The sequence below is a fragment of the Nostoc sp. genome (assembly GCF_036918015.1).
GTDB lineage: Bacteria > Cyanobacteriota > Cyanobacteriia > Cyanobacteriales > Nostocaceae > Nostoc.
In genome coordinates this window covers 1-48,033 of the sequence record NZ_JBALEO010000048.1, presented here as the reverse complement: position 1 = coordinate 48,033, position 48,033 = coordinate 1, and the positions used below count along the sequence as shown (strand labels likewise).

General features: G+C 41.2%; 42 protein-coding genes and 4 tRNA genes. 27 read left to right on the top strand and 19 right to left on the bottom strand.

Annotated features, from left to right (window positions below; all coding sequences use genetic code 11):
- Window positions 1-84: 84 nt before the first annotated feature.
- On the bottom strand, window positions 85-432 hold the full coding sequence (locus tag V7K61_RS11735) for a hypothetical protein (RefSeq protein ID WP_335053485.1): 348 nt from the start codon (window positions 430-432) through the stop codon (window positions 85-87).
- A 331-nt stretch (window positions 433-763) separates the two neighbouring features.
- Window positions 764-2,752 (bottom strand): zinc metalloprotease HtpX, encoded by a 1,989-nt coding sequence (locus V7K61_RS11730; RefSeq protein ID WP_335053484.1) that lies wholly within the window; start codon window positions 2,750-2,752, stop codon window positions 764-766.
- A gap of 408 nt (window positions 2,753-3,160) precedes the next feature.
- Here V7K61_RS11730 and V7K61_RS11725 point away from each other — a divergent pair, with 408 nt between their 5' ends.
- Window positions 3,161-4,468 carry a glutamate-5-semialdehyde dehydrogenase gene (locus tag V7K61_RS11725; protein ID WP_335053483.1) on the top strand — a complete coding sequence of 436 codons (1,308 nt, stop codon included), beginning with the start codon at window positions 3,161-3,163 and terminating at the stop codon, window positions 4,466-4,468.
- Window positions 4,469-4,635: 167 nt separating this feature from the next.
- On the opposite strand, the gene V7K61_RS11720 is transcribed toward V7K61_RS11725, so the two are convergent.
- Window positions 4,636-5,145 carry a GNAT family N-acetyltransferase gene (locus V7K61_RS11720; protein ID WP_335053482.1) on the bottom strand — a complete coding sequence of 170 codons (510 nt, stop codon included), beginning with the start codon at window positions 5,143-5,145 and terminating at the stop codon, window positions 4,636-4,638.
- Window positions 5,146-5,529: 384 nt separating this feature from the next.
- Here V7K61_RS11720 and V7K61_RS11715 point away from each other — a divergent pair, with 384 nt between their 5' ends.
- Window positions 5,530-6,480 (top strand): L-lactate dehydrogenase, encoded by a 951-nt coding sequence (locus tag V7K61_RS11715; RefSeq protein ID WP_335053481.1) that lies wholly within the window; start codon window positions 5,530-5,532, stop codon window positions 6,478-6,480.
- A 43-nt stretch (window positions 6,481-6,523) separates the two neighbouring features.
- On the opposite strand, the gene V7K61_RS11710 is transcribed toward V7K61_RS11715, so the two are convergent.
- On the bottom strand, window positions 6,524-7,939 hold the full coding sequence (locus V7K61_RS11710; RefSeq protein ID WP_335053480.1) for an isochorismate synthase: 1,416 nt from the start codon (window positions 7,937-7,939) through the stop codon (window positions 6,524-6,526).
- Window positions 7,940-8,251: 312 nt separating this feature from the next.
- Here V7K61_RS11710 and menA point away from each other — a divergent pair, with 312 nt between their 5' ends.
- The 3 genes from menA to V7K61_RS11695 are packed head-to-tail and all read left to right on the top strand — an operon-like array spanning window position 8,252 to window position 11,509.
- A complete protein-coding gene (gene menA, locus V7K61_RS11705) occupies window positions 8,252-9,148 on the top strand; it encodes a 2-carboxy-1,4-naphthoquinone phytyltransferase (RefSeq protein WP_335053479.1) in 897 nt (298 codons plus the stop codon).
- A 13-nt stretch (window positions 9,149-9,161) separates the two neighbouring features.
- Window positions 9,162-10,139, top strand: coding sequence for an o-succinylbenzoate synthase (locus V7K61_RS11700; RefSeq protein ID WP_335053478.1), 978 nt, complete (start codon window positions 9,162-9,164; stop codon window positions 10,137-10,139).
- Complete coding sequence (locus V7K61_RS11695; protein WP_335053477.1) at window positions 10,124-11,509, top strand: 2-succinylbenzoate--CoA ligase; 1,386 nt, start codon at window positions 10,124-10,126, stop codon at window positions 11,507-11,509. The genes V7K61_RS11700 and V7K61_RS11695 overlap by 16 nt, the downstream gene beginning before the upstream one ends.
- On the opposite strand, the gene V7K61_RS11690 is transcribed toward V7K61_RS11695, so the two are convergent.
- From V7K61_RS11690 to V7K61_RS11680, 3 genes are all read right to left on the bottom strand, one after another.
- Window positions 11,502-11,948, bottom strand: a complete 447-nt coding sequence (locus V7K61_RS11690; RefSeq protein ID WP_335053476.1) for an acyl-CoA thioesterase — start codon at window positions 11,946-11,948, stop codon at window positions 11,502-11,504. The two genes, V7K61_RS11695 and V7K61_RS11690, sit on opposite strands and share 8 nt — an antisense overlap.
- Window positions 11,949-12,129: 181 nt before the next feature.
- Window positions 12,130-12,591 (bottom strand): type II toxin-antitoxin system VapC family toxin, encoded by a 462-nt coding sequence (locus tag V7K61_RS11685; RefSeq protein ID WP_335053475.1) that lies wholly within the window; start codon window positions 12,589-12,591, stop codon window positions 12,130-12,132.
- Window positions 12,588-12,854 (bottom strand): FitA-like ribbon-helix-helix domain-containing protein, encoded by a 267-nt coding sequence (locus tag V7K61_RS11680; RefSeq protein WP_335053474.1) that lies wholly within the window; start codon window positions 12,852-12,854, stop codon window positions 12,588-12,590. The genes V7K61_RS11685 and V7K61_RS11680 overlap by 4 nt, the downstream gene beginning before the upstream one ends.
- A gap of 241 nt (window positions 12,855-13,095) precedes the next feature.
- Between V7K61_RS11680 and V7K61_RS11675 the strand changes: the two genes are divergently transcribed.
- From V7K61_RS11675 to V7K61_RS11665, 3 genes are read left to right on the top strand one after another with little or no spacing between them, the layout of a single operon-like run.
- Entirely contained in the window at window positions 13,096-13,548 is a 453-nt protein-coding gene (locus V7K61_RS11675) for a hypothetical protein (RefSeq protein WP_292732485.1), read from the top strand.
- A 12-nt stretch (window positions 13,549-13,560) separates the two neighbouring features.
- Window positions 13,561-15,606, top strand: a complete 2,046-nt coding sequence (locus tag V7K61_RS11670) for a hypothetical protein (protein WP_335053473.1) — start codon at window positions 13,561-13,563, stop codon at window positions 15,604-15,606.
- Window positions 15,596-16,756: a P-loop NTPase fold protein gene (locus V7K61_RS11665; RefSeq protein ID WP_335053472.1), complete on the top strand. Its 1,161-nt coding sequence runs from the start codon at window positions 15,596-15,598 to the stop codon at window positions 16,754-16,756. Before V7K61_RS11670 ends, V7K61_RS11665 begins: the two co-directional genes overlap by 11 nt.
- Window positions 16,757-16,899: 143 nt before the next feature.
- Here the strand turns inward: V7K61_RS11665 and V7K61_RS11660 are convergent.
- A tRNA-Ser gene (locus V7K61_RS11660) sits at window positions 16,900-16,984 on the bottom strand.
- Window positions 16,985-17,115: 131 nt separating this feature from the next.
- The gene (locus V7K61_RS11655) at window positions 17,116-18,036 is read right to left on the bottom strand and encodes a TIGR04168 family protein (RefSeq protein ID WP_335053471.1); all 921 of its coding nucleotides are present in this window, start codon (window positions 18,034-18,036) and stop codon (window positions 17,116-17,118) included.
- A 149-nt stretch (window positions 18,037-18,185) separates the two neighbouring features.
- On the opposite strand from V7K61_RS11655, the gene nadA reads away from it, so the two are divergent.
- The 3 genes from nadA (at window position 18,186) to V7K61_RS11640 (ending at window position 19,529) form a co-directional block, all read left to right on the top strand.
- A complete protein-coding gene (gene nadA, locus V7K61_RS11650) occupies window positions 18,186-19,160 on the top strand; it encodes a quinolinate synthase NadA (protein WP_335053470.1) in 975 nt (324 codons plus the stop codon).
- A 124-nt stretch (window positions 19,161-19,284) separates the two neighbouring features.
- Window positions 19,285-19,370: transfer RNA gene (locus V7K61_RS11645), tRNA-Tyr, on the top strand.
- 87 nt (window positions 19,371-19,457) lie between these two features.
- Window positions 19,458-19,529: transfer RNA gene (locus V7K61_RS11640), tRNA-Thr, on the top strand.
- A 186-nt stretch (window positions 19,530-19,715) separates the two neighbouring features.
- Here the strand turns inward: V7K61_RS11640 and V7K61_RS11635 are convergent.
- Both V7K61_RS11635 and V7K61_RS11630 read right to left on the bottom strand, forming a co-directional pair.
- Window positions 19,716-20,381, bottom strand: coding sequence for a group I intron-associated PD-(D/E)XK endonuclease (locus V7K61_RS11635; RefSeq protein WP_335053469.1), 666 nt, complete (start codon window positions 20,379-20,381; stop codon window positions 19,716-19,718).
- Between the two features lie 69 nt (window positions 20,382-20,450).
- Window positions 20,451-20,523: transfer RNA gene (locus V7K61_RS11630), tRNA-Arg, on the bottom strand.
- A 358-nt stretch (window positions 20,524-20,881) separates the two neighbouring features.
- On the opposite strand from V7K61_RS11630, the gene V7K61_RS11625 reads away from it, so the two are divergent.
- From V7K61_RS11625 to V7K61_RS11615, 3 genes are all read left to right on the top strand, one after another.
- Complete coding sequence (locus V7K61_RS11625; protein ID WP_335053468.1) at window positions 20,882-21,541, top strand: Npun_F0813 family protein; 660 nt, start codon at window positions 20,882-20,884, stop codon at window positions 21,539-21,541.
- A 141-nt stretch (window positions 21,542-21,682) separates the two neighbouring features.
- Window positions 21,683-22,534, top strand: coding sequence for a hypothetical protein (locus V7K61_RS11620; RefSeq protein WP_335053467.1), 852 nt, complete (start codon window positions 21,683-21,685; stop codon window positions 22,532-22,534).
- Between the two features lie 21 nt (window positions 22,535-22,555).
- Window positions 22,556-23,557 (top strand): transposase, encoded by a 1,002-nt coding sequence (locus V7K61_RS11615; protein WP_179065213.1) that lies wholly within the window; start codon window positions 22,556-22,558, stop codon window positions 23,555-23,557.
- 84 nt (window positions 23,558-23,641) lie between these two features.
- Here the strand turns inward: V7K61_RS11615 and V7K61_RS11610 are convergent, their stop codons facing one another.
- On the bottom strand, window positions 23,642-24,583 hold the full coding sequence (locus V7K61_RS11610; protein WP_335053466.1) for an ADP-ribosylglycohydrolase family protein: 942 nt from the start codon (window positions 24,581-24,583) through the stop codon (window positions 23,642-23,644).
- 89 nt (window positions 24,584-24,672) lie between these two features.
- Window positions 24,673-25,614, bottom strand: coding sequence for an ADP-ribosylglycohydrolase family protein (locus tag V7K61_RS11605; protein WP_335053465.1), 942 nt, complete (start codon window positions 25,612-25,614; stop codon window positions 24,673-24,675).
- Between the two features lie 394 nt (window positions 25,615-26,008).
- Here V7K61_RS11605 and V7K61_RS11600 point away from each other — a divergent pair, with 394 nt between their 5' ends.
- The 6 genes from V7K61_RS11600 to V7K61_RS11575 all read left to right on the top strand — a co-directional run bounded on the left by V7K61_RS11600 (window position 26,009) and on the right by V7K61_RS11575 (window position 34,042).
- Window positions 26,009-26,548: a hypothetical protein gene (locus V7K61_RS11600; RefSeq protein ID WP_335053464.1), complete on the top strand. Its 540-nt coding sequence runs from the start codon at window positions 26,009-26,011 to the stop codon at window positions 26,546-26,548.
- Window positions 26,549-26,787: 239 nt separating this feature from the next.
- Window positions 26,788-28,704 (top strand): sulfite reductase, ferredoxin dependent, encoded by a 1,917-nt coding sequence (gene sir / locus V7K61_RS11595; protein WP_335053463.1) that lies wholly within the window; start codon window positions 26,788-26,790, stop codon window positions 28,702-28,704.
- Between the two features lie 268 nt (window positions 28,705-28,972).
- On the top strand, window positions 28,973-29,617 hold the full coding sequence (locus V7K61_RS11590; protein ID WP_335053462.1) for a Uma2 family endonuclease: 645 nt from the start codon (window positions 28,973-28,975) through the stop codon (window positions 29,615-29,617).
- A 174-nt stretch (window positions 29,618-29,791) separates the two neighbouring features.
- The gene (locus tag V7K61_RS11585) at window positions 29,792-30,499 is read left to right on the top strand and encodes a 16S rRNA (uracil(1498)-N(3))-methyltransferase (RefSeq protein WP_335053461.1); all 708 of its coding nucleotides are present in this window, start codon (window positions 29,792-29,794) and stop codon (window positions 30,497-30,499) included.
- Between the two features lie 64 nt (window positions 30,500-30,563).
- On the top strand, window positions 30,564-31,628 hold the full coding sequence (locus tag V7K61_RS11580; RefSeq protein WP_335053486.1) for a tetratricopeptide repeat protein: 1,065 nt from the start codon (window positions 30,564-30,566) through the stop codon (window positions 31,626-31,628).
- Between the two features lie 116 nt (window positions 31,629-31,744).
- Complete coding sequence (locus tag V7K61_RS11575; RefSeq protein ID WP_335053460.1) at window positions 31,745-34,042, top strand: VIT domain-containing protein; 2,298 nt, start codon at window positions 31,745-31,747, stop codon at window positions 34,040-34,042.
- A 108-nt stretch (window positions 34,043-34,150) separates the two neighbouring features.
- On the opposite strand, the gene V7K61_RS11570 is transcribed toward V7K61_RS11575, so the two are convergent.
- Window positions 34,151-34,693, bottom strand: a complete 543-nt coding sequence (locus tag V7K61_RS11570; RefSeq protein WP_335053459.1) for a hypothetical protein — start codon at window positions 34,691-34,693, stop codon at window positions 34,151-34,153.
- A 522-nt stretch (window positions 34,694-35,215) separates the two neighbouring features.
- Between V7K61_RS11570 and V7K61_RS11565 the strand changes: the two genes are divergently transcribed.
- Window positions 35,216-35,848, top strand: a complete 633-nt coding sequence (locus tag V7K61_RS11565; protein WP_335053458.1) for an esterase/lipase family protein — start codon at window positions 35,216-35,218, stop codon at window positions 35,846-35,848.
- Window positions 35,849-35,903: 55 nt separating this feature from the next.
- Here the strand turns inward: V7K61_RS11565 and V7K61_RS11560 are convergent, their stop codons facing one another.
- Window positions 35,904-36,335, bottom strand: a complete 432-nt coding sequence (locus V7K61_RS11560) for a VOC family protein (RefSeq protein WP_335053457.1) — start codon at window positions 36,333-36,335, stop codon at window positions 35,904-35,906.
- Between the two features lie 582 nt (window positions 36,336-36,917).
- Between V7K61_RS11560 and V7K61_RS11555 the strand changes: the two genes are divergently transcribed.
- The 3 genes from V7K61_RS11555 to V7K61_RS11545 all read left to right on the top strand — a co-directional run bounded on the left by V7K61_RS11555 (window position 36,918) and on the right by V7K61_RS11545 (window position 41,518).
- Window positions 36,918-37,739: a DUF92 domain-containing protein gene (locus V7K61_RS11555; RefSeq protein WP_335053456.1), complete on the top strand. Its 822-nt coding sequence runs from the start codon at window positions 36,918-36,920 to the stop codon at window positions 37,737-37,739.
- 345 nt (window positions 37,740-38,084) lie between these two features.
- Window positions 38,085-38,867, top strand: a complete 783-nt coding sequence (locus V7K61_RS11550; RefSeq protein WP_099102542.1) for a peptidylprolyl isomerase — start codon at window positions 38,085-38,087, stop codon at window positions 38,865-38,867.
- Window positions 38,816-41,518, top strand: coding sequence for a type I secretion system permease/ATPase (locus tag V7K61_RS11545; protein ID WP_335053455.1), 2,703 nt, complete (start codon window positions 38,816-38,818; stop codon window positions 41,516-41,518). Before V7K61_RS11550 ends, V7K61_RS11545 begins: the two co-directional genes overlap by 52 nt.
- A gap of 124 nt (window positions 41,519-41,642) precedes the next feature.
- On the opposite strand, the gene V7K61_RS11540 is transcribed toward V7K61_RS11545, so the two are convergent.
- Entirely contained in the window at window positions 41,643-41,837 is a 195-nt protein-coding gene (locus tag V7K61_RS11540) for a hypothetical protein (RefSeq protein ID WP_335053454.1), read from the bottom strand.
- A gap of 245 nt (window positions 41,838-42,082) precedes the next feature.
- Between V7K61_RS11540 and V7K61_RS11535 the strand changes: the two genes are divergently transcribed.
- Complete coding sequence (locus V7K61_RS11535) at window positions 42,083-43,843, top strand: S8 family peptidase (RefSeq protein WP_335053453.1); 1,761 nt, start codon at window positions 42,083-42,085, stop codon at window positions 43,841-43,843.
- Window positions 43,844-44,179: 336 nt separating this feature from the next.
- On the opposite strand, the gene V7K61_RS11530 is transcribed toward V7K61_RS11535, so the two are convergent.
- The 3 genes from V7K61_RS11530 to V7K61_RS11520 all read right to left on the bottom strand — a co-directional run bounded on the left by V7K61_RS11530 (window position 44,180) and on the right by V7K61_RS11520 (window position 47,277).
- Window positions 44,180-45,676, bottom strand: a complete 1,497-nt coding sequence (locus tag V7K61_RS11530; RefSeq protein ID WP_335053452.1) for an HlyD family efflux transporter periplasmic adaptor subunit — start codon at window positions 45,674-45,676, stop codon at window positions 44,180-44,182.
- Window positions 45,677-45,770: 94 nt separating this feature from the next.
- The gene (locus tag V7K61_RS11525) at window positions 45,771-46,646 is read right to left on the bottom strand and encodes an SDR family oxidoreductase (RefSeq protein ID WP_335053451.1); all 876 of its coding nucleotides are present in this window, start codon (window positions 46,644-46,646) and stop codon (window positions 45,771-45,773) included.
- A gap of 253 nt (window positions 46,647-46,899) precedes the next feature.
- Window positions 46,900-47,277: a hypothetical protein gene (locus V7K61_RS11520; RefSeq protein WP_335053450.1), complete on the bottom strand. Its 378-nt coding sequence runs from the start codon at window positions 47,275-47,277 to the stop codon at window positions 46,900-46,902.
- A gap of 128 nt (window positions 47,278-47,405) precedes the next feature.
- On the opposite strand from V7K61_RS11520, the gene V7K61_RS11515 reads away from it, so the two are divergent.
- Both V7K61_RS11515 and V7K61_RS11510 read left to right on the top strand, forming a co-directional pair.
- Entirely contained in the window at window positions 47,406-47,597 is a 192-nt protein-coding gene (locus tag V7K61_RS11515) for a hypothetical protein (RefSeq protein ID WP_334706085.1), read from the top strand.
- Window positions 47,590-47,778 carry a hypothetical protein gene (locus V7K61_RS11510; RefSeq protein ID WP_334964361.1) on the top strand — a complete coding sequence of 63 codons (189 nt, stop codon included), beginning with the start codon at window positions 47,590-47,592 and terminating at the stop codon, window positions 47,776-47,778. The genes V7K61_RS11515 and V7K61_RS11510 overlap by 8 nt, the downstream gene beginning before the upstream one ends.
- The last annotated feature ends 255 nt before the right edge of the window (window positions 47,779-48,033 follow it).

Sequence of the window (48,033 nt, the reverse complement as noted above, 5' to 3'; positions counted from 1 at the left end):
AAAAAAACTCGAATATTAAAAGTGAACTATAAACTGGATACTCATTTCTGAAGCATATCATGAGTTAAAATCTCATTTTTTAGTTCAAATCACAAATAGCAAATGCGTACCCCGAAATAGCAATTGCGTACCCCGAAATAGCAATTGCGTACCCCGAAATAGCAATTGCGTACCCCGAAATAACAATTGCGTACCCCGAAATAGCAAATGCGTACCCCGAAATAGCAAATGCGTACCCCGAAATAGCAATTGCGTACCCCGAAATAGCAAATGCGTACCCCGAAATAGCAAATGCGATCGCCAAATCAACAAATGCGATCGCCAAAGCAGTAAATGCGATCGCCAAAGCAGCAAATGCGAACACCAAATCAACAAATGCGATCGCCAAAGTAACAAATGACCTAACTCCAGTAAGGACATGGCATTGCTCATTGGTGTGAACTTAATGTAAAACCCTTATCAAAGATGTGATATTGAGTTCACTCAGTTACCATCACGATCCGCGTTACCCCACCCTAACCCTCCCCTTGGAAAGGGGAGGGAACTAGATTTCCGGCTTCCCCCCTTTGCAAAGGGGGATTGAGGGGGGTAATTTGACTTGTGTGTACACCGATGTAGCCTTACCAAGGGGTGGGGTAAAACGCTTGTGGGATAAGCGTTTTAATTTAATTGCATTAAAAAAAGAGGCAGTTACTAACTACCTCCTGAGAAATTAAAGCTTGGATGGACTGAGAAATGCTTCGACAGCAGCCTAGAAACTTTGCTAGCTGCGGCTCAAAAACATAGTCAAGACCACTCCCAGGATAATCGATCCACCGCCAAGGATGAATGACCAGAAGCGATGGTAACTGTTGACAATAGTGCCATTTTCACTCTGGAGTTGAATTAGATCCATCCAAGGCGCAACACCTCGACGGAACCAACCCACAGCCCCAACTTGTTCGCCTATCAAGCTTTGGACTCGCTTCATCCCAAACAAAAAATTGCCGATAGGGCCAAAGCGTGAGGCGTAATGCAGATAAAGCATTCCGCTACGATCCTGAATTTTTAAATCGGAACCAAATTTATAACCAGCGTCGCCACGACCAATAAGCTGACCTTCCAGTTTTGCAGGTTGTCCGCGCAATGGACTGGCATAAGGGTCTGACATCAGGGTGAGAATATCGGTTTCTGGTGCTTGCTTGTAGTCGGGGAACATCACCAAGGCTTTGACCACAATTCCAATCCCTAAGCCAATAAGTGGCGCACCCAATACTAAACCTGTGTTTTGCGAACTTGACAACAAAATCACACCTGTTACCAAGCCAGCGAAGAAACCAATTGTTTCAGCGCCGTACAGTACAACATCTAAAAAGAAGTTGCCGTAAAGCCTACTCTTATTCAGAGTTTTACCTTCTCCAATAACTCGCCCCATATCAAACTCAGTCGGTAAACCCAATTGTTCGGCATAGTTGCTCAATGCGCGAACTCGTTTACCTGTCAGGGGATGAGTGGAATTTAACTCCATCCACCTACCCCAAGGGTTAAACATATCCCACAGAAAGACGCGACCAATTTTTTGGGTATCGGATGCAATGCGGTAGGCGGTTCCTGTGGAAGCGGCGGCTTTATGGTCATAGATACCCAAGGCGCGAGTTCCTTCAATTAAACGGCTGGGTTCTTGCGCGCGCGAACCTTCTTCTAAAATTCCGTAGGCAATCTTCACCAAAGCGCGGGATAGTCCATTGGGATTACCCGTACTTTCGGCTGCAAAGTGGTCGGCAAAATATTCTCGTGTGCGCGAGAGGTACAGCACTAGATAAGTCCCGATGACATAAAACACGTAGGCAACTAGGGCAGCAGTTTGCATCGCATCTTTAATTTTGCTATCGCCACCACCACGCCCAAATCTTCTGGCTGTGCTGTAAATCAAGTAACAAATTTGCACTAAGGTAGAAGCTACTGTCATCACTGCAAAGTCCCAGTGGACGATGTGCCCCAGTTCGTGAGCGTAGACGGTAGCAATTTCATCATCATCGAGGTATGTGAAAAGTCCCTGACTGACGACTAGACGGGCGCTGTTCGGTAATGAACCATAAGTAAAAGCCGTGGGGTTTTGGTCGTTAATAATTCCCAAACGCGGCGTTTTCAGCTTTTTCTGTTCACAGACTTGGCGAATAACTTTAGCTGTCTCTGGACTGAGGGTTTCAACTTCTGCTAACTCTACCCAGCGAGTTTGGTAAAGCCAGCCTTGGGTTAAGTCCATGATGAATGGAGACAGGAAAAAGGCGGCGATATTAAAAACTAGGGTAATACCAATGGCGATCGCTAATCCTTGGAGTGGATTATCGTTACCCAAAATAAATACTATGCTCAAACCTAAAGCCAACACCATGCCAAACAACAAGGTCATGGTGACACCAGAAGCTAACGCCAAACTACCACCCACTCCCCCCATTGCTAATTTCATCCCAGTGGTAGCGGCACGACCAGCTTTTTGGCTAGCTTTAGGTGGCGTTTGGCCCAAGGATTGACTAGCTTGTTCTGCCCAACTGCGAGCCTGTGGATTTTCACTCATGATTAACTTTTGACACAGGGCCTTGGCTTTTTCGGTTTCGCCTGTGGCTTGATAAGCTTTCATCAGCCACATCTGTGCTGAAAGATAATCTGAGGAATTGTGTTCAGCGCAATCGCGGCAGAATTGTTCGAGTAATTCAACCGCTTCTTGATAACGTTTTTGGTTTAAAGCATCTAATGCCGATTGCAATGACATAGGATCTCCCTACTAAAGGAGTGGTATTTGATCTATCAATACTCAATAGATCCAGCGATCGTCACTGCAATTTCGTAAAAATTTAAATAATGACAGTATAAAATATCTACTTAAGTAAAAGACTAGAGAAACATACATTACTATGTCTCTCTAGCCTGGGGAACGCATAAATCATGTTTAAGATTTTCAAATAACAACTGTAATAATACTTATAATATTTTTGCTGCGGTAAACTTACTACCTCTTTCCCCGTGTTTGATATTTAGAGAATAAATGTTTTCAACCCAGTCTTGCTTCACCCGATTAGAGTAATTATTGATTACCCAAATGGTTCACCCGATTGGAGGAAGACGAATGATCAACATAACCTGAGATTGATAAGATGAGGAAAAGGTAAAGATTTCTACTATGACTATTTTTGATATAGCTTCTCCCCTAATTTCGATCGCAGCGCAAACCCGCCAAGCTGCAAGTAAGCTAGCGATTCTCTCTACTGAGGCAAAAAATCAAGCGATTGAAGCGATCGCGCAAGCTTTAGAATCAGCTAGAGATGAAATTTTACAAGCAAATGTTGCTGACTGTAAAGCTGCTACTGCTGAAGGAATTCCCCAACCACTGTATAAGCGCTTGCAGTTAGATGAACATAAATTAAGAGATGCGATCGTTGGGGTACGAGATGTTGGTAAGCTAGACGATCAAATTGGTAAAGTTCAAATTCACCGCGAACTTGATACTGGCTTAGTTCTGAAGCGCATCACCTGTCCTTTAGGCGTTTTGGGGATTATTTTTGAAGCACGTCCAGAGGCGGCGATTCAAATTGTTTCCTTGGCGATTAAATCGGGAAATGGTGTGATTCTTAAATGTGGAAAGGAAGCTGTCCGTTCTTGTGAAGCGATAGTTAAGGCAATTAAACAGGGATTATCGCAAACTGCTGTTAACCCAGATGCAATACAGTTGCTGACAACTAGAGAAGAAACTTTAGAACTTTTGAAATTAGATAAATATGTAGATTTAATTATTCCTAGAGGTTCTAATTCTTTTGTTAGGTTTGTGCAGGAAAATACACGCATTCCAGTACTAGGTCACGCCGATGGTATTTGTCATCTTTATATAGATAAAGCGGCTAATCTTTCTAAAGCAGTTCCGATTACCGTCGATGCCAAAGCACAATATCCTGCTGTTTGTAATGCAATTGAAACTTTGCTAGTTCACTCTTCTATTGCTAGAGAATTTTTACCGAAAGTTGCTGAGGCTTTGCAAGAACGCCATGTGGAATTAAGAGGCGATAAACGCACCTTGAAAATTTTACCTAACATTGAAACTGCAACAGAAGTAGACTGGGAAACAGAATATAACGATTTGATTTTGTCCATAAAGATTGTAGACTCTATAGAAGATGCGATCGCACATATTAACGAATATGGTTCTCGCCATACTGACGCGATTATCTCTGAAGATTCAGCATCTGTTGAAACTTTCTTTGGACTAGTAAATTCAGCGAATATATTCCACAATTGTTCTACCCGATTTGCTGATGGCTTCCGCTATGGTTTCGGCGCAGAAGTAGGAATTAGTACACAACAAATGCCTCCCCGCGGCCCCGTTGGTTTAGAAGGATTAGTTACATACAAATATCAAATGACTGGCGATGGACATATTGTAGCTACTTACACCGGGGCGAATGCTAAAGCTTTTACTCATCATGATTTGGTGTAAAATATCCTCAAAAGTATATAGCAGTTCTCGGTTAAGTGAGGTACAAGAACCCCACCCCCAACCCCCTCCCCGCAAGCGAGGAGGGGGCTATGATGTAACTCATGTGATTAGGAAATGCTATATGCTCTAGTAACGCTAGAAATACACCGATTTATCCGGTGTATTTTTTATGTTAATAGTTGATTGGAGTTATCAAAAGTTTTAATTGGGCCATGCCATCGAGCATCATTTAAGAAAACATCGTTAAAAGCTCCATTAGTGTATTGACTAATTACCTTACCCCAAAAAGCTTGTGCGCCTAAGTTCAAAGCAGTCTGCCGTACTTCCCAACAGCCGGGAAACTGGTTGAAAATGTGAGTAGCTACCTGTTCACCAATACCCTGACTTCGATACTTCTTGAGGATAAAGAATTCAGCAATAGACATAGCATTGTTATCTCGATGAAGGTAGATATGCTGATTAACAAGTACAAACCCTGCTAGCTTCTCATCAACTTTAACTATAAATGGGTGTCGCTCAGGTTCTGTCCAATAGTAATCAAGATATCGATAGCCAAATAAGCCGCAGTCATCTACATCTTTAGCTTCTATCTCACTCAAATCATACTGGTATAGTTCCATTAAATTACACAGCACTGACTTCTGTTGTTGAGTAGCTTTTACCACTTCGATTTTCATAAAGCATCTACGATACTGAAACTAAAACATAATGAGCGCCAACGATTTAAACAATATCTCATATCCTAATTGGGAAGCATTGAAATCGATGTCAGATGAGGACGTTGATTATTCTGAATATTCCATTATTAAACGATGAATTTTTCGAGAAGGCAATGTTGAGATTGCCAGGAACTCAAGCACAGAAATTAATTCAGATTGATCCAGAATCATAGCTTGGTTTCAATTCCAGGGTGCCGAAGACAAAACACTCATCAATTCTGTCTTGCGTCAACATATTAAATCTTTGAGATGAAGCGATCGCTTTAAGAATCTTGACTCGAAAGGATTAGTTCTGGAGTTAACATTAACCTATCGGGCCAGTTACAAAAAAATAGATTTTGCATGAGTAACAAAATATCCAAGGTCGGTATTATTGGTGCAGGTAATGTGGGTGCAAATGTAGCAAATGATTTAGTGCTACTTGGTAAATGTGTAACAATCGTCCTTTTTGACCGAACTTTATCAAAAGCTGAGGGGCAAGCATGGGATATTGAAGACACCATTCCCCTACTTAAAGACATGGAGATTATACCATCAAATCAGTATGAAGATTTAGCGGATTCTGATATTATTGTCGTGACTGTTGGGGTGCAGCAAAAAAAAGGACAAAGCCGATTAGATGTATTGAGCGATAATGCAGAGATCATGCGTTCAACAATAAAAGAATTGGATCGAGTTGCACCGAATTCAATCATACTTATCGTTAGCAATCCAGTGGATGTACTAACACGGATTGCGATCGCCAGTTCCACTAGAGCAGAAAACCTAATTTTCGGTTCAGGAACCGTTCTTGATACTGCTAGACTGAGATATCAACTTGGTAAGCGACTGAACGTTAGTAAACAAGACGTTCATGTTTATGTGATTGGAGAGCATGGAGACAGTGAATTTGTCGTTTGGTCTAGTGCATTTATTGGGGGAATTTTATTAGCTGAATTTCCCATACCACAAGGAGCAACGCTGGAACAAATTCAGCAAGAGTACGCAGAGTTAACCCGTAAGCGAGGTTATAACATTTCTGAACGTAAAGGAAATACTAGCTATGGCATATCAATAGTAGTTTGTCAGTTAGTTGATGCCATCCTGCGAGATGAAAAGCAGATATTTCCAGTATCGGTGAGAGCAGATTCTAACTATGGAGTTGGCAGTGAAGTTGTTCTTGGACTTCCATGTATCATTAGTTCTCAAGGTATTGAGCGCCAACTGGTGTTACCAAGAAATGCTCATGAACAACGTTTATTAGAAGAGTCAGCCACCAAACTGAATGAAGCCTACAATTCTTTGGATAATTAAAATCAACTCAAATAGTCTGTTTAAAAACGTGCTTTTTTGAATGTTAAACTAACGCTTTCAGTAAAGCTTGAAGTTTCAGTTGCACCTCTGCAAATTCTTTGTCAGGATCGGAGCCAGCAACGATACCAGCACCAGCATACAATCTCGCGCGATCGCCATCAATCAATGCTGAACGAATTCCCACAATAAACTCACAGTTCCCTTGAGAATCTATCCAACCTAAAGGTGCAGCATATAAACCCCTCTCAAAGCTTTCGTAACGACGAATTTCGGCACAAGCTACATCTTGTGATGCACCCGCAACGGCTGGCGTAGGATGCAATTGCCCGACAATCTTTAATGGATGGATGTTAGTAGGAACTATCGCACTTATAGGTGTCCATAAATGCTGGATATTCGATAATTGTCGCAGCCGTGGTGCTAATATTTGAGGTGATAAACCTAGCTGAGATAGACGTTGAGTTATAAAATTAAGTACTAGCGAATGTTCATGCTTTTCTTTTTCACTATTTAGTAAGCGATTGGCATTAGCTGCATCTTCAGCAGGGGTTTTACCTCGTGGCGCAGAACCAGCTAAAGCATCAGTGATTAACTGTTGATTATAAATACTAATTAATCTTTCTGGACTTGCACCAATAAAATTTTGTCCTTTGCCATTACTTGTAGAAAAAATATAACAATTAGGATGGTTTTGTCTAAGATTATTTAAGGATTTAACTAAGCTAAAGTGGTTACTTGATTTTACATCTAATATATCTGCTAGGACAATCTTACTTAAATGAGTAGATTGAATTTTTTCCAAAACAGATACTACTGAACGTTTAAATTGGGCAGAGTTGGTGATAGATTTTTTATATAATTTTGTAGGAAAATAATCAATATTAGCAGAGTAATTTTCTAAAGTTTGGATAAATTCAATTTTATTTTGGATTTTCTCCAACCATCTTTCAATATTTACATTTGGATTGATAATTAGATTTGTTACTAATATGCAACGCTGATTTTTTACGGCTACTTGCCAACGTGGAAGAAAAATGGTAGCAGATGGGAATGGATAATCTACTTGGGCATTTTTATCAAAAAAGCTGAAATAACAAAAAAAGTGAGGACCAGAAAAAGGTTGGTTTGCGTTACCAAAATTAATTATATTTTTTAGACAAGATTTGATAAAATATTCTGCTTGATTAAAACGGTCTGAGCCATCAATCTGTAATTTTGCTACAGCATCAATTGCTGCGATCGCTTCTCCTTTACCTCTGTCCTCAAAGTAAAAATTTATTTCATTTGCTTGTGTAAGTTTATCTAATACAAGTAGAGGGTCAACTAAATCAATTTCTTGGGAGACACTGACAATTTGTCTACAATTATTTTTGACGCACTTTTCTTGCACCGCTACCAGAAATTGATATAAATCTTTGTGCTTGACAAAGAAGTTGCTACGACAAGGTGAAACTGTCATGGATTTAACGATAGTAAATTTTTTTTAAGTTAACTTCCTAAAGTGTAATTAATCGTGGTCGTATTTTTACAGGTAACATATTAAGTTGCTATTTCACCAGCGTAGGGTTTGCCTTATTTGTGGTGTTCTCAGACTATGATAAGACAGTTTCAGCCTGAGACTGCAACGTGAGGGTGAGTGTTAACAACACAAGGTTAAGAAGCCATAGGAAAAGTGACAGTTGTTTATATATCACCCATATCTAATCGTCTCTTTAAATCATAAAATCTAAAGTGCGAGTAAATATTCTGGTAATTTAATTAATCACAGCTGATGACTACCAAGCAAATTTTATATCCCAACACCAAGTTATGGATGGCAGCGATTAAACCGCCAATGTACAGCGTTGCCATTATGCCCATTTGGGTAGGAACAGCAGTGGCATTTGCCGAAACTAAAATTTTCAATGGTGTAGTATTTTCTACTTTTGTAGCTGCGGCAATCTTAATTCTTGCCTGGGAAAATATCAGTAATGATGTGTTTGATTCCGAAACAGGTATCGATAAAAATAAGCACCATTCTCTGGTGAACTTAACAGGCAATAAGCCATTGATATTTTGGATAGGAAATTTGTGTTTAGGTTTGGGGTTGCTGGGCATACTAGCGATCGCCTTTTGGCAACAAGACCTAACTGTTATCGGCATCATTCTACTATGCTGCGGTTTAGGCTATACGTACCAAGGGCCTCCCTTTCGTTTAGGATATCAGGGTTTAGGCGAGATTATTTGCTTTTTTGCCTTTGGCCCCTTGGCAGTGGAAGCCGCATACTACAGCCAAACCCAAACTTGGTCAATGACAAGTTTAGCAGCCTCAGTAATTGTCGGGATTGCCACAACCTTAATTTTGTTTTGCTCACACTTTCACCAAGTTAAAGATGACATAGCCGCAGGCAAGCGATCGCCTATCGTCCGTCTCGGAACCCAAAAAGGGGCCCAACTCCTAGTTTGGTTTACCGCTAGCATTTATCCCCTCACCTTGCTATTTGTGCTACTGGGGATTTCTCCAGCTTGGACATTACTAAGTTGGGTGAGTTTACCCTTTGCTGTCAAATTATGCCGCCACGTTCAAGAAAATCACAACCAGCCTGACAAAGTTAGTAACTGTAAATTCATTGCCGTAGCTGTGCATTTCTGGGCTTGCTTGCTGTTCGGACTGGGATTTATGCTTTAGTAATTACTAATTGATGCGTTATCAATTTAAATTTCGTCCATATCAGCGAAGATTTTTGCGATCGCTGACTACCAATCATGGTAAGTGGGATATTCGTGAAGGTATTATCCTCCGTCTCACCAATGAATCAGGTAACGTCGGCTGGGGAGAAATCGCCCCCATTAGCTGGTTTGGTTCCGAAACCCTAGAACAAGCCTTAGATTTTTGTCGCCAACTCCCAGAAGAAATCACAGACGAAACGATTTTTTCGATCCCAGATGAGTTACCTGCTTGTCAATTTGGCTTTGAGTCAGCGTGGGAGTGGGGGAGTGGAGGAGATAATTTTATAACTCCTAACTTTTCACTCCTCTACAGTGCCTTATTACCAGCTGGTAAAGCGGCTTTAAATCAATGGAAAACTTTGTGGCAGCAGGGATATCGCACGTTTAAGTGGAAAATTGGAGTGGATGCGATCGCTGATGAACTAGAAATTTTTGAGTCATTGATACACACCTTACCAGCTTCTACAAAACTGCGATTAGATGCCAACGGTGGACTCAGCTATGAGGAAGCTAACTTATGGCTGCGGAGTTGCGACAATTTTAAGGCAAATGGAGAACTACCTTTAGAAATTGAATTTATCGAACAACCGCTACCCGTTAAGAAATTTCAGCAGATGTTGGAATTGAGTCTGAGTTATAAAACTGCGATCGCTTTAGATGAATCTGTCGCCACACTTGGGCAACTTGCTGCTTGTCATCAACAAGGTTGGCGAGGGATTTTTGTCATAAAGCCTGGGATAGTCGGATCGCCATCTCGTCTGAGGAAGTTTTGTCACCAGCATCAAATTGATACTGTATTTTCATCAGTATTTGAAACTGCGATCGCTAGACTTGCAGCACTCCAACTAGCAGCCGAATTATCCCGAAACAACAGGGCAATTGGTTTTGGTATTGACCATTTTTTTGAACAAGAAGAAACCTGGCTTCAAAGTTTATGGAACGACCTTTAGACTATCTTAATAACCTGGCTCAAAATGATTGGCTTATCGGTTATGACAGCCGTCAATTTAATCAAATAGCTCAACAATTATATTTACAACTAACACAATTATCAGCCTGTGGAACCCCACCAAAAATCATCTTAGCCGAACGCGAACCAATAAAATTTTTAGCAAGTTTTATTGCTGCTTGTGCAGCGAATTGTCCAGTTTTTCTTTGTAACCCCGACTGGGGAACACAAGAATGGCAACAAGTCTTTGATTTAGTACAGCCAGACATTATTTTGGGAATGGGGCATGGGGAATGGGGTATAGGGCATGGGAATAATAATATCCAATGCCCAATTCCCAATAGCATCATGATTCCTACGGGTGGTTCATCAGGAGAAATTAAATTTGCCATTCACACTTGGGAAACTCTCATTTCATCAGTACAAGGATTTACAGAATACTTTCAACTAATCCAAGTCAATTCTTTTTGTGTATTGCCGCTATACCACGTTAGCGGTTTAATGCAATTTATGCGTTCTTTTACCACCGCAGGTAAACTGGCTATTCTACCATTCAAAACCTTAGAATCCGGTCAAACATTAAATATTAAGCAATCAGAATTTTTCATATCTTTAGTACCAACACAGTTACAACGTCTCCTGCAAAATCCAGAATTAACTGAATGGTTATCCCAATTTAATACTGTACTTCTGGGAGGTGCGCCAGCATGGAATGAACTACTAGAAAAAGCCAGATTTCATCGCATTCGGTTAGCACCTACTTATGGCATGACAGAAACCGCCTCTCAAATTGCTACCCTGAAACCAGATGATTTTCTCAGTGGTAAAATTAGTAGTGGTCAAATTCTTCCCCACGCCAAAGTAACTATTCGCAATCAGCAAGGCGAAATTTTAAATTCCAATCAAATCGGAAATATCACCATTCAGGCTCAATCTTTAGCCCTTGGTTACTATGCGATAACTAGAGAAAATAAAACTGATTTTCAAGTAGATGATTTAGGCTTTTTAGACGAACAAGGCCATTTAAATATTGTCGGACGTGACAGCGACAAAATTATTACAGGTGGAGAAAATATTTATCCAGCAGAAATTGAATCAGCTATACAATCAACTCAAATGGTTGCCGATATTTGTGTCATTGGCATCCTAGATAAACACTGGGGACAAGCCTTAACAGCGATTTATATTCCCAAACAATCAAATACCTCTGCTTTAAAAATCCAAACTCTACTTAAAGACAAACTCAGCAAATTTAAAATCCCTAAATATTGGATTCCCCAGCAAAACTTACCCCGCAACTCCCAAGGTAAAATTAACCGCCAACAGTTACAGCAAATAGCCACAGAATTCCTTCAAAATTCCATCAAATAACTTCTCTCGACTTTCTTCTCTCTGTGTCCTCAGCGTCTCTGCGGTTCGTCTCCAACCACTGAACTATCTCATCAGGTAATTCCCGCTTACTTCTACTACTCACGTCAATACAAACATGGCGAGTAATAGCCTTAGCAACTACCACCTCAGCCACAGTAATTTCATAAGTAATTTCAAACTTCTCAACACCTATCTTTTGGGGAATTAAGCTAATCAGCAACTTGTCCCCGCCAAACATAGGGCGCAAAAAATCGACACTAGCATGAACAATCGGGAAAGCTACAGACGGATTAGTAAAAAAATCTTTGAGATTAATACTTGATGCTTCTAGAGATTCTTCATAAGTTTCATGGCAAATACCCAAAATATTAGCAAAATAAACTACCCCAGCAGCATCAGTATCTTGAAAGCGAACAGTGCGGTTATAAGTAAAAGGCATTTTTGACAATTGAATATTAAAAAACAGCAGGTTTATCCCCTGCTTTACAAACTAATTTTATTGCAACTAAGATAAGTCAGTGATAAAAATTTAATTTCCCCAATTCTGAGTTATGTATCGATTTGTTTAGCCTCATTCAATGCTTTGGGGTTGAATATATGGTGAGGAAAGGCGATCGCTTCTACATTGACTCCAACGGCGGAACCTCGAAGTCATTAAACGAGTAAACATTGTAAGACGAAGCTGTTAGAGCTTTGACCAGCTTACCGTCGAGAGTCAGCAAAGTAGCGCCTACCTGCTGTGAAAGTGCAACATAAGAGCCATCGTAAGCGGAGATTCCATAATTTAATGCGATCGCAACTGCATCCGCCATCAAATCAGCCGTGGAGACAACACGCAAAGGGAAGCTTTTGAGAGTTGCTAAATCTGCTGGTACATCAGCAACAGCATAAAGTCTGGCGCGGACGTACTTCCAAATTATGTTGCCACACTCAATGTAAAACAGGTCTGGGACAAAGATTGCAGTTTGGGGATTGGCAAGATGAGCGAACAGTTGATTAACTTTTGGAGTTAGTGGATCGTCTGGTATAAATTGCTTAATAGCTACACTTGCGTCTACAACACACCTGAGAGGGATAGTCATCTGTCTCGGTCTTCTCGGATTAACGCAGTACTATCAGGCCATTCCACATCAGTCTGGCGACTCTCACGACGAAGGCGAATTTCCTCTAAGAGTTTTGGGACATTTTTTCGTCTTTCGTCTTCCGTATGCTGTGCTTCAGTTTTTAGAGCTTGTTCTAACAGAGTTATAACTTGGGCGTTAATAGAACGGTGTTCAGATGCCGCTAACTCTTGCAGCTTTGCATACAAATCATCGGGTAAATTTCTTACATAAAGAGTAGCCATCGCTTTACCTCAAAGTAGAATTTACAAAAATGTTAGCATAATGCAAGCAAAAGGAGCGAGTGGGGCGATATATCTCACTTTTGATAAATTTTAATTAAGTTCCAATTATGATTATAGTACCCAAAAAATCAATCAAATTGTGGCTTGACCCTCAAAACCTATGATTTATAAATAAAAAGTAATTTGACAGTTAGATTTAATCTAGATATTCATAAATAATTACTTTGGAGAATTAATTCTTGTGAGTAGCAATAGTTCAAGTCCATTAAAGGTTGTTCTTTGGCAACCTTGTCGCTGGGGTAAAAAATACTTAGATACCAATACCAATGCTTTAGTTGAACCGACATTTTATCAAGAAGAAATTTATTCTTGGGAACCCTTTGGAGATCCCTTTGGTTCAGTGACTAGTAGTGAGCAAACTCAGCGACTAAGAGAAGAATTAATTGAAAAATTTACACTAGTAATAAAACCTGAAAAGCGTGGAATTGAACAGTTTAAGCAAGTCATCCAAGTAATAGACGAGATATTGTCTAATGATCAATCATCTTGGAGTGATTTAGAAGAGCTTGGACGCTTATCTAATAGTGATAGTGTCAACCTTCGTCAACATCAACTTTTGGCCTTACGCCAGCATATTCAGTGGGTGTGTGATACCTTTGTTAATGTTCCAAATGTCAATGTGTCCCTTCATTAAAAGAATAACCTTATGACATTAAAATTGTTTAGTAAAGAAGATGCACTAAAATGTATCGCCCAAATAGGTAAGAATGGGGAGCCATTTGAAATATCTCTTGGTGAAGATATTTGTTTTGGACGTGACAAATGGGTGAATGTCGGAACTATTACATTACAACCAGGAGGGCAATATATTGAAAATGAAACTAGATATGATGAGTATTGTGCAGCTAAATTTGGTGGGTTTGAATGGCAAATACTATCCTTAGAGAAACTCAATAATAATATTACTGAAGCTCTGGAGAATTCACAGAGTAAAGATAGAGTTCAAAAAGCTTTTAGGGAAGGATTGCAGGATGTACTCCGGAGAACATTATTACTTTTACCTATTTTTGATGTTGAAACTATTGGCAAAATACCTTTGCAAAAACCGATAACTATTGTTACAGATACATCAGCTATTCACCAAGGAGGACTTGATTTTATATGTCGGTTTCTTAGTCCTTGGGCAAAAATAAAAGTACCAGCTATTGTTCACATGGAAATAATTAATCAGGTAGATAGGTACTTTGCAACTCGTAGAGAGAGTCAAAAAAAGAACAAACCTGTTGCTGCGGCACTTCGAGAACATATTCTCAGCCAGGGTGGTCAACGAACTTTACTTCGTCTAGAATTTTCAGATGCAGAAATAGAACGTGGTGACTTAGGTGCAGATCCCCTCCGGGGTATTGTGACACCGAGTAGCGATCCTGAAGATGGTAATCTTAAACTACAAGAGATTGTTAGAAGTTTTGCTGATCGTCTGATTTTAGAAACTGCACGACGCTTTCAAACTCAAGTTCGCCCGGATCATGCTCTAGCTCTTCTAACTAGCGATCAAGGTCTAGCCAGAATGACAATGGCTGAAGGAATGGATGTGTTCTTTTTTGAATCTCGCTCCTTTCCTAAATTTGATAGTAGAAAACTCACTGGCTCTCTTTTTCATCCTTTCAGTCAAAAAATATATACAGTACCACTAACAGATGTCCTTTGGGAATTAGCTGTATCTTTTGGTTGCCTGCGCTTGCAAAATTACAACACTAACGAGTCATTAGAGCTATGGGGCATACCTAGTGGTGAATATACTTGGCAACCACTTCACGTTAAAGATGATCTTCTTTGGGGAATTTTTAACTCTGGAACATCTTCTACAACAACAGATAATACCTCTATTGCGCTATCAACCGACATAGAAAGCTCAGGTCATACTGATGCAGTCTCTAGCGAAAATATAGAAAAAATAGCTACAGCTAAGGCATATGCATTTAGTCCAGATCAGATGTTCTTGCTGATAAAAATGTTAGTAGACAAGGGAGAATTAACTAATCAAGAAGCTCAAGATAAATTAGGATTAAAACATCAAGAACGTTATAATTTGTATAAAAATTTCCTGAAGAGTGGTTCATTCGTTGAAATTAATGATAGCAAAATCATCTGTACAGAATTACTTAAATCTCTATGGCAAAGTGTACTGGATGAAGATCATATTAAAATTTTATTTTATTTGAAGAAAATACCATCATTTGAAGCACTATATAACCATGTAAATCAAGGTAGGACTGTTGAATATAGCACATTACCAATTTTCAATAACGCCAAATCAACTTATATCAAGCTCGGTGAGGCAGCATGTGCTTGGTTGAATATACAAAACAAAAAAATTGTTACCACTGATAACATACCTGATCTACCAGCTTTTGCTAATTTAGCAGTAGAGGTTTATAAATTAATTCGTTCACAGGAAGACACAGAGTGGATACTTACTGGTCGCTGGTTAGAAGAATTAGCTATTAAATATGCTGTTCATCCCATATTGGCTAGAAAACTAGTGAAAAAAGCACAAGAACAAAACTTAGTCAATGTCTATGCTGAAGGATCTACTCCAGATACTCGTTTTGAACAGCACGATTTGTGGATAATTAAGACAAGTGACAGACTTCCACAGTTAGAAAAAGTTTATCTGTATCATGGAGATTTTCTTATACCTGGTACATCTGCTGTACGTATCAAGCTAGAAGGAGTTAAAAATGCCTCTTGAAAATCTATTTACAAATGAGGCGACTGCTAACGCACCAGAAGAACAACCCAAATTACTCTATAAAAAGTTTGGTGTGTTGAGTAACCCTTTTCCCAGTGCTGGGCAAACCAGTGGTCATCCGCATATGTCAACAGAAGCAGATAAGCAAGTTGATGCTGCGGTCAAGACATTTTATTCAGATCGCAAGTCTCATGTAATTTCAATAACTGCTAGTCAGGGAATTGGAAAGACTAACCTTCTGAATGCTTATGAAAATGCTTTGCGTGAAAAACTTTCTCAACATGGTTTTTTCGTTATTAGATACGTTCCAGATCCAGAACCATTTTTTGATCCACTCATTAGGTCTATATTTGAAAATTTGGGAGAAGACTACTTACGTCGCTCAATTGATGCACTTGCAAAGAGGAAGCAAGAGATAGATGATATTGATAAATTATTAGAATTTGTGCGAATGAGCGAAATTAAAATAATGCTTAAGGCTCTTTTGAGTGTTATTAATTCCGAAGAAAAACTAAATGAGCGCGTATCTTTAGCATATCAATGGCTTTTAGGATTACCTGTAAGAAAAACTCATCAAACTGAACTGGGAGTAAATTTTCGTCTAGATACTGTAGAAGCGAAAACAAGAGCATTGCGAGACATCGTATATTTTGGTTCAGAAATGAAGACTTTAGAGGGTATTTTTATTCTTCTTGATGAATTGGAAAAACAGAATGGTAGCTTATCAAAAACTATTGTTTTAAGATATTTATCTGCTCTGCGGGCTTTAATTGATGCACTACCTAAATATCTTTTCTTAATGGTTGCTTTAACTACAGATGCCCTTGAACGTTACCGTGAGATGCTTCCAGCTATTAGAGGTCGTCTTGCTAATGAAGTTCAACTTTCACCTATAAGAAATGAGGAGGAAGCCGTAAAATTATTCAAATTCTACTTGGAACAGGCCAAAATGGAAGCCAGAAATTTTGCACAAAACAAACAATTACAAGAAGGAAATGATGTACTTTTACATGAAGATTCTGCTCGACTCTTATTTCACCAATTATTGAGAGGTAGTAACATTAAAGGCGTGCGACAACGTGATTACCTTAATGCTCTTTATGAAAAAGCAGATGAGTCCATCAATGAATCTATGCCGGCATTCTTTTAGTTAAGTTTTTTGAAGCTCTTGCTAACTTTAAGAATTCAATAGGCGCTTATCAAGAATAAATCACAGTTAAGCCGTTGCTCAGATTAAATCTAATCAATGGCTTACGTCGTTAATAACATTTGTAAAATCTAATTTTTCTTCAACGGAGAGGGGGAGATTCGAACTCCCGGAGGTTTTAGCCTCATCCGATTTCAAGTCGGACGCAATCGACCACTCTGCCACCTCTCCAGTAAATCTGTCAAACTTGTGCTGATCCTAGTTTCAGACGCTATTCAGGCGCTTTTGTTGGTTAGCACTAAACTTGACAGATCATACTATACCCTATTATCTACGCAGATTGCACTACTGGATACGAATGTCTACGACACAATCCGCGATCGCTCATACAAAATTTCCCCCTTAGCCACCTGAAAGTCATTCCCCACCCAAACTAGGGAAACTTGCGAAACCACACCCGCCTCTAGGGTGACAATGGAAAAATTACGCAACTTCTCGCCATCATTTTCCACAATCCTGGGGACACTAGCCGCATTTAAGTAAATTGTCCCCTCTGGACTTCTAAAGATGGGCTTGCGCTGCACCTTCTTGGTATGGCGTAAATCTCGGTGCATGTGACCAAATGTCACCAGAGGAATGGTTTTACCAGCAGTTAAGGCATGAGAAATCGCCTCGCCAAAATCTGGATCGCCAAAATCGCCGCCAATTGGGTGCCAGTCTTTGCCGCAGGGGTCTTCGGGGCGATCGCCTAATCCACTCGGCCCATTGTGACCCAAAAATATAATCGTCTCGTAGGCGGCGCTTTTGATCGCTTTGACGATGCGATCGGCAGATTCTTCCAAACTCGTCACACCGTAACGTTCTTGACAGATTTCCGCGAATTTCCACTCTGGGCCACCCCAGGTAAAGGGACGACCCCCCACTACAGTTAAATTCCAAGCGGGAAAATCCAACTTACCGTAACCGACATGGGACAGGCCTAATAAATCGAGTTGTTCCTGTACCCAGTCTTCCTTAGAGCGGTCATAAGGAGCCTTTTTGCGTCCCCATTCGGTGGCGGTGTACCAGGCATCGTGGTTGCCCATCACGGCTGCTTTGGGAATATCGAGGGATGCGATCGCTCTGACCACTTCCACCGACTCGTTGCCAAAATCCCCGACAAACAGCACTAAGTCAACACCCAAATGCTTGAGTGCAACGCCATCTTCCACTTCCCATTGGTCGTGAATATCTCCAACTACAGCAATTTTGAGGTTTATCGATTGAGTTTTCTGACTGGTCATGCCACTTTCCTTGCCGTCTATCTCCAGGATATGAAACTCAGCCCGATTTGGACACAACCCCAAAATATCAACCGTCCACTATTTTTGGTAAAAACTACTATAATTGAATCCACAGGACATACATTTGCAACATAAAGCACCCCTAAACTGTGTTTACTACTGCATTAGCTCAACAAGAAAAAACCCAACTGGGTGAACTACCACTAGATTTGTTTGCCGCCATTGAGAGTCTCAAAAAAGAACTCAACGCAGTTATCCTGGCACATTATTATCAAGAGCCAGATATTCAGGATATTGCCGACTTTATTGGGGATTCATTACAACTGGCAAGAGCCGCCGAAAAAACCAATGCGGATGTGATTGTCTTTGCTGGTGTTCACTTCATGGCAGAAACAGCAAAGATACTTAATCCCGATAAATTAGTACTTTTACCAGATTTGAATGCTGGTTGTTCTTTAGCAGACAGTTGTCCAGCAGATGAATTTGCAGCTTTTAAAGCCGCGCATCCGAATCATTTGGTAGTGTCTTACATCAACTGTTCTGCTGATATCAAGGCGATGAGCGATATTATTTGCACCAGTTCCAACGCTGTCAAGATTGTAGAGCAGATACCGAAAGAACAGCCGATTATTTTTGCCCCAGATCGCAATTTGGGGCGGTACGTCATGGAACAGACTGGACGAGATTTGGTGCTATGGCAAGGTAGCTGTGTTGTCCATGAAACCTTTTCGGAAAAGAAAATTGTCCAGTTAAAAATTGCCCATCCTGAAGCAGAGGCGATCGCACATCCAGAATGTGAAAGTAGTGTATTGCGCCACGCCAGCTTTATTGGCTCCACAGCCGCTTTACTCAAGTATTGTCAAAGCAGCCCTACTAAGGAATTTATTGTTGCTACGGAGCCTGGAATCATTCACCAGATGCAAAAACTAGCTCCTGGCAAGCACTTCATTCCTGCACCGCCGATGAATAACTGTGCTTGTAACGAATGTCCGTTTATGCGGTTAAACACCCTAGAAAAGCTTTACTGGGCAATGAAAAATCGCACTCCCGAAATTACCATGTCGGAGGATATTCGCCTTGCTGCACTGCGACCAATGCAACGAATGCTGGAAATGAGCGTGTAACTAGTACTTTTTATACTGATGGTAGAGACGCAGTTTTATTGCGATCTCTACCTACAAGTTATTTTTTCTAATAACTTGCTATTTCTAAAACATGATGCTAAGATTTTAAATCGTGAGACAAATCGGGTCGGTGTCCGAGTGGTTAATGGAGACGGACTGTAAATCCGTTGGCTTGCGCCTACGCTGGTTCAAATCCAGCCCGGCCCACCACTTACGAAGTTATAAGTTATAATGACTGGGTAAGCATCAAAACTCCCAGCATTTTAACTTCTAGCTGAAAAATCGGAATAAAATTTCGCCCGTGTGGCTCAGTGGTAGAGCACACCCTTGGTAAGGGTGAGGTCACGAGTTCAATCCTCGTCACGGGCTTTTTAAATTTATCAAACAACCAAGCTAAACTTAAGGGTTTCAGCGTTTTTAAGAGATTTTGATATTCAAAAGCTAATTCTCTTGGTTGCATTAGTGGCTATTCTGACTATGATTTGGCTATCAGAACAGAATTTTGGGTATCATCTTTTTTTGGCTATGATTTTCAAGAGTATATTATGTTAACTGTTATGTTAACTGTCCTTCTACTTTTCCATAAGCTTTCTTAACCCAATACCCTCTGGGTGGCTTTTCTACCCCATAAGCCTTACACCACTTTTCTACAGCCTTATCAGACACACCAAAATCTCTGCCAATTTGCGCTGTTGGCTTTTCCCAAACTAGTTTTTCTAGTTCTTCTTTTGATGGCCTTTCAACTTTTCTAGTGTGAATTCTAGAATCTGGGTTAACCTTTCTGGTTGTTAAATCAACGCCAAACTCCTTGTAGGTTCGCTTGGAGGCTGCTTCAGTAAGGTCTATAAAATCCTCCCACCAGTAAAACGGTGTAGCTGAATTAGGTATCTGGGTAGTTATGTAGCAACCATTAAAGTGAACTGATGGATAAACAACTTTATCTATGTCAGGCAGATAAACAGCATAAAAGTCAAAGTCATTTACTTTATACTTCTTCTGATGAGTCCCATTTTTATCTACCCAAATAGTTTTATTGACTACTCTATTATCTCCCGCATATTTAGCTTGTATTTTATAAAATTTATCGTCTTTATAAGCAACAAAATCAAAAGGTAAATGCTCACAAACAAGTGGTGTGAGAATCAAGTATCCTTTAAGCGTTAGGTCAGCGATCGCTTTCGTAGCAGCAATATCGCCTTTGTTCTTGGTATGATGCAGCAATAACGAACCCTCAACCAATAAAATGATTATATCACTTCACCGTGCTTGAGGGTTCATATTAAGTTAAAACGAGCGCGGCAGGGTTCGAACCTGCGACCGATTGCTTAGAAGGCAATTGCTCTATCCACTGAGCTACGCGCCCAAAACAAAATAATGGCTCCTGAAGGAGTCACCTACATTATTATATCGTCTTCACCTACCAAGAAGCAATCAAAAATTGCAGATTTACTACTAGCAAGGCTAAGATGCTAGTCGCTAGTTAGTGCAATCTACACCGAAAACAAAACAGATGGAGTATTGGTTTAGATATATTGTGTTGTCAAGGGGTTATTTGCCCGTTAGCGCTAACGTCCTCTGGGCGGCTACCTTCGGGAAGGATCTGGCGATCGCGAGGCTCATTTTCACAGTATGCTAGGTAATTTCAGCCTTGGCGATACTGCCAAATGCCATTATATATTCCATATTAAGAGTGCCCCTGTGAGGAGTTATTTGCTAGTGCCATGTTTATTCTCAAACGGCAGGATGTTGAAATATCAAGCATTCAGCACCCAAAAAAGGATCAGCAAGTGCCGATTCTCAGTTATCAAGGGCAAACTTTTCGCTTGATTAGTGTTTTCAAAGCTAGTCAAGAAGAAGAAGCTAGAGCCTTATGGAGAGAATTAACGGATAACCGAGGCAAAGCCTGTGTTTTGCTGGAGGAACCGGAACGCTTTAGTGTTTGGGGCAAAATCCGTTTAGAGCAGCTGGATAGTGACACAGGTGGTCATGGCAAAACGGCGATTTTAGTCCAAGCCAGTATTTTGCTGTTACAAGGTGTTTCTATCGATATTGAAGAGTTTTTAGGTGCTAGGCAAGTTGCATTATTTGAAAAAGATATTGCCGAAGTATTACAGCAGAAGCAATTTCCCCAAGCGTCTTCTCTAGAAGCGGTTAAATATTTGGTGTCTACTAATCCTTTGCCGGTAGCCAAAATACCTGATTGGCAAGAAAATCATGTAGTTATCCTGTTACAAGAACTGCATCGATTAGGAAAAGCCTATTTTGGCAATGGTAACTTTACCAAACAAGTAATTTATAAGCTAGAAGATATGCCAGAAGCCGAGCGAGCGCTGTTTATCAATTGGCTAAATCAATCGCCACTGGGTAAACTATGGCAGTAGCATGGAAATTTTTTCAGAAAATTCCGGCCACTGGCACTTGCTTTTGGTGTCTGATTGTGTATTATTTGGCAGACACAATGCTACATATACAGTCCTTTAACTCAAAATACTGCCAGAGTGCATCTACATAAGTCTTGTCCTATGAATAACTCTTACGAGAATTCGTTTCTTTCTAAATCTATTTTCAACACTCAGAACATTGTCTTAGCTAATATTGGCTGGGCCGTACTGGCACTGCTATACTTTTTGTTGTTTAGTGCCAAAGTTCCCGGAGCCGATGGCATAGAAAGCCGGGCTGAGTGGTATGTGATTGGCACAAATATTTTTGAAGCTTTAGCTTATTTGGCTGCCAGTATCTTATGCTTGAGGAACTGGCTGAGTCCACAAATCGTCAGTGGCCGGAATGTTTGGCTCTTAATTGGGTTAGGTATGCTTTCCTATTTCGTTGGGGGGATAATTTTTGGCTATACCGAGATAGTTTTAAAAGATGAACCGGATGTGTCTGTAGGCGATATATTTTTTGTACTGACTTATCTATTACTTGGCGCAGGCATGATTTTAGCTGTGGCTTCCAGGCGAATCAATCTGGAAAAATGGCAGTGGCTAATTGTGTTAGCAATTGCAGTATTCGGTAGTTTGTTGGCATGGTGGATTTCTATACAACAGGAAACATCTACGGAACTGCTAGTCGCTATTTTGAACTGGTTTTACGTAGTTAGCGATGTAGTTCTGTTAATTATTGCTACCACTCTGCTATTAGCCTTTTGGGGAGGAAGAGTTTCCCAGTCTTGGCGAATGATTGCAGCGGCGGCCTTTTCGCTTTACATTGCAGATATGTGGTTTAAATATGCCCAAGGCCCCAATTATCAAAGTGGAGAGATATTAGAAGTGTTTTGGGTGTTTAGTGGAGTGTTATTTGGTATGGGCGCTGCCTTAGAATATGACGCATCACTAAGACGAACGCGGCGTACCAGCACAAGAAAACGAGCTTAGTAAGGATTTTTGGTATCTACCGTGAGAAAATTAACTGACTCTGACAAGCAAGAAATTCTGAAGTTATATCGAGAGACTGCCGAAACAACCTCAACTCTGGCAGACCGCTACGGTGTGAGTAACTCGACAATTAGTCGCCTGCTCAAAAGTACTTTGCCAGAGGATGAGTATGAATACTTAGTCTCTTTAAAGCGGGCTGCGAGAACTCCTGAGGGAAGGGCACAGGTTAGCTACGAGCAGTTACCACTGCTGACTCAACCTGAGCCGGAGATAGAAGTTCCACCCATTGAAAGCCCACCTTTGGAAGTACCAAAGGTTGAGCCACTACCACGTAAGATAATTCGTGTAGAGCAGGAACTTTACTCAGAGGAAACGGCGGAGTCAATCGCCGCTAGTAGACGGGTGCGGCGACGCCCCTCGGCCGCGGAAAAACCGAAACTCCGAGTCACATCTGAGAAATTAGAAACTCCAGAGCCAAAGCCACCGGAAATAGTCAGCATCTCCATCCCGCCTCTAAAGGTTGAACATCCAGGAGCAGCCGTCATCGCGCACATGCTGGGCGAAGATTTGCTAGACGAATCAGAGGATTTGGATGATTTAGATGATGATGATTTAGAGGATGACGATTTTGAGGAAGAAGACTTTGATGATGATGACCTGGATGAGGAAAGACCTTTAGTTACAAAACGCAGACCAGGTGAAGCATCAGTTCAAGTTTTACCTCTGTCGGTAGCCAATTTGCCGAAAACTTGCTATTTGGTAATTGACCGTTCCTCAGAATTAATTACCCGGCCTCTGAAAGACTTTGGTGATTTGGGGCAAATTCCCAGCCTGGAAACTCAGCAAAGAACTCTGCCGGTGTTTGATAACCATCGTGTCGCCAAGCGTTTTTCTACAAAGCGCGATCGCGTGATTAAGGTTCCAGATAGTAAAATGCTCCATAAGGCTCGTACTCATTTGGAAGCCAAGGGCATCACACGACTGCTGATTGATGGTCAAGTCTATTCCTTGTCTACGGTTTAAGATTGAGCGATTCAATTTTGGATTTTGGATTTTAGATTTTGGATTAAATTTCAATCTAAAATCCAAAATCTAAAATTCTTACTCCTAACTGTAAACAGCCCTTGCAAAACGCTCTGCCAGATAGATAATGTCTTGTCTACGAGCAATTTGGTTCATCCATTGTTTAGGAATATTTTCCACGCCGTAGTAAATTCCCGCTAACCCACCGGTGACGGCGGCGGTAGTGTCGGTATCTCCGCCTAAATTTACAGCTTTCAACACTGCCTCAGAATAAGACGAGCTATTTAACAAACACCATAGGGATGACTCTAAGGTGTCAATCACGTAGCCACCAGAATTAATCTCTTCTACTGGTACTTTGGCAATCTCACCACTAAAAACTCTGCCAAAATGGGGCTTCTCTAATAAAAATTCCGGCACAGAATAAATTGTTTGAATATCTTGCAATCCTTGTAAATAAGCTGTTTGCGGGTCAGCCCCTTCTAACAGCGCCACTGCAATACTAATATAAATACCACAGGTCATTTGAGAACGGAGATGAGCATGGGTAATGGAAGAAACTTGATGTACCCGTGCAATCAATTCATCCAGAGTTAAACTTTTGTGACAATAAGCCATCGGCAAGATTCTCATCAGAGAACCATTGCCATTACTATTTTCACTACTACCACCTGCTTTCACGGGTGGAGTTCCTTGTTTCCAGTTCACAATTGCTAAAAATGTGGTGTTACCGATATCAAATACTTCGCCTTGAGCAGTCCAGTAACTTTCGTGATACCAGCGCCAGAAGGAATTAGCAATCGCATCCAGCGAAAATCCCTCACAAAGACATTCTGCCAAACAAAAAGTCAGCGAACTGTCATCTGACCACGTACCAGCAGGAACATCCCAAGTTCCATAACCCAGCATTGATGTGACTGGAGATTTTACTCGTTCAGCGCGGCTGGTGAACTCCACTGGCACACCCAATGCATCACCAATACATAAACCCATCAAACCAGACAATGTTTTTGTATCGGTTAGCATTGTTCAACAGTATGAAACTTTTCTACTACTGATTTTACTTGCGAAAAGCAACCGAACAAACGCTTGGGATGATAATTCCTCATTCCAAACTAGCTGTAAACAGCCCTTGCAAAACGCTCTGCCAAGTAAATAATGTCTTGTCTACGAGCAATTTGGTTCATCCATTGTTTGGGAATATTTTCTACCCCGTAGTAAATTCCCGCTAACCCACCGGTGACGGCGGCGGTAGTGTCGGTATCTCCGCCTAAATTTACAGCTTTCAACACTGCCTCAGAATAAGACGAGCTATTTAACAAACACCAGAGGGATGATTCTAAGGTGTCAATCACGTAGCCACCAGAGTTAATCTCTTCTACTGGTACTTTGGCAATCTCACCACTGAAAATTCTGCCAAAATGCGGCTTCTCTAATAAAAACTCCCGCACAGAATAAATTGTTTGAATATCTTGCAATCCTTGTAAATAAGCCGTTTGCGCGTCAGCACCTTCTAAGAGCGCCACTGCAATACTAATATAAATGCCGCAGGCCATTTGCGATCGCGCATGAGCATGGGTAATCGCCGAAACATCATGTACCCGCGCCAGCAATTCACCTAAAGTTAAGTTTCTATGACAATAAGCCATCGGCAAGATTCTCATTAAAGAACCGTTGCCATTACTATTTTCAACCTTGCCGCCTGCCTGATGGGGAACAACTCCCTGTTTCAGGCGCATAATTGCTGTGTGGGTAGTTTGACCAATATCAAAGACATCACCACGGGGAGTCCAGTAAGCCTCCTTGTACCAGCGCCAGAAGGAATTGGCTATAGCATCCAAGGAATACCCTCTACAAAGACATTCTGCCAAGCAAAAGCTTAAAGAACTATCATCTGACCAAGTTCCTGGTGGTTGATTCCATGTGCCATAACCTAACATCGTTGTCACTGGAGATTTTACTCGTTCAGCGCGGCTAGTAAACTCCACCGGCACACCCAACGCATCACCGACACATAAACCCATCAAACCAGACAATGTTTTTGCAGCGGTTAGCATTATTCAATCTCCACAAAAATTGCTCAAAATTAACTTTATAGATTCCCTCTATAGCTTGTTGCAACAGATGTTACAGCCTACTTTTTCATCCTCTGTGAAAAGCTCGGCAAAAAATTGTTATTCGGATATTTTATTTACCAGATACTTACTAAGTTTTAGTTCCAAATATTGTGCCAGTTTTCAAAGCGTCTATTTTGGGAACAAAGAACTCGGACTAAAAGACATTGAATGTAATTATAACAGCTAATTTATTATTTTCAGAGTTAGTTAGCTTGTAAATTATAGGCATCAATAGAAACATTCATTTAACAAAACTTAGAAAAATTTCGGAACATTCTCACACAATTTTCGACTTGGAATATACAAGTAAAAAATACAAAATTTGGACAAAATTATGAAACGCTTACTCAAGTCTTTCTTGACAATTTCTGCATTGTCTTCCTTAATAGTTGCTCCTTTTGTTCTATCAGCTGGTCAAGCTTCTGCTGAAACCAAAAAGGGTACTGATGCTAGTTATGTTGGCGCTGGTGTTGCAGCGGGCGTTACTAGTGGCGGACAAGGTATCAACGACGATGCTACATTTGGCGGTAATGTCACAGGTCGCGCAAAATTAGGAAATACGCCGTTTTCTGCACGCGGTAATGTCCTCTGGAGCGATAAGACAAGTGCTATCATCCCAGAACTTTCTGTGGATGTACCCATCGCTAATAAAACTAATGCCTATTTAACTGGTGGTTATTCTTTTGTAGAGAAAGATGGCTCACCAACTCCCATAGGTAATAGAGATTCAGTAGTGCTAGGTGCTGGCGTTGAATCGGAAGTTGCTAACAATTTCCTCGTCTACACTAATGCCAAAGTCGGACTTGGTGCTTACCAAAATAGCGATGCTTCTGCTGTTAGCATCAATGGTGGTATTGGCTATCGTTTCAAATAAAAGATTATTGAGTCCTCATTCGCTCTATACTTTACTTAAGTACTCAGGACTCAGCACACAAAACTCATTACTCCTAAAAGCTGGTTTTGTTAAGTGTTAAATCACTGATAAAGCCGGCTTTTGCCGTGGTAAAATAAAAGTATTCCTCATTATTCCGGCCGGATTACCGGGGATCAAGTAGCCGAAGGGTGCTGATTCGGCGTCTACTAATGCTTTATTGAGAATCCTATACAAGTCTAATGGTTAAATCTGCTCCTTCCCCAATCGCTAGCCGTAAGCCTTCCAAAGTCGAAGGAATCAAGGAAAATAGTAATTTTTTGCGTGAACCTGTAGCAACTGAGATCCTGCAAGACACTACCCATTTTACTGAAAATGCGGTACAGCTTTTGAAGTATCACGGCTCTTATCAGCAGGATAACCGCGACAACCGCACCAAGGGACAGGAAAAAGATTACCAGTTTATGCTGCGGACAAAAAATCCGGGTGGTTTAGTACCGCCAGAGCTATATCTAGCTTTAGATAAAATCGCTGATGAGTATGGCAACCACACCTTACGAGCAACTACCCGTCAAGGTTTCCAACTGCACGGAATTTTAAAGAAGAATCTTAAATCAGCAATTGCCACCATTGTCAAGAACCTGGGTTCTACTTTGGGAGCTTGTGGTGACATTAATCGAAATGTGATGGCACCACCAGCGCCTTTTAAGAATCGCCCAGAGTATCAGTATGCTTGGGAGTATGCCCAGAATATTGCTGACTTGCTGACAGCGCAAACAGGTGCTTATTACGAAATTTGGTTAGATGGGGAAAAGGCAATTAGTGCTGAAGAAGCCCCAGAGGTGAAGGCAGCCCGACAGCGCAATGGGAATGGCACAATTATCCATGACAACGAAGAACCGATTTATGGCACGTACTATATGCCCCGTAAGTTTAAAATTTGCGTGACAGTGCCAGGGGATAATTCGGTAGATTTGTATTCCCAAGACCTGACTTTGGTAGTGATTACCAATAAAAAGAAGCAATTAGAAGGATTTAATATTTTCGCTGGTGGTGGTTTAGGTAGAACCCACGGGAAAGAAGAAACTTTCGCTAGGTTAGCAGACCCCATCGGTTATGTGGCAAAGGATGACGTTTACGACGTGGTGAAAGCGATTGTTGCTACCCAGAGAGATTATGGCGATCGCACCGATCGTCGTCATGCTAGATTAAAATATCTAATCAACGATTGGGGTGTAGATAAATTCCGCGCCCAAGTTGAAGAATATTTTGGTAAAGCAATTGAAGCCTTCAAACCACTGCCAGAGTTTAAATTTCACGACTTCCTCGGCTGGAATGAACAAGGTGATGGCAAGCTATTCTTAGGAATTTCCATTGAAAATGGTCGAATCAAGGATGAAGGTTCGTTGCAACTGAAAACCGCCTTGCGGGAAATTGTCGAGCAGTTCAACTTACCCATCCGCCTGACATCCAACCATAACGTGATTTTTTACGATATCGAACCAGATAGCAAGGAAGCTATTCAAGACATTCTCAGCCGTCACGGTGTCGGAGACGACCCTAGTAAAATCGAACCTTTAGTACGGTATGCAATGGCTTGTCCGGCTTTGCCTACTTGCGGTTTAGCAATCACGGAATCAGAACGCGCAATACCGGGTATTTTGGAGCGGGTTCGCGCTCTATTAGATAAAATAGGTTTACAAAAAGAGCATTTTGTGGTAAGGATGACAGGATGCCCTAACGGTTGCGCTCGTCCTTACTTAGCAGAATTGGCCTTTGTTGGTAGCGCTCCAGAATCTTACCAATTATGGTTAGGGGGTTCGCCAAATCAGACTCGACTGGCACAACCTTACACAGAAAAGCTGCACCATAATGACCTAGAAAGCTTCTTAGAGCCGATTTTTGTTTACTTTAAGAAATCTCGGAAATCGAAGGAAAGCTTTGGTGATTTTTGCGATCGCGTTGGTTTTGATGCCATCCGCGAATTTGCTGCTAGCTACGAACCCCAAACAGCCAATGGTACAAGTAAATCACGCCATCGGGTGAACTTGAAAGAAGAGGTTTATAGCAAGTTGAAAGAAGTAGCCGAAAGTCAAGGTAAGCCGATGACTCAGTTGGTGACTGAAGCGTTAGAGGTTTACTTCCAGAATCTTTCCTAAGCCGAAAAATTGAAGATAATGAAATCAAAGAGAGGCACAGATAAATCCATCTGTGTTTCTTGTGTAAGTCCTAATACACTTAGTACACAGTTTCGTAAATTCGTGGCAAATTGAGGGTTTAAGTCTAAACGCATAGGCGCTTCTCTACGAGATGCTACGCGAACGCCTTCCCGCAGGGTAGGAGCGCAGAGGAGCGCAAAGTTTTTTTGGAGCTATTTATTCTTTCCCCATGCTCTCTTCGGTGACACATCCACAGGAAACCTGAACTATGGTAACGACAGCAAAATCCGCAGAAACTAGGGATGTGCTGCAAAACATTAGCTGGCAGACATTCAAAGCGATGCTGGCAGATATGGGATCTGAACGAAATAAAAGGCTAGCTTATAACAACGGCATAGTAGAAATTATGACCCCGTTGATGCCACACGAAAATTCAAACCGTCTCATTGAAGGTTTTGTTCTTGTGCTGTGTGAAGAATTTGGTTTGGAAGTTAAAAGCGCTGGCTCGTTGACTATGACGCGGGATGATTTGGAGCAAGGAGGCGAACCGGACAGTAGCTACTATATCCAAAACGAATTATTAGTCCGCAACAAAGAAAATATTGACCTGAATACAGACCCACCACCAGACTTGGTATTGGAAGTGGAATATTCTAGACCCAAGATAGACAAGTTGGCTCTTTACGCTTCAATGAGAGTCCCAGAATTCTGGCGGTATAACGGAAATGTGTTGCGCGTTTACACCCTCAATAGTGGACAATACTCGCAAAGCGATCGCAGTCCAACTTTTGCGCCTGTGCTGGTGACGGAAATTCCGCGATTTATTCAAGAAAGCAAGAAAATTGGACAAATAGCAGCAACTCGTGCTTTCCGTACCTGGGTTAGACAGCAGATTTCTACAGCAGGGCAATAATTTATTAAACAGAATTCAGGAGTCAGGAGTCAGAATTCAGAAGGAATTCTGTATGACTGGCGGATAGCGCAGGGTTAGCGAGTATTCGTACTTTTACAGAGAAGCAAGCTACGCTTTTAGCGTCTTGATTCTGACTCCTGAATTCTGACTTCTGAATTCTTCTTCAATAAAAAAATGTCTCAACTGCAAAGAATTGCGATCGCACCCTCTCAATTTCAACAAGGGCAAATTTTGCTCACCAAAGAACAACAGCATTATTTAGGGCGGGTGTTGCGCTTGCGTGAAGGCGATCGCTTTATTGCAATGGATGGTATGGGGAAATGGTGGTTAGCGCAGTTAGCAGGGGAACAAGCAGAGGTTTTAGAACCGCTTTTAGTAGAAACAGAATTACCTGTAGCAATTACGCTGATGGTGGCGTTACCCAAAGGCAATGGATTTGATGAAGTGGTGCGGTGTTGTACAGAGTTGGGAGTAACTTGTATTGCACCAGTATTGAGCGATCGCACTTTGCTTCATCCTAGTCCTCAAAAGCTCGAACGCTGGCGGCGCATCGCTGCGGAAGCCGCTGAACAGTCAGAGCGCTCATTCGTGCCGACAATTTTAGAGCCTGTTACTTTTAATACTGCTATCACTGCCAATCAGACAAGTCACCGTTACATTTGTGAGGCTCGTGGTGATTATCCTCATTTAAACAAAGTGCTGAGTAACATCTCTAGCGAGATTGTCATTGCGACTGGGCCAGAAGGGGGATGGACAACACAAGAAATTGAGAATGCGGAGTCAGCTGGATTTCAACCTGCTTCCCTTGGTCGTCGCATCTTGAGAGCAGTTACAGCCCCAGTAGTAGCATTATCCTTGATTTCCGCAGCTTGTGAAGTATAAATGATTTATAGCTCACGCAAAAGTAATTTTGGGTGAGACATCACTCCAGCGTGTATTTAAAGTGATGATTGAGCAAGTTGCGATCGCTTTTGAGCATAAAGACTATAAAACAGCAGCTAAATTACTCAAACAGCTGCAAAAAGAATCACCCGAAAATCCTTGGGTACAATATTATCTCGGTCGGCTACATGAAGTATCTGAAAAGCGCCAAGATGCAGAAAAAATTTATCGGCAACTGCTGCGAGATACAAGGAACGCCAAAATAGTAACGCTTGCACGCCAAGGTTTGCGACGGCTACAAGAAATTGAACTAGAACAAAGACAAAGAGCTATTTCCCAAGCAAAATCTGAACCAAATAACACCGAACTTGGCGTACTAGTTTTAGAGCCACTTAGTAACGATCTGAAAACAGAAGCGTCTCGGAAATTTGCCCAGATTATGCAGCTAGACCCCTACACTGCAAGGCTATTAATGCCAAGTCGTGGCTGGAGATTGTACCGCACTGGCCAAATAGGAGAACTAAAATTTTATGGCAAACAGCTACAGCAGGCTGGTATTCCTTGCTTTTGGGCAACGATAGCGCAAATTCAGCAAATTCAAGTTTATCAAGTCAAACATTTCCAAGCATCTACCGCACAAGCTACTGTTGTTTGCCGTAATGAGGTAAATCAACTTGGTTCTCTCACCTTTGACTGGTCAGAAGTCACAGCAAGAATAGTGGGACTTTTGCCTATTTTTGAACAAGTTGTAGATGTTGATGCCCGCCGTAAACTGGAATGGAAAACTCAAACACAAGACTATGCTCAGTTTTGTGATTTACACATACCTGGTAGACGTTGTATTCTCCGACTTTATGATAACGGCTATGAATTTAAGCAAGGTTTAGAAATCACTCCTCAAGCTAGCCAAAATACAATCAGAATTAATTGGAATAGTTTATCAAGTTGGATTGACCAGCAACTACCTCAAGTCAAAATCTGGTCAGATTTCACGTCTTTTGCAGATACAACATTAGATCAAACAGAAATGTTGAGTCATATCAAGTCTCACATTGATCTGTTTCGTCGGGAGCAGAGTAATTGGGATTCAGCTTTTCATTTATATAGTGGACTGGTGTTTGTTAAATAATTCGTAATTCTTAATGACGCTCGCGGACTCGCTAACGCTGCGCTAACGTAATTCGTAATTAAGTTACTGATTACCTACTTTAAGAAGTAAGTTTACAAATCAAATAGGAGTGTTCTATGAATACAGTAAGTGCTAAAAAACTAAAATTAGGCGGTTTATACGTTCAATCACCTCAAGGAGAACAACTAGTTTTTCCACTCAAGCATACAGAAGTTATCGCAAAAATTGCCGGTAATTTATCACGAGTTGAGGTTATCCAAAGTTTTGAAAATCATTTCACGCAGCCTTTAGAAGCAGTCTATATCTTTCCGTTACCCGATGAGGCGGCGGTGGATAACATGGAAATCAAAATAGGCGATCGCATCATCAAAGGTAATATTAAAAAACGTGAAGAAGCTGTAGCTATCTACGAAAAGGCAAAACAAGAAGGACGCACCGCTGGACTTCTAGAACAGGAACGAGACAATATTTTCACCCAATCTCTGGCTAATATCAAACCTGGCGAACAAATTGATGTCACAATTCGTTACACCGAAAGTTTAAAATTTGAGGCGGGAAACTACGAATTTGTTTTCCCGATGGTGGTGGGGCCAAGATATATTCCGGGAACGCCGATAGATGGTAGCGGTGATACAGACCAAGTTCCTGATGCTTCTCGCATTACACCGCCTGTAGTCTTAGAAGGAATGCGCTCAAGTCACAATATTAATGTCACAGTCGAAATTGATGCGGGTTTACCAATTTCGGAAGTGCGTTCTCCTTCCCATCAATTAAAAATTGAACACTCAGGTCAAATTGTGCGGATTCAATTAGCCGGAGAAGATACAATTCCCAACAAAGATTTAATTCTCCGCTATCAAGTTTCTGGTAGAGAAACTCAATCCACAGTATTAACCCAAGCCGACGATCGCGGCGGACATTTTGCAATATATTTGATTCCAGCTTTGGAATATTCCACTGATGAGATTGTCCCCAAAGATGTTGTATTTTTGGTAGATACTTCCGGTTCCCAATCTGGCGATCCATTGCAAAAGTGTCAAGAGTTAATGCGGCGATTTATCAATGGGTTAAATCCCAACGATACTTTCACAATTATCGATTTTTCCGATAGAGTTAGGCAGTTATCGCCAAAACCTCTGCCGAATACAGCAGAAAATCGTACTAAGGCGATCGCTTACATTAACAATTTACAAGCTGATGGCAGTACAGAAATGCTCAGTGGCATTCGTACAGCCATAAATTTCCCTACACCAGTTGGAAGATTACGCAGTGTTGTACTTCTAACTGATGGCTACATTGGTAACGAAAATGAGATTTTAGCAGAAGTACAACAGCACCTCCAACCAGCAAATCGCCTTTACACTTTCGGTGTTGGTAGTTCAGTCAACCGTTTTTTACTAAATCGCATTGCCGAAATTGGCCGGGGAATATCCAAAATTATTCGTCATGATGAACCCACGGAAGAAGTTGCTGAAAAGTTTTACAGGCAAATAAACAATCCTGTACTCACGAATATTCAAATTTCTTGGCAAGATGACACAGAATCGCCTGTGATTTACCCAAAGGTAGCGCCTGATTTATTTTGCGAACAACCATTAGTTTTATTTGGTCGCAAACAAGATAGAGTCAGTGGTAATCTGCAAATCTCCGGTATTGCTGCGGGTGGTAAGCACTACGAAAAAACGTTTAACCTCAAATTTGAGGAAACAGGAAATCTTGCTGTAGCGCAGTTATGGGGACGCGCTCGGATCAAATACTTGATGAATCAAATGGTGAGTTTTGAAACCAAAGCTGGTGTAGAAGCGGTTACAAAAACAGCCTTAACTTATCAACTGCTTTCTCAATACACCGCTTTTGTAGCTGTCAGCGATGACGTGCGGGTTGAACCAGGAAACGAATATCTGTCTATGCAAGTGCCAGTGGCAATGCCTGAAGCAGTTAGGTTTGGCAAAGCTTCGGTTGCCAGCAAAATATCACTCTCAATGCTATCAGCGCCAGCTTCAGCAGAAGCTCCCGATGTTCTCTACAAAAAGCGATCGCTACAATCTCCAGCAGCCAAAGAAGTCGAGATATCTTTGAGCTTTGATTTAGAGGAGATGGAACAAGATGAAATCTTAGACGCAGCCATCAACCATCAGTTAGAGGTTATCAGCATCACTGGCTTGGATAATACAGAAATTGCTGATCTAACCCGACACCTTCAGCAACTAAACTTTCCTTCCGGCTTCAGTGGTGAAATCGTCTTTGAGTTCACCGTCAAGAAAGGTCGGGTAGAACGGGTAGTTTTGGATGAGGAAACCTCTATCCTAAAAGATCCAGTTGTAGTGGAGAAAATTAAGCGATCGCTCTTACTTTGGAGAGTTCCCCCATCTACAACTGGCAAAGTTATCTTAACCTTGCATCTTCACGCTTAATCTATAGAGACCGTAAATTTACCATACTCAGTACTGAGTGCTGAGTTTTGAAGTTGAGTACTCAGCACTCGGAACTCGGAACTCAGCACTCTTGATGGTCTCTATGAATTATTTAGATGTTTTAATCTGACGTGCCATTTCTAGATAAGCACTCATATTCGCTCCTGGACGACGACGACCATTAGAGCTAGTAGTCGAAGGAGCAAGATATTTTGGTGCAAAGGTTGTTTCAGTAGGCTGCTCTTTGAGTACTTTGGCTGCTGCGGCTTTTTCTTTTTTGCCCGGTTCAACTTTCAGACCTTCAGCAGTCTGGACTAGTTGAACATCGGCTGGTTTGGGATTTTTAGCTGATTTTTCCTTAGCCTTATTCTTAGCCGCGGCAGTTTTTGTTCCGTTCAATGAATCTGGCTTAGATGGAGTTGGTGCTTCTGATGTAATTGTCTCTGCTACTTTCTTAGCATTTGATGCAACTGTCGATGTAACTGTCTCTGCTACTTTCTTCGCGTTCGATGCTACCTCTTTAGCAGCATCTTTGGCAGCATCTTTAGCTTCGTCCAATTCTAAGAAGTAGCCGTTGCTTTTCTTCTTCCCCGGTAACAGTCCGGTAATGAAACCCAAAATACCCGAAATTAACTTTTTGATAAAATCCATTACAATTACTCCTGCCTTTTACCTTTTATATTTTGAACTCAACCGTAATTGTTAAAAATTACGACAGAATGTTACATTATCTACTTGGCGTCACCCCATCCTGGTGACAACCCTTATAGGTTTGTGCTTAATTAACATTGTAGTAAAACCACAGGGCAAATGTTCTATTGCAAGCATTTGCAACCTGCACACACCGAGAACTAATTATTAAATTTTACTGTAGCTAAGAGCAAGATTCTGAAAGCAAGCTTTACAAGAATTAACATTTCTTTGTTTGGTAAATACCCAATTGAAGTTAGACAAGCAGTTTACTCTCAACCAGTGGAAAGAGCGTCATAGCCGAATAGCAAATGGCAAGATTAGTTCGTTAAATTTTATACAAACTATTTTTTAAAGCATTTCAGTTTTGTTTGCCACAATATTTTTATAAAGAAAAAATCCGAAAAGCAATAGCTTCAGTTTGTAGAGCAGAATGTGTCTACAAAAGTGGAATACACCCTTTAATTCAGTTAGATTTTGTAAATGAACATTGAAAATCAACAACGCAATCCCGTTTTGTTAATACACGGCATTGACGACACAGAGGCAGTTTTTCATAAAATGAGGGCATACCTCATACAATGGGGTTGGTCTGTATATAGCCTGAATCTGGTTCCTAATAATGGTGTAGTGGGTCTTGATGAATTGGCAAAACAAGTAGCTGATTATGTTACAGCCACCTTTGCACCAGAACAACGCCTAGATTTAATCGGCTTTAGCATGGGAGGAATTGTCAGCCGTTACTATGTTCAGCGACTGGGAGGAATTAACCGCGTGCAGCGGTTTCTTACCATCGCTTCGCCCCACTATGGAACTGTGGTTGCTTATGGTTCTAGCCGTCCTGGTTGCCTACAAATGCGCCCCGACAGCATTTTTCTCAAGAATTTAAATTCTGATGCTGTAATGTTGGGGCAGATAGATTTTACGTCTATCTGGACACCTTATGATTTGATGATTGTCCCAGCGAATAGTTCACAAATGTCCGTAGGACGCGAAGTAATAGTACCAGTTGCTCTACATCCTTGGATGTTAACAGACCCCAGGAGTTTAGCAGTAGTGAAAATAGTTTTAGAGCGTATTAAGCTACCCTACCTTAAGAAAGCATCTACTCAGTAGCCAGAATGGTTGCCACGCTTGATTTATTCATCTTTAATTACGAATTACGAATTTCTTAAGTCCTATCCCCAATTTGCGTATGTTCGTAACTCCCAAAAATCGCCTCTGGGTGACGATAATACTTGAACTCCATGAGGTTATAAAAGGGATCTTCTAAAAAGAAAGTGCGATGCTCAAGAGGAGAACCGACAAAGCGATTTTTGGTTTCTTCACGAAAAAGTAGCTGTTGTTGTTGTGCCCTTTGTAGTAAGTCTTGCCAGTCACGTTCTTGGGTAAAAATTAGCCCAAAGTGTCTGGGATAGATAGTTTGTTGCGGTATCAAAGGTTCTTTTGTGACATGAGCCACTAATTGATGACCGTAGAGATTGAGTATCAGGGCATGGTGGTTTTCACGACCAGGAATGCAGCCCAAACCATCTACATAATATGCTTTTGTTTGGGCAATGTCAGTTACAGGAAAAGCTAGATGAAATAAAGTTTGGCTCATAGCTTATGTGAAAAGGACTAGTAATTTATGCTATCTACAATTTATGCTATTAAGTTTTGATTGTGGTTAATTTGAACACAGTTTTTATTGATATTAACTTATATTCTTTATCCTTATTACTAATATTGGGGACTGAGTAATACTCAGCCACTGTACTCTGCGGCTACGGAGAAGAGTCTACCTAACTCAAAAGAAGTTTTGCATTTTGTTTAATCATTGCAGGGTATTTTTTAGTCACCTGATTTTTTTGCTTGAAACGCTTGTAAATCAGAGCCTTTTAGGGAATGAAACAGCCCTGCCCTTAGAAAGGGGGGAGACAAAATAATCCAGTTCCCTCCCATTAACAAGGGGAGGGTTAGGGTGGGGTAAACAAATATTTGATACACTACTACAGACTTTTCAAACATCCTCTAAGACATCATTGATGGTTTGACACTCAGTTTTCAGAGTGATGCCTACGCAATTTAGTTAATAATACCAACATATTACTTTACTTAGAGAGGTTTCAAAAATAAAGCACTAAGCATCACAAATTCGTTATTCTGTTGATATTCAGACAAAATTACTCATGAATAATTGCTGATGTCATCCTCAATAGATTCTGTAAATCCCTGGTTAGTAGCAGTAGTATTAAACACAATTTTATTGGGTTTAGCTTGGATTGCTCCGAAAAAGCTACTTACCCCTGCTGGATTATTCCACGCCTGGTTTTTGGCCATCTTAATTTGGGTAACTCTAGGCTGGCAAGGATATGCAGTAGTAATGTTCTATTTTTTGGTTGGTTCTGGCGTTACCCGCATCGGGATGGCGCAGAAGGAGGCAGAAGGAATTGCCGAAAAGCGTTCTGGGGCAAGAGGCCCAGAAAATGTTTGGGGTTCGGCTTTAATTGGGGCGCTGTGTGCTTTGGGAGTAGGAATAATAAATTCGGGATTCCTTGTACTTAATCCCCAGTCGCTAATCCCCAATACTTCGGCAATGCTCAGTACAAGTCCCCAGTCTCTATTATTGCTAGCCTATGTAGCGAGTTTCAGTACAAAGCTGGCTGATACTACTGCTAGTGAAGTCGGCAAAGCTTATGGTAAAAGCACCTTTTTGATTACCACACTCCAACCAGTACCTCGCGGTACAGAAGGAGCGGTAAGCTTGGAGGGAACTTTAGCTGGGATTGTGGCTTCTGTAGCGATCGCACTTGTGGGTTGGGGAGTTGGTTTAATCGATCTATTGGGAGTCGCTTGGTGTGTGCTGGCAGCATTTATTGCCACCAACCTAGAAAGTGTGATTGGGGCAACACTGCAATCTAAGTATACCTGGTTGACCAATGAAGTAGTAAATATTTTTAATACATTAATCGGTGCGATCGCATCTGTGCTACTTGCTTGGACATGGCTAACTTTCATTAACTAGGCTGACGAGAATAAACAATTACAATTACTCGCTTAAGTGGGGCATTTAGGCCGTTACCAGTTCTAGATTCCCCACTCAGCACTCTTGAAAGGCATTGATAAAAAATAACTATTTGCCTTACTACTGCGCCACCACTAATATTTTCAATCCTGATTTTGTCCCCACTAGACTGTAAAAGTGATCGTGGCAAATTATTTTATTTACTAGCTATATAATTTTTTGACCATTTAGATGTAATTAGTTCATTGAATCTTTATCATATTTATCCATGAATGACCAGATGATTTCTATATGATTTAATTTAAAAGTCCTATAAGTGTTTAACCATTTTCACATAATTAGTTCATGGAATCTTTATCATTTTTGACAATTAATGACCAAATAATTTCTATAGAGCAAGCAGTAAAGTACCTGCAAGCCTCTGGAAAATTGGGACAGTTCATTGGAGATATTCTCCGGCAGTACGTAATTGAGGAAGAAATCAGAACACGAGATGATATTGAAATTGGCACCGCAATAACTGAACAGTCAATAATTGACTTTAGGCTGAAAAATCAACTCACTGACCCCCAAAGTTTTCAAGAATGGTTAAAGACAAATAATACAGATTACGCTACTTTTCACACATCGGTTGCTTTTGGTTACAAGTTAGAAAAGCTGAAAGCTGTAGTGACACAAACAAAACTCCCAGAATATTTTATTGAACGCAAGATTTTCTTGGATCGGGTAGTACTTTCCCGAATTGTTGTTGATAACCGAGAATTGGCAGACGAACTCCAAACCCAAATTGAAGAAGGAGGTAGTTTTGAGCAACTAGCTAAAGAGTATTCTCTTTCAGATGACCGAATTGTGAATGGCATGATGGGAATCGTCAGCCGAGGTAGTATGCCGGATATATTACGGGCAGCTATTGATGTGGCCAGTCCTGGACAATTGATAGGCCCAATAGAAATCGTTGGCAAAGACTCTCCCCAAGGAGAAGGGCCTTATGGTTTGTTTCGAGTAGAACAATTTCTACCAGCGTCTTTAGAAGATACTCAACTACAGCAAGCACTACAAAATGAGTTGTTTGAAAAATGGCTAGCAGAGAAAATTCAAAAACTGACAGTCAAATTACAAGTGAGTTAAAAACTCTGGATAATGAATCTTTACGATTAAAAGTGCTAGCTTCTTTGCCTTGGAATCAGCCACCGCTATGCTGGCTGACTCCCGAACAACAATCCCGATTGGAAAATGAGTGCCAAGCCCGCCAGTATCGTCTTGGAGAAAAAATCTGGTCAAACGATGTCGGTGGCTATCAATTTTTAATTGTGGCTGGGAAAGTCCGCTTGCGAGAGGAGGGCGTTGGTAAACCAATAGCCGCTCTAGATGCGGGCGATTGGTTTGGCGACTTCCAAAAGCTGTCTGCGGATTTTAAAGCTGTAGCTGCTAGTAAAGAAGTAGTAGTAGTTTGTTGGGATACTGCGCTATGGACAGAATTTTCTCACCCACAAATTCAGGAATTTTGGCAAGCGTTACCAGTAGAGATGGAAGGACAAAGGGAGACATTTTCCTTTTCTAGCACTCCTTCAGTAACTTCAGCCTCAGACGGGACTTCCAGCCCCCACAGCCTCCAACCCCAAAAAGGACTCCCAGCCGCCAATTTAATCGCTGCAATTTATCCCTTTGTTGCCAGTTGGAATACCGCTGCTGCGTGTTTAACAATGGTGGCACAACAACTAGAAAATTCTGTGCAACTGGAATGGGTGCAGCGTCAACTCAGAGGACAACGCCCAAAACAGGTTGTGGAAGCAGCAGAAAAGTTAGGGTTAGTGTTGCGGCGCTTACAAGTGAGTTGGAGTGAGTTGCGACAGTTGTCATTTCCAGCTTTATTGCTGTGGAATTCTGACTCACCCCAGAGTCCATCCTGGGTGGTAGCTTATGGAGTTAAAGGCGATCGCTTAATTATCGCTAATCCTCTCAATCCCGAACGGACTTGTGAAAGCTTGCCGCAATCTATAGTTGAGGTGTCTTGGGATGGACAATTGTGGCAAGTAGAACTCATATCCCAGCAAGAAAAATTTAACCTTAGTTGGTTTACCCCAGCAGTTTGGAAGTATAAAGGATTGCTCACGGAAGTATTGTTAGCATCTTTTACCTTGCAGCTTTTGGGGTTAACAACACCGCTAATTACCCAAGTCGTCATTGATAAAGTGATGGTGCAGGGGAGTTTGCCAACTCTCGATGTGATGGCGCTGGCACTTTTATGCGTAGCCATATTTGAATCCGTACTGGGTATTCTGCGCCTATTCATCTTTACCCATACAGCTCGTCGTCTGGATTTGAGTTTATCAGCACAGCTATTTCGCCATCTGATGCGTCTGCCTTTGGCTTATTTTGAGTCGCGCCGCGTCGGAGACACAGTAGCAAGAGTCCAGGAACTCGAACAAATTCGTCAGTTTCTCACAGGTACAGCATTAACTGTAATTCTAGATAGCATCTTTGCTGTGGTCTACCTGGCATTGATGTTTTACTATAACGTCCCACTCACCTTTGTGGCCTTAGCTGTACTGCCACTATTTGCCACATTAACGATAGTTGCAACACCAATTCTGCGTAACTGGCTCAACGAAACCTTTAACCGGAGTGCCGATAGTCAATCGTTTCTAGTAGAGACAATCACCGGAATTCACTCCGTTAAAGCCCACGCAGCCGAACCAGTAGCCCGCGATCGCTGGGAAGGCTTATTTGCCCGCTTCATTCGCACAGGTTTTAAAGCTTCTACCACCTCCAATATCAGCAGCAACATTGGTGATTTTCTCACCAATTTGTCCACCATGCTGATTCTTTGGTTTGGTGCCAAGTTAGTCATTGAACAAAAACTCACAATTGGACAGCTAGTTGCATTTCAAATGCTGTCTGGTAGAGTCACAGGCCCACTTTTGCGCTTAGTACAGTTGTGGCAAAACCTTCAACAAGTGCTACTTTCTGTAGATCGCATTGGTGATATTCTCAACGTTTCCCCAGAAGCTGAACTGGGAACCGGCTTAGTTTTGCCACCTCTGAAAGGACAAATCACCTTCGAGCAAGTATTTTTCCGCTACCGCCCGAACTTTGAAGCAATTCTGCGAGGAATCTCTTTTAGTGCTGAACCAGGGCAGTTTGTTGGCATTGTCGGACGTAGCGGTTCTGGGAAAAGTACCCTATCTAAGCTATTACAACGCCTCTATCAAATTGAATCAGGACGCATCCTGATTGATGGTTTTGATATAAAAAGTGCCGATTTAGCCTCACTGCGGCAACAAGTTAGTGTAGTTCTCCAAGAAGACTTTTTATTTAACGGTTCTATTTTGGAAAATATCACTCTCGGTAGTCCTGACATTACCGCAGAGCAAGTAGTAGAGGCGGCAAGATTAGCCGTGGCTCACGACTTTATTAGTCAATTACCCTACGGTTACGAAACCAATGTTGGCGAACGCGGTACAGCTTTATCTGGTGGACAGAGACAACGTATTGCTCTGGCAAGGTTATTTCTTTCCCAAGCGCCGATTTTAGTTTTGGATGAAGCTACCAGTGCCTTGGATAGTGAAACTGAACAACAAGTACTGCAAAACCTGCAAAAAATTTCCGCCAACCGTACTGTGTTCCTGATTGCTCACCGCTTTGCTCCCCTTAAACGTGCCGACTTGATTTTGGTATTGGAGCAAGGTGTGATTGCTGAACGTGGTACTCACTCACAATTGTTGCAACAAAAGGGTTTGTATTGGTCACTATATCAACGGCAGCAAGCAAACATTTAATAGATTTAACTAACTCAAAGCTTGTGGGTACATAAAAATCGACGTTTGCAAAGGGGCTTAAGGATAGCCTTTGGCGAATGGAGCATAACTCCGTTCGTCATTTTAATTTGGCTGATTTCAATAATTACCCTTGCTCCAGTCTAAGTAAGATAAATATTTTTATAGCTAGCGATCGCAGCAGTTCAAAGAGTAATACCAATTCAATTAATGATTGCAACACATCCTTGCGTAAAGACGCGATGAATCGCGTCTCTACAAATGGTCTATTTGTCGCATTCTTTTTTCTAATTGGTATAACAAAAGGAGTCGATAACGCCATGTTGCAATTTTTGCATTAGTCTCCATTAATACACCTTAAATATTTAAGATTTACTCAATAAAGCTACTTTTAATAAAAATCGTAATTATCATAATTTTTTTTGGTAATAAAATTAGCATTTTGTTATTAAATTCCATAGTAATTATTGAGAATGAAGTTTTATTCACAGATTGAAATCTTTTTATTGTAAAGGTTTCAAAGCTTCAAGCTGTCAAAAAACGGTTGCTATCTTTGAGAAAAAATTTATGCACATTGATGATGTTAATAACAATAAATTGTCAAACAAACAGCTAAATACCACTTCAATCTCCTCATTAGATAGCTTTAATACAAAAGATAACTACAGCCTCAATTTCAGCAGACGTAGTAGCTATAACTTAGCCGATGCTGATGTGCAGTTGCTAAATAACGATGAATCTGAAAATAGCAATAACGCTACTACTAATGCTTTTAGCACTCAAAATTATAACTCCACTAATGGCTATGGCTTGATTAATGGAGCAGCAGCAGTGGCTAGGGCTATTGGTCAAAATACCTTTGCTGATGTTCCCGATCTTGGTGGCAATAATTGGGGAGCAGACATGGTTAAAGCACCGGAAGTTTGGGCACAGGGATATACAGGTAAAGGCGTTGTTGTCGCTGTTGTGGATACTGGAGTTGACTATAACCACGAAGATTTAACAAATAATATCTGGACGAATACCAAGGAAATTGCGGGTAACGGTATAGATGATGATGGAAATGGCTATATTGATGATAATTACGGCTGGAACTTTGCCGATCAAAACAACAACACCCTAGATGACAACGGTCATGGTACTCATGTTTCCGGCACGATCGCAGGAGAAAATAATAACTACGGTGTCACTGGTATTGCCTACGATGCCAAGATTATGGCTGTCAAAGCTTTAGATAGCTCTGGCTCTGGTTCCTATAGTTCCATATCTAAAGGTATTCGCTACGCTGTAGATAATGGAGCTAATGTGATTAACCTCAGTTTAGGAGGCGCATCTTCTAATCGCACTCTAGAGTCAGCCATTAACTATGCCAGCAGTAAAGGAGTAATTGTTGTCATGGCAGCAGGTAATGATGGTGACTCATCACCAGACTATCCCGCTCGCTATGCATCCAAGTCGGGAATTGCCGTTGGGGCAGTAGATAAAAATAATAATTTGGCCGACTTCTCTAACCGCTCTGGAACGAATCCAATCGCTTACGTCACAGCTCCAGGAGTCAAGGTTTATTCATCAGTTCCGAATAATCAGTATGCAACTTATAGCGGCACATCTATGGCTGCTCCCCACGTTGCTGGTATCGTTGCCCTGATGCTTAGTGCTAACTCCAACCTGACTGATGCCCAAGTACGTCAGATTGTCACAGAAACCGCAGGAAATAGTACACAAACTACAAACTCTAGTTTGAAGATTTCTAATGTCAGTTCTCTAGCGAGTCAAGTGATTGCAGAAACCGCAGGGAATAACACACAAATTACAAGCTCTAGTTTTAACATTTCTAATGTCAGTTCTCTAGCGAGTCGGGTAATTGCAGAAACCGCAGGAAATAACACACAAACTACAAACTCTAGTTTTAATAGTTCCAATTTTGGTTCTCTAATCGGTCAGGGAATTACAGAATCCACAAGATATCTAACATCAGAAAATATCAATAGTTTTAACAGTTCCAACTTTGGATCTCTAATCGGTCAGAGAATTACAGAAAGCCGAAGATATCTAACACCAGAAAATATTGCTAGTTGGAATAATTCTGATTTTAGCCCTGTGATTGGTCAGGCAATTACAGAAACCACAAAATATCTGATATCAGCCGAAGGTAATAGCATATCAACAAATCCAGAATTATGGTCGCAATTTCAAAACTATGAGAAGATTCTGGGCAGCATCAATGTGAATAGCAATCAGGATGAGAATAATCCAGATTTTGTCAAACTACTAGAGGGAATGCAAAAACAAATAGATCAGTATAGAAAATTTTTGGGTATGGCTTGAAAATTATAGCGATTTGCAGTTGAGTTCAATACTTCTCGGTTAAGAAAACCAACCAACCTGCTATCTGTCGTGAATAAATGTAGGGGTTTAACAATGCTCATTGGTGTAAGCTTAAGCCGAAAACTATATCAGACAGGCGTTTTGCAAATCCCTCACGCCCTCATCCCCTAACCCCTTCTCCCTTGGGAGAAGGGGAATTGAATGTCTAGCTCCCCTCTCCCCAAGGGAGAGGGGCTGGGGGTGAGGGCAAAACGTTGTCACCAAGCGGGTTTAGCGTTAATTTGACACCACTGAACAATGCTAAACCCTTACTTGTCGCTAATCTAACAGACTGTCCTACCTAACGGAAAATGCCTCATTGAAACGCCGTGTCACAGGCTCAGTGATGAATGTCAAAATTGATTTTTTACGAGTGACAATTTCACCTGTAGCAGCCATACCTGGTGTAAATTCTACTTCTTGACCTCGAACATTGACTGCGTGTCTATTTAGCTTAATTCTCGTCGGAAAAACTAAACCCAATTCTTTATCAGCAATGGCATTTGGACTGACTTGCATAACTTCGCCATCCACAATGCCAAATTCTTGGAAGGGAAAAGTCGCCATTTTAACTTTTGCTTTCATTCCTTGACGAATAAACCCAATATCGCGGTTGAGAACTTTCACCTCTAGAAGCATTTCTTCCCCTTCCGGCAAAATTGACAGTAATTCTTCACCCGATTGAACTGGCCCCTTGGTGGCTTTGACTTTATAAATTGTACCGGCTACGGGAGCCTCAATCGTTTCTAAAGCTTGTTGCTTCCTCGCCTGCTCTAATTGACCTTGAACAGTTGTTAATTCTTCTTTACGCTTATTAAACTGCGTCAAAATTTCGCTTTGGCGTTCTGATGCTACACGCTGCGCCTGACTGCGTGCAGCGTTGTAAGCTTGTTCTGCTTGGCGAATTTCCTGGACTTGAGCAGCAATATCTTTTTCTAATGATGTGACTTTATCTTGAGCCTCTGTAATTCTATTCTGGGCGTTGATGACTTCATCTTGCGCTCTGGTGATTTCTGTCTTTGCACGAGTTAATCTTTCTTGGGCATCCAGGTAATCGACACGAGGCACAGCGCCAGGAGTTATTAGAGTACGTAGGCTTTTTTCCCTTTCTTGAGCCAGGGCTAAATTACTTTCAATTTTAATTCGGATGCTATCTGCATTGACAAGGTTGGTTTGAGCATTGCCAAAGCTGCTTTTAGCATTAACTAAGTTATCTTGCAACCTACTCAAGCGGACTTTGGCTTGATCTATGAGTGCTATTTGACGATTTGCTTCTGCTTCTGCTGCTGCTTGACGAGCTTGGAAGTCTTGCAGGCGGGAGCTTAAAAGTTCATCTTGCACTTTCGTCCCAGCAGTTTTGCCTCCAATACGTTCTGCATCCAAACGCTGTAAATCGTCTTGAATCAATCTAGTAGATTTGGCTAGGCGTGAAACATCGGTTATTTGCAAGTCTGGATCTTTTTGAATCAGAACTTGACCTTTAGTAACGCGATCGCCTTCTTGCACTTTAACAGCGACAATCGATCCTCCACCCAAAGATGTCACCGGTCTTACCTGTGCGGAGGCAATTAATTCCCCTGGTGCTGTTGCTACTTCATCTATTTGCGAGAAGTACGCCCAGGCGATCGCCCCAAATACGATGGCGGTCATCGTTCCCGCTAATAATCTAGTGTATAGGGGCGGCAATTCCTGTACTGCCTTCCCCAATTCATAAGTAAGTTGTTCCTCCGGTTGGGCGAATCGCTCTTTTGTCTGACGTGCTTGAGCAGCATTTGCAGCTAGAGAAGATTTCATTTGTGTCCTTTATCCTTTGTCCTTTGTCATTAGTCATTTGTCCTTTGTTATTCACTAATGACAAATGACTAATGACTAATGACTGATGTTTAATTTAAACTGCTAAATAGCGCCGCAAAAAACTTTCTAATGTCTCTAATTGGAAGTTAAAAATCGCCTCTAAATTGGCAATTTCATCTTTTGTACAGAAAAATTCATTTGCTAGCAATGTGCGATAAGTTCCCAAAGCTTTTTGAATTTTGGGATTAAATAAACCCAATGCACCCTGTAACCCATCAATGACAAATAGGGGTGAGTTAATTATTACTGGTTCTTTGGCGAAAATCCGACCAAAAATCCGGGGAATATCTTCTCGCAATAAAATCTCTGGCCCTCCGACGGGTAAAATCTGGTTACGAGCGCCTTCAACTGTCACAGAATCCACCACTATCTTTGCCAAATCATCAGTACTGACAATTGAGGTACGGTTTTTGCGATCGCCAACCAGCAGATATAATCCCGTTTCCCGAAATCTTTCTACCAGTGGCAGCAAGTTAGATGCTAATCCAGATGGGCGTAAAATAGTGTAATTTAAACCACTAGCTGCCAAATATCGCTCTACTGCTCGTTTGGCTTTGAAAACGGGAGCATCTTCATAACCGCGATCGGCTCCCAGAACAGAAATAAAAACAAAATGCTCTACGCCATTGGCTTTCGCCTGGTCGATGAGTTCAATATTGGCGCGGTAATCTAAAGATAGGGCATCGCTATCAGAACCGTGGGCGCTGATAATATATCGCACACCCTGACTAGCTTTCTGGATATCTTTTTCCTCTAGCAAGTCACCGATGAAGATTTCTGCACCCCTGTGTTCTAACTCGCTATAGCGCGAGGTAAGGCGGACAAATGCCCGCACAGATTGTTCTCGTTGTCGTAGGAGTCGCACAACTCTGCGACCAATTCCTCCCGTTGCACCAGTTACCAGAAACATATAAATACCTAAATTGAATAGTTACAGCGTTTATATAGCGGTTCGCTCGTTTGTATGCAATACACTTTGACCTCTCTCCAAACCTCTCTCCTTTTAGGAGAGAGGCTTTGAATCTTACTCCCCTTCCCTACTAGGGAAGGGGCTGGGGGTTAGGTCTCTATTGGTCAATAGGTCATACCTTATTTATCTTAATACTTTAAAAATTATCCCCTATATCTTTGTCGATGTAGGGGATAGAGTTATGGGATTAGTTTTACTGGCTCAACAGGTTAATAGCTTGTTCAAGCGACATCTTAGCCTTGTGCAAGTTCAGCAGGTTCTCCTGGTCGTATCGGTCAGGATAGCTCATTTTCCTGCCCTCTAAAGTTATGCGAATTAGTGCTACTTGCTCATCTGTGGGTGAATTCATTTCCTCTATAGCAGAACTGATTATCTGGATAGCGTTAAAGTTAGGGAATTTTAACCCTTTACCTTGCTTCATTTGTTGCAGCGCTAAAAGTGGAAATGCCATCAGGGTTACGATGTACGAGGTTTTGTATCCTGCATTCCCAGTTGGTTTGATGCCGTATCTACGACACAAGTCGCGTAATTCTTTAATAGTCTTGATTTCAAGTTCGGAACGCGTGAACATAAAATAGTAGTGTCCATTTTTGAAATTGGATATTGGTGGTTGTACTTCCAGCAAGTTGTAGCAACCACCAAAAAACAATTTATTGTTTTGGCACCAAGTAAATCAAGCCTTGCTTATATTTCTCAATAATGCCTAATCCTAAAGGGAATCCACAAAATTTACAACCAATTAAATCAAATAGAGAAGAATCATTAACAGAGAGAATTAACCTACGCATTACCAAAACGATGAAGGAAGAACTATCTACCAAGGATGATCCTCCAGAATTTTGTCGTCGTGCAATCCAGGAAGCGTTAGATAAAGATAAAGAGAATGCCTAACCCTAAAGGTCATCCAGAAAATTTAAAACCATTTAAATCAGAGAGGGAAGAACCTTTAAGTGAGCGTCTTAACTTACGTGTCACAAAAACTATGAAGGAAGAACTATCCACCAAGGATGATTCTCCAGAATTTTGTCGTCGTGCAATTCAGGAAGCGTTAGATAAAGATAGAGAAAAGTAATTTCAAAGGGATAGTTGTCACAAGTGCGTGAATTACTGGAATGAGTCAGCAATCAAGCATATTGAGAAAGCAATATGCTTGATTGCTTGCTAAAAACACTGAAATTAGTAAGTAAAAGCTCATTTTGCTTGCGGAAAACACCCAAACGAGAAAGCAAACCGGGGTTTGAGAAAGTAAAAGCTCCTTTTGCTTGCGGAAAACACCAAAATGAGAAAGCAAACTGGGGTTTGAGAAAGTAAAAGCTCCTTTTGCTTG

Coding starts and splice junctions, on each gene's coding strand:
- V7K61_RS11620 (WP_335053467.1), top strand. CDS start 21,683: ATGAATAACTCTTACGAGAATTCGTTTCTTTCTAAATCTATTTTCAAC.
- V7K61_RS11655 (WP_335053471.1), bottom strand. CDS start 18,036: ATGACCAGTCAGAAAACTCAATCGATAAACCTCAAAATTGCTGTAGTT.
- V7K61_RS11590 (WP_335053462.1), top strand. CDS start 28,973: ATGGTAACGACAGCAAAATCCGCAGAAACTAGGGATGTGCTGCAAAAC.
- V7K61_RS11565 (WP_335053458.1), top strand. CDS start 35,216: ATGAACATTGAAAATCAACAACGCAATCCCGTTTTGTTAATACACGGC.
- V7K61_RS11600 (WP_335053464.1), top strand. CDS start 26,009: ATGAAACGCTTACTCAAGTCTTTCTTGACAATTTCTGCATTGTCTTCC.
- V7K61_RS11585 (WP_335053461.1), top strand. CDS start 29,792: ATGTCTCAACTGCAAAGAATTGCGATCGCACCCTCTCAATTTCAACAA.
- V7K61_RS11545 (WP_335053455.1), top strand. CDS start 38,816: ATGGCTAGCAGAGAAAATTCAAAAACTGACAGTCAAATTACAAGTGAG.
- V7K61_RS11725 (WP_335053483.1), top strand. CDS start 3,161: ATGACTATTTTTGATATAGCTTCTCCCCTAATTTCGATCGCAGCGCAA.
- V7K61_RS11535 (WP_335053453.1), top strand. CDS start 42,083: ATGCACATTGATGATGTTAATAACAATAAATTGTCAAACAAACAGCTA.
- V7K61_RS11550 (WP_099102542.1), top strand. CDS start 38,085: ATGGAATCTTTATCATTTTTGACAATTAATGACCAAATAATTTCTATA.
- V7K61_RS11605 (WP_335053465.1), bottom strand. CDS start 25,614: ATGCTAACCGCTGCAAAAACATTGTCTGGTTTGATGGGTTTATGTGTC.
- V7K61_RS11510 (WP_334964361.1), top strand. CDS start 47,590: ATGCCTAACCCTAAAGGTCATCCAGAAAATTTAAAACCATTTAAATCA.
- V7K61_RS11570 (WP_335053459.1), bottom strand. CDS start 34,693: ATGGATTTTATCAAAAAGTTAATTTCGGGTATTTTGGGTTTCATTACC.
- V7K61_RS11690 (WP_335053476.1), bottom strand. CDS start 11,948: ATGCCTTTTACTTATAACCGCACTGTTCGCTTTCAAGATACTGATGCT.
- V7K61_RS11665 (WP_335053472.1), top strand. CDS start 15,596: ATGCCTCTTGAAAATCTATTTACAAATGAGGCGACTGCTAACGCACCA.
- V7K61_RS11540 (WP_335053454.1), bottom strand. CDS start 41,837: ATGGCGTTATCGACTCCTTTTGTTATACCAATTAGAAAAAAGAATGCG.
- V7K61_RS11735 (WP_335053485.1), bottom strand. CDS start 432: ATGAGCAATGCCATGTCCTTACTGGAGTTAGGTCATTTGTTACTTTGG.
- V7K61_RS11695 (WP_335053477.1), top strand. CDS start 10,124: ATGGAACGACCTTTAGACTATCTTAATAACCTGGCTCAAAATGATTGG.
- menA (WP_335053479.1), top strand. CDS start 8,252: ATGACTACCAAGCAAATTTTATATCCCAACACCAAGTTATGGATGGCA.
- V7K61_RS11715 (WP_335053481.1), top strand. CDS start 5,530: ATGAGTAACAAAATATCCAAGGTCGGTATTATTGGTGCAGGTAATGTG.
- V7K61_RS11730 (WP_335053484.1), bottom strand. CDS start 2,752: ATGTCATTGCAATCGGCATTAGATGCTTTAAACCAAAAACGTTATCAA.
- V7K61_RS11555 (WP_335053456.1), top strand. CDS start 36,918: ATGTCATCCTCAATAGATTCTGTAAATCCCTGGTTAGTAGCAGTAGTA.
- V7K61_RS11575 (WP_335053460.1), top strand. CDS start 31,745: ATGAATACAGTAAGTGCTAAAAAACTAAAATTAGGCGGTTTATACGTT.
- V7K61_RS11670 (WP_335053473.1), top strand. CDS start 13,561: ATGACATTAAAATTGTTTAGTAAAGAAGATGCACTAAAATGTATCGCC.
- V7K61_RS11610 (WP_335053466.1), bottom strand. CDS start 24,583: ATGCTAACCGATACAAAAACATTGTCTGGTTTGATGGGTTTATGTATT.
- sir (WP_335053463.1), top strand. CDS start 26,788: ATGGTTAAATCTGCTCCTTCCCCAATCGCTAGCCGTAAGCCTTCCAAA.
- V7K61_RS11700 (WP_335053478.1), top strand. CDS start 9,162: ATGCGTTATCAATTTAAATTTCGTCCATATCAGCGAAGATTTTTGCGA.
- V7K61_RS11515 (WP_334706085.1), top strand. CDS start 47,406: ATGCCTAATCCTAAAGGGAATCCACAAAATTTACAACCAATTAAATCA.
- V7K61_RS11525 (WP_335053451.1), bottom strand. CDS start 46,646: ATGTTTCTGGTAACTGGTGCAACGGGAGGAATTGGTCGCAGAGTTGTG.
- V7K61_RS11625 (WP_335053468.1), top strand. CDS start 20,882: ATGTTTATTCTCAAACGGCAGGATGTTGAAATATCAAGCATTCAGCAC.
- V7K61_RS11530 (WP_335053452.1), bottom strand. CDS start 45,676: ATGAAATCTTCTCTAGCTGCAAATGCTGCTCAAGCACGTCAGACAAAA.
- V7K61_RS11710 (WP_335053480.1), bottom strand. CDS start 7,939: ATGACAGTTTCACCTTGTCGTAGCAACTTCTTTGTCAAGCACAAAGAT.
- V7K61_RS11685 (WP_335053475.1), bottom strand. CDS start 12,591: ATGACTATCCCTCTCAGGTGTGTTGTAGACGCAAGTGTAGCTATTAAG.
- V7K61_RS11560 (WP_335053457.1), bottom strand. CDS start 36,335: ATGAGCCAAACTTTATTTCATCTAGCTTTTCCTGTAACTGACATTGCC.
- V7K61_RS11580 (WP_335053486.1), top strand. CDS start 30,564: ATGATTGAGCAAGTTGCGATCGCTTTTGAGCATAAAGACTATAAAACA.
- V7K61_RS11720 (WP_335053482.1), bottom strand. CDS start 5,145: ATGAAAATCGAAGTGGTAAAAGCTACTCAACAACAGAAGTCAGTGCTG.
- V7K61_RS11680 (WP_335053474.1), bottom strand. CDS start 12,854: ATGGCTACTCTTTATGTAAGAAATTTACCCGATGATTTGTATGCAAAG.
- V7K61_RS11520 (WP_335053450.1), bottom strand. CDS start 47,277: ATGTTCACGCGTTCCGAACTTGAAATCAAGACTATTAAAGAATTACGC.